The 55,359-nt window shown below is 62.7% G+C and carries 56 protein-coding genes, 1 tRNA gene and 3 pseudogenes (1 of these 60 only partly in view); 32 read left to right on the top strand and 28 right to left on the bottom strand.

Annotated features, from left to right (window positions below; genetic code table 11):
- The 3 genes from NDN16_RS17415 to NDN16_RS17405 form a co-directional block, all read right to left on the bottom strand.
- Positions 1-103 carry the 5' end (the start) of a maleate cis-trans isomerase family protein gene (locus tag NDN16_RS17415; protein ID WP_251114732.1) on the bottom strand. It extends 641 nt beyond the left edge of the window, so 103 of the gene's 744 nt are visible here — the first part of the coding sequence; it begins with the start codon at positions 101-103; its stop codon lies beyond the left edge, outside the window.
- A gap of 29 nt (positions 104-132) precedes the next feature.
- Positions 133-1,113, bottom strand: coding sequence for a TRAP transporter substrate-binding protein (locus tag NDN16_RS17410; protein ID WP_251114731.1), 981 nt, complete (start codon positions 1,111-1,113; stop codon positions 133-135).
- Positions 1,114-1,329: 216 nt separating this feature from the next.
- Positions 1,330-2,229: a LysR family transcriptional regulator gene (locus tag NDN16_RS17405; RefSeq protein WP_251114730.1), complete on the bottom strand. Its 900-nt coding sequence runs from the start codon at positions 2,227-2,229 to the stop codon at positions 1,330-1,332.
- Positions 2,230-2,307: 78 nt separating this feature from the next.
- On the opposite strand from NDN16_RS17405, the gene NDN16_RS17400 reads away from it, so the two are divergent.
- The 10 genes from NDN16_RS17400 to NDN16_RS17355 all read left to right on the top strand — a co-directional run bounded on the left by NDN16_RS17400 (position 2,308) and on the right by NDN16_RS17355 (position 12,930).
- Positions 2,308-3,582, top strand: a complete 1,275-nt coding sequence (locus NDN16_RS17400; RefSeq protein WP_251114729.1) for an alpha-hydroxy acid oxidase — start codon at positions 2,308-2,310, stop codon at positions 3,580-3,582.
- A gap of 140 nt (positions 3,583-3,722) precedes the next feature.
- Positions 3,723-5,018, top strand: a complete 1,296-nt coding sequence (locus tag NDN16_RS17395) for an ABC transporter substrate-binding protein (RefSeq protein ID WP_251114728.1) — start codon at positions 3,723-3,725, stop codon at positions 5,016-5,018.
- Between the two features lie 78 nt (positions 5,019-5,096).
- On the top strand, positions 5,097-6,002 hold the full coding sequence (locus NDN16_RS17390) for a branched-chain amino acid ABC transporter permease (RefSeq protein WP_251114727.1): 906 nt from the start codon (positions 5,097-5,099) through the stop codon (positions 6,000-6,002).
- The gene (locus NDN16_RS17385; RefSeq protein WP_251114726.1) at positions 6,002-6,991 is read left to right on the top strand and encodes a branched-chain amino acid ABC transporter permease; all 990 of its coding nucleotides are present in this window, start codon (positions 6,002-6,004) and stop codon (positions 6,989-6,991) included. The genes NDN16_RS17390 and NDN16_RS17385 overlap by 1 nt, the downstream gene beginning before the upstream one ends.
- Complete coding sequence (locus NDN16_RS17380) at positions 6,988-7,731, top strand: ABC transporter ATP-binding protein (RefSeq protein WP_251114725.1); 744 nt, start codon at positions 6,988-6,990, stop codon at positions 7,729-7,731. The genes NDN16_RS17385 and NDN16_RS17380 overlap by 4 nt, the downstream gene beginning before the upstream one ends.
- A 5-nt stretch (positions 7,732-7,736) precedes the next feature.
- Positions 7,737-8,417 (top strand): ABC transporter ATP-binding protein, encoded by a 681-nt coding sequence (locus NDN16_RS17375; RefSeq protein WP_251114724.1) that lies wholly within the window; start codon positions 7,737-7,739, stop codon positions 8,415-8,417.
- 36 nt (positions 8,418-8,453) lie between these two features.
- On the top strand, positions 8,454-9,227 hold the full coding sequence (locus NDN16_RS17370) for a glucose 1-dehydrogenase (RefSeq protein ID WP_251114723.1): 774 nt from the start codon (positions 8,454-8,456) through the stop codon (positions 9,225-9,227).
- Between the two features lie 13 nt (positions 9,228-9,240).
- Positions 9,241-10,371 carry a zinc-dependent alcohol dehydrogenase family protein gene (locus tag NDN16_RS17365; protein ID WP_251114722.1) on the top strand — a complete coding sequence of 377 codons (1,131 nt, stop codon included), beginning with the start codon at positions 9,241-9,243 and terminating at the stop codon, positions 10,369-10,371.
- Between the two features lie 41 nt (positions 10,372-10,412).
- Positions 10,413-11,411, top strand: coding sequence for an MBL fold metallo-hydrolase (locus NDN16_RS17360; protein ID WP_251114721.1), 999 nt, complete (start codon positions 10,413-10,415; stop codon positions 11,409-11,411).
- Positions 11,412-11,460: 49 nt separating this feature from the next.
- Entirely contained in the window at positions 11,461-12,930 is a 1,470-nt protein-coding gene (locus NDN16_RS17355) for an aldehyde dehydrogenase family protein (RefSeq protein WP_251114720.1), read from the top strand.
- A 164-nt stretch (positions 12,931-13,094) separates the two neighbouring features.
- Here NDN16_RS17355 and NDN16_RS17350 read toward each other — a convergent pair whose 3' ends face one another.
- From NDN16_RS17350 to NDN16_RS17315, 8 genes are all read right to left on the bottom strand, one after another.
- A complete protein-coding gene (locus tag NDN16_RS17350; protein WP_251114719.1) occupies positions 13,095-13,304 on the bottom strand; it encodes a cold-shock protein in 210 nt (69 codons plus the stop codon).
- Positions 13,305-13,597: 293 nt separating this feature from the next.
- Positions 13,598-15,028 carry an MFS transporter gene (locus tag NDN16_RS17345; RefSeq protein ID WP_251114718.1) on the bottom strand — a complete coding sequence of 477 codons (1,431 nt, stop codon included), beginning with the start codon at positions 15,026-15,028 and terminating at the stop codon, positions 13,598-13,600.
- 3 nt (positions 15,029-15,031) lie between these two features.
- Positions 15,032-16,069, bottom strand: coding sequence for an aliphatic sulfonate ABC transporter substrate-binding protein (locus NDN16_RS17340; protein ID WP_251114717.1), 1,038 nt, complete (start codon positions 16,067-16,069; stop codon positions 15,032-15,034).
- Between the two features lie 38 nt (positions 16,070-16,107).
- Positions 16,108-16,965 carry an ABC transporter permease gene (locus tag NDN16_RS17335; RefSeq protein ID WP_251114716.1) on the bottom strand — a complete coding sequence of 286 codons (858 nt, stop codon included), beginning with the start codon at positions 16,963-16,965 and terminating at the stop codon, positions 16,108-16,110.
- 10 nt (positions 16,966-16,975) lie between these two features.
- The gene (locus tag NDN16_RS17330) at positions 16,976-17,812 is read right to left on the bottom strand and encodes an ABC transporter ATP-binding protein (RefSeq protein WP_251114715.1); all 837 of its coding nucleotides are present in this window, start codon (positions 17,810-17,812) and stop codon (positions 16,976-16,978) included.
- A gap of 19 nt (positions 17,813-17,831) precedes the next feature.
- Positions 17,832-18,161, bottom strand: coding sequence for a 4Fe-4S dicluster domain-containing protein (locus NDN16_RS17325; RefSeq protein WP_251114714.1), 330 nt, complete (start codon positions 18,159-18,161; stop codon positions 17,832-17,834).
- Complete coding sequence (locus NDN16_RS17320) at positions 18,158-19,792, bottom strand: FAD-dependent oxidoreductase (RefSeq protein WP_251114713.1); 1,635 nt, start codon at positions 19,790-19,792, stop codon at positions 18,158-18,160. The genes NDN16_RS17325 and NDN16_RS17320 overlap by 4 nt, the downstream gene beginning before the upstream one ends.
- A gap of 44 nt (positions 19,793-19,836) precedes the next feature.
- Positions 19,837-20,424 (bottom strand): thioredoxin family protein, encoded by a 588-nt coding sequence (locus tag NDN16_RS17315; protein ID WP_251114712.1) that lies wholly within the window; start codon positions 20,422-20,424, stop codon positions 19,837-19,839.
- 12 nt (positions 20,425-20,436) lie between these two features.
- Here NDN16_RS17315 and NDN16_RS17310 point away from each other — a divergent pair, with 12 nt between their 5' ends.
- Positions 20,437-20,679: a hypothetical protein gene (locus NDN16_RS17310; protein WP_251114711.1), complete on the top strand. Its 243-nt coding sequence runs from the start codon at positions 20,437-20,439 to the stop codon at positions 20,677-20,679.
- Positions 20,680-20,741: 62 nt separating this feature from the next.
- Positions 20,742-21,209 (top strand): GreA/GreB family elongation factor, encoded by a 468-nt coding sequence (locus tag NDN16_RS17305; RefSeq protein ID WP_251114710.1) that lies wholly within the window; start codon positions 20,742-20,744, stop codon positions 21,207-21,209.
- Between the two features lie 158 nt (positions 21,210-21,367).
- On the opposite strand, the gene NDN16_RS17300 is transcribed toward NDN16_RS17305, so the two are convergent.
- Positions 21,368-22,297 carry a DMT family transporter gene (locus tag NDN16_RS17300; protein WP_251114709.1) on the bottom strand — a complete coding sequence of 310 codons (930 nt, stop codon included), beginning with the start codon at positions 22,295-22,297 and terminating at the stop codon, positions 21,368-21,370.
- An 85-nt stretch (positions 22,298-22,382) separates the two neighbouring features.
- Between NDN16_RS17300 and NDN16_RS17295 the strand changes: the two genes are divergently transcribed.
- Positions 22,383-23,264, top strand: coding sequence for a LysR substrate-binding domain-containing protein (locus tag NDN16_RS17295; RefSeq protein WP_251114708.1), 882 nt, complete (start codon positions 22,383-22,385; stop codon positions 23,262-23,264).
- Here NDN16_RS17295 and NDN16_RS21140 read toward each other — a convergent pair.
- Positions 23,164-23,439, bottom strand: a pseudogene (locus tag NDN16_RS21140) (DUF6538 domain-containing protein); the annotation flags it as partial. The gene NDN16_RS17295 and the pseudogene NDN16_RS21140 sit on opposite strands and share 101 nt — an antisense overlap.
- A 58-nt stretch (positions 23,440-23,497) precedes the next feature.
- Positions 23,498-23,626 (bottom strand): annotated as a pseudogene (locus NDN16_RS21135) (DUF6538 domain-containing protein); the annotation flags it as partial.
- A gap of 717 nt (positions 23,627-24,343) precedes the next feature.
- Here NDN16_RS21135 and NDN16_RS17290 point away from each other — a divergent pair.
- The 5 genes from NDN16_RS17290 to NDN16_RS17270 all read left to right on the top strand — a co-directional run bounded on the left by NDN16_RS17290 (position 24,344) and on the right by NDN16_RS17270 (position 30,321).
- Positions 24,344-25,522, top strand: a complete 1,179-nt coding sequence (locus NDN16_RS17290; RefSeq protein WP_251114707.1) for a DUF262 domain-containing protein — start codon at positions 24,344-24,346, stop codon at positions 25,520-25,522.
- The gene (locus NDN16_RS17285) at positions 25,519-26,673 is read left to right on the top strand and encodes a DUF3696 domain-containing protein (protein ID WP_251114706.1); all 1,155 of its coding nucleotides are present in this window, start codon (positions 25,519-25,521) and stop codon (positions 26,671-26,673) included. Before NDN16_RS17290 ends, NDN16_RS17285 begins: the two co-directional genes overlap by 4 nt.
- On the top strand, positions 26,670-27,668 hold the full coding sequence (locus NDN16_RS17280) for a hypothetical protein (protein WP_251114705.1): 999 nt from the start codon (positions 26,670-26,672) through the stop codon (positions 27,666-27,668). The genes NDN16_RS17285 and NDN16_RS17280 overlap by 4 nt, the downstream gene beginning before the upstream one ends.
- A gap of 340 nt (positions 27,669-28,008) precedes the next feature.
- Positions 28,009-28,551 carry a recombinase family protein gene (locus NDN16_RS17275; RefSeq protein WP_251114704.1) on the top strand — a complete coding sequence of 181 codons (543 nt, stop codon included), beginning with the start codon at positions 28,009-28,011 and terminating at the stop codon, positions 28,549-28,551.
- Positions 28,552-28,632: 81 nt separating this feature from the next.
- Positions 28,633-30,321, top strand: a complete 1,689-nt coding sequence (locus NDN16_RS17270; protein ID WP_251114703.1) for a hypothetical protein — start codon at positions 28,633-28,635, stop codon at positions 30,319-30,321.
- Positions 30,322-30,795: 474 nt separating this feature from the next.
- On the opposite strand, the gene NDN16_RS17265 is transcribed toward NDN16_RS17270, so the two are convergent.
- The 3 genes from NDN16_RS17265 to NDN16_RS17255 all read right to left on the bottom strand — a co-directional run bounded on the left by NDN16_RS17265 (position 30,796) and on the right by NDN16_RS17255 (position 32,940).
- Positions 30,796-31,221 carry a superinfection immunity protein gene (locus NDN16_RS17265; RefSeq protein ID WP_251114702.1) on the bottom strand — a complete coding sequence of 142 codons (426 nt, stop codon included), beginning with the start codon at positions 31,219-31,221 and terminating at the stop codon, positions 30,796-30,798.
- A 3-nt stretch (positions 31,222-31,224) separates the two neighbouring features.
- Positions 31,225-31,773: a DUF805 domain-containing protein gene (locus NDN16_RS17260; RefSeq protein WP_353050229.1), complete on the bottom strand. Its 549-nt coding sequence runs from the start codon at positions 31,771-31,773 to the stop codon at positions 31,225-31,227.
- Positions 31,774-31,860: 87 nt separating this feature from the next.
- Complete coding sequence (locus NDN16_RS17255) at positions 31,861-32,940, bottom strand: hypothetical protein (RefSeq protein ID WP_251114700.1); 1,080 nt, start codon at positions 32,938-32,940, stop codon at positions 31,861-31,863.
- A gap of 120 nt (positions 32,941-33,060) precedes the next feature.
- On the opposite strand from NDN16_RS17255, the gene NDN16_RS17250 reads away from it, so the two are divergent.
- Entirely contained in the window at positions 33,061-33,333 is a 273-nt protein-coding gene (locus tag NDN16_RS17250; RefSeq protein WP_251114699.1) for a helix-turn-helix domain-containing protein, read from the top strand.
- Positions 33,334-33,370: 37 nt separating this feature from the next.
- On the opposite strand, the gene NDN16_RS17245 is transcribed toward NDN16_RS17250, so the two are convergent.
- The 3 genes from NDN16_RS17245 to NDN16_RS17235 form a co-directional block, all read right to left on the bottom strand.
- Entirely contained in the window at positions 33,371-33,772 is a 402-nt protein-coding gene (locus tag NDN16_RS17245) for a DUF3768 domain-containing protein (protein ID WP_251114698.1), read from the bottom strand.
- On the bottom strand, positions 33,769-36,009 hold the full coding sequence (locus NDN16_RS17240) for a DUF6538 domain-containing protein (RefSeq protein ID WP_353050228.1): 2,241 nt from the start codon (positions 36,007-36,009) through the stop codon (positions 33,769-33,771). The genes NDN16_RS17245 and NDN16_RS17240 overlap by 4 nt, the downstream gene beginning before the upstream one ends.
- Positions 36,010-36,106: 97 nt before the next feature.
- Positions 36,107-36,191, bottom strand: a tRNA-Leu gene (locus NDN16_RS17235).
- 198 nt (positions 36,192-36,389) lie between these two features.
- On the opposite strand from NDN16_RS17235, the gene NDN16_RS17230 reads away from it, so the two are divergent.
- Positions 36,390-37,397, top strand: a complete 1,008-nt coding sequence (locus tag NDN16_RS17230) for a complex I NDUFA9 subunit family protein (protein ID WP_251114696.1) — start codon at positions 36,390-36,392, stop codon at positions 37,395-37,397.
- A gap of 45 nt (positions 37,398-37,442) precedes the next feature.
- Here the strand turns inward: NDN16_RS17230 and NDN16_RS17225 are convergent, their stop codons facing one another.
- Positions 37,443-38,249 carry an undecaprenyl-diphosphate phosphatase gene (locus NDN16_RS17225; RefSeq protein ID WP_251114695.1) on the bottom strand — a complete coding sequence of 269 codons (807 nt, stop codon included), beginning with the start codon at positions 38,247-38,249 and terminating at the stop codon, positions 37,443-37,445.
- Between the two features lie 182 nt (positions 38,250-38,431).
- On the opposite strand from NDN16_RS17225, the gene NDN16_RS17220 reads away from it, so the two are divergent.
- From NDN16_RS17220 to NDN16_RS17200, 5 genes are all read left to right on the top strand, one after another.
- Complete coding sequence (locus NDN16_RS17220) at positions 38,432-39,124, top strand: glutathione S-transferase family protein (RefSeq protein WP_251114694.1); 693 nt, start codon at positions 38,432-38,434, stop codon at positions 39,122-39,124.
- Between the two features lie 28 nt (positions 39,125-39,152).
- Positions 39,153-40,322: a tRNA epoxyqueuosine(34) reductase QueG gene (gene queG, locus NDN16_RS17215; RefSeq protein ID WP_251114693.1), complete on the top strand. Its 1,170-nt coding sequence runs from the start codon at positions 39,153-39,155 to the stop codon at positions 40,320-40,322.
- On the top strand, positions 40,297-40,677 hold the full coding sequence (locus tag NDN16_RS17210; protein WP_251114692.1) for a hypothetical protein: 381 nt from the start codon (positions 40,297-40,299) through the stop codon (positions 40,675-40,677). Before queG ends, NDN16_RS17210 begins: the two co-directional genes overlap by 26 nt.
- A gap of 23 nt (positions 40,678-40,700) precedes the next feature.
- Positions 40,701-41,600, top strand: coding sequence for an SDR family oxidoreductase (locus NDN16_RS17205; RefSeq protein ID WP_435301121.1), 900 nt, complete (start codon positions 40,701-40,703; stop codon positions 41,598-41,600).
- Between the two features lie 202 nt (positions 41,601-41,802).
- Positions 41,803-42,141, top strand: a complete 339-nt coding sequence (locus NDN16_RS17200; RefSeq protein WP_251114784.1) for a septal ring lytic transglycosylase RlpA family protein — start codon at positions 41,803-41,805, stop codon at positions 42,139-42,141.
- A 126-nt stretch (positions 42,142-42,267) separates the two neighbouring features.
- On the opposite strand, the gene NDN16_RS17195 is transcribed toward NDN16_RS17200, so the two are convergent.
- Positions 42,268-43,068: a response regulator transcription factor gene (locus NDN16_RS17195; RefSeq protein ID WP_251114690.1), complete on the bottom strand. Its 801-nt coding sequence runs from the start codon at positions 43,066-43,068 to the stop codon at positions 42,268-42,270.
- A gap of 539 nt (positions 43,069-43,607) precedes the next feature.
- Positions 43,608-44,180 (bottom strand): DNA-3-methyladenine glycosylase, encoded by a 573-nt coding sequence (locus NDN16_RS17190; protein WP_251114689.1) that lies wholly within the window; start codon positions 44,178-44,180, stop codon positions 43,608-43,610.
- 65 nt (positions 44,181-44,245) lie between these two features.
- On the opposite strand from NDN16_RS17190, the gene aroQ reads away from it, so the two are divergent.
- Complete coding sequence (gene aroQ / locus NDN16_RS17185; protein WP_251114688.1) at positions 44,246-44,689, top strand: type II 3-dehydroquinate dehydratase; 444 nt, start codon at positions 44,246-44,248, stop codon at positions 44,687-44,689.
- On the opposite strand, the gene NDN16_RS17180 is transcribed toward aroQ, so the two are convergent.
- A complete protein-coding gene (locus tag NDN16_RS17180) occupies positions 44,672-45,544 on the bottom strand; it encodes an alpha/beta hydrolase (RefSeq protein WP_251114687.1) in 873 nt (290 codons plus the stop codon). The genes aroQ and NDN16_RS17180 overlap by 18 nt on opposite strands.
- Positions 45,545-45,664: 120 nt before the next feature.
- On the opposite strand from NDN16_RS17180, the gene NDN16_RS17175 reads away from it, so the two are divergent.
- From NDN16_RS17175 to NDN16_RS17150, 6 genes are all read left to right on the top strand, one after another.
- A complete protein-coding gene (locus NDN16_RS17175; protein WP_251114686.1) occupies positions 45,665-46,483 on the top strand; it encodes a universal stress protein in 819 nt (272 codons plus the stop codon).
- 97 nt (positions 46,484-46,580) lie between these two features.
- Positions 46,581-48,176 (top strand): ABC transporter substrate-binding protein, encoded by a 1,596-nt coding sequence (locus tag NDN16_RS17170; protein WP_251114685.1) that lies wholly within the window; start codon positions 46,581-46,583, stop codon positions 48,174-48,176.
- Positions 48,177-48,323: 147 nt separating this feature from the next.
- A complete protein-coding gene (locus NDN16_RS17165) occupies positions 48,324-49,331 on the top strand; it encodes an ABC transporter permease subunit (protein WP_251114684.1) in 1,008 nt (335 codons plus the stop codon).
- A gap of 13 nt (positions 49,332-49,344) precedes the next feature.
- Positions 49,345-50,286 carry an ABC transporter permease subunit gene (locus NDN16_RS17160; RefSeq protein ID WP_251114683.1) on the top strand — a complete coding sequence of 314 codons (942 nt, stop codon included), beginning with the start codon at positions 49,345-49,347 and terminating at the stop codon, positions 50,284-50,286.
- A gap of 3 nt (positions 50,287-50,289) precedes the next feature.
- Complete coding sequence (locus NDN16_RS17155) at positions 50,290-51,129, top strand: ABC transporter ATP-binding protein (protein WP_251114682.1); 840 nt, start codon at positions 50,290-50,292, stop codon at positions 51,127-51,129.
- Positions 51,126-51,956, top strand: a complete 831-nt coding sequence (locus NDN16_RS17150; RefSeq protein WP_251114681.1) for an ABC transporter ATP-binding protein — start codon at positions 51,126-51,128, stop codon at positions 51,954-51,956. The genes NDN16_RS17155 and NDN16_RS17150 overlap by 4 nt, the downstream gene beginning before the upstream one ends.
- Positions 51,957-51,990: 34 nt before the next feature.
- Here NDN16_RS17150 and NDN16_RS17145 read toward each other — a convergent pair whose 3' ends face one another.
- The 4 genes and pseudogenes from NDN16_RS17145 to NDN16_RS17130 all read right to left on the bottom strand — a co-directional run.
- Positions 51,991-53,409: an FAD-binding oxidoreductase gene (locus NDN16_RS17145; protein WP_251114680.1), complete on the bottom strand. Its 1,419-nt coding sequence runs from the start codon at positions 53,407-53,409 to the stop codon at positions 51,991-51,993.
- A 21-nt stretch (positions 53,410-53,430) separates the two neighbouring features.
- The gene (locus tag NDN16_RS17140) at positions 53,431-54,420 is read right to left on the bottom strand and encodes a Bug family tripartite tricarboxylate transporter substrate binding protein (RefSeq protein ID WP_251114679.1); all 990 of its coding nucleotides are present in this window, start codon (positions 54,418-54,420) and stop codon (positions 53,431-53,433) included.
- Positions 54,421-54,564: 144 nt separating this feature from the next.
- Positions 54,565-55,260 (bottom strand): alpha/beta fold hydrolase, encoded by a 696-nt coding sequence (locus NDN16_RS17135; protein WP_251114678.1) that lies wholly within the window; start codon positions 55,258-55,260, stop codon positions 54,565-54,567.
- Positions 55,257-55,359 (bottom strand): annotated as a pseudogene (locus NDN16_RS17130) (electron transfer flavoprotein subunit alpha/FixB family protein); the annotation flags it as partial. The pseudogene NDN16_RS17130 and the gene NDN16_RS17135, both read right to left, overlap by 4 nt.

Genomic DNA, 55,359 nt, shown 5'->3' with positions numbered 1-55,359 from the left:
AAACGCCGGGAGCGGACATGGCCGACATTTCTTCCTCCATCACCACGGAGGACGCGATGTAGATGAGGCCGATGCGCGCGAGGGTGCCGGAGCCATCCGGCATGAAGCGAGGGTATCTCGTTGCGACGGTGCTCACGGAAGCATGCCTTTCACGCTGTCCATGAACTCCGGCGAGACGATCTCGGCGATCTTTTCCCGGACCGGCTCGGCCGCCGCCTGGAACGCCGCGATGTCCGGCTCGGTCACGGTGACGCCGGCTTCCCGGAATTCTCCGACCAGCTTGGCGTCGCTTTCGTCGGACAGTGTCCTCGTGGCCTCGACGCCGGCTTCCGCCGCAGCCTTGACCTGCGCTTTCAATTCGTCGCTCAACGCGTCGTAGGCCGTGCCGTTCATGACCAGCGTGATCGGAGTGTAGATGTGGTTGGTCAGCGAGATGTAGGGCTGGGCCTCGTGCAGCGAGAATTCCTTGATGACGGACAGCGGGTTCTCCTGCCCGTCGATCACGCCCTGGCGCAGGCCCATATAGACTTCCCCCAGCGGCAGGTTGGTCGGGACCGCGCCCAATGTCTGGAACGCCATCATGCGCGTCGGGCTGCTGGGCGTGCGCAGCTTGAGGCCGGACAGGTCCGCCGGAGTCTTGACCTCGCGCTTCGAGTTGCTGATGACGCGAACACCGAGCTCGCCGAAAGCCAGAACCTCAAGGTTCGCCTTTTCGCGCAGCGATGCGGCCATGACGTCGCCGAATTCGCCGTCCAGCGCCTTCCTGGCGTCTTCCTTGCTGGCGAACAGGAACGGCGTATCGAAGATCGAGAAGTGGGTGTCCAGCGATGCGACGCCGTCCGACCCCATCGGAATCACCTCGACGGCGCCGGCGCGGATCAACTCGGCCAGCGCGGTTTCGTCGCCCAACGATCCGCCGTCGTTGAAGGTGAATGCGACGGAATCCCCGGCGCTCTCGCTCAACGCTTCGCGGAAGGTGGACAACATCACATGGGTCGGGTCTCCGCTCGTCGTTTCGACGGCAAGGCGCATCTGGGTTTGCGCCGACGCGGCGGAGCTCATCATGAGCCCGGCAGCGCAGGACGCGAGTATCGTCGCGATCAGTGTTTTCATGTCGATCCCCTGGAAGTTTCCACATAAGGATCGATCGCCCTGCCTTCGCTCTGCAACGCCAAAGCGGTTCAATAATTCAGCAGTCGGCGACTAAAGTGCGTCCATAATTTAAGCAGAAAACCAAAATCGATGCGTTAAAACCTTTGCCTATGCTGCGTATAAGAGGACGCTATCAAGATAGACGCTGGTTCAAACTAAGCTATGGAAAGGTGTATCCTAACCAGAGATGCCATGATTGGCGAATTCGGCGCGCAGATGGGCGGCGAACGCCTCTACGGCGGGGCGCATGGCCGATCCGGAAAGGTGAAGAAGCATGATCCGCACGGGGGGCAGGTCGCCCAGCAGCGGAATCGTCGTGATCGGGCTGCCGTCGTAGGCGATGGGCACGGCAGGCAGGACATTGCCGAGGGAGAAGCCGAGGCCGTTGCCGACGAGGCCGCGGACGAACTCGGGAGAGCGGCTGCGGAAGGCGACGTTGGGCTCGACCCCGCAGGCTGCGAAAAGGCCCGCGAAGTAATCGCGCGAGTGCGGAAGATCGAGCAGGATGAAGGGATCTTCGGCGAGATCGGCCAGCCAGACCGCCTTCTGCCCGGCAAGCGGATGGTCGGGCGACAGCAGCGCGTGGGGCGGCAATGCCGCAAGTTGGTGGGCGTGAAGCTCCGGCGGCAACGCATAGTCGTAACCCAGGGCGATCTCCATACCGCCATCCTGAAGGGCGGAGAGTATTTCGTGGTGATCGCCTTCGATCAGGCTGATGTCGATCTTGGGGAAGGCGCGCGCAAAGCCGTCGATGATGCGCGGCATGTAGCGCATGGCCAGCGTTGGAAAGCTGCCGACCACGATCTGGCCGCTCAGCGGATCGCCCAGGGAACGCGCGGTTTTCGAGAAGGCTGCCGCATGGGCCAGAAGCGGCCTGGCTTCGTCCACCAGCCTGCGGCCCGGCACCGAGAGGGTCATCCCCCGGGCATGGTGGCGTACGAATATCTGGACGCCGAGATCACGTTCCGCCTGGGCCAGCGCCGACGAAACGGAAGGCTGGGAAACCTGCAACCGGCGCGCCGCCTCGGTGACGCTGCCGCAATCCGCGGTCTCCACGATGTAGCGAAGCGTTTTCAATGAGAGCTGCAGGTCCATAGCCGAACTCTGGAAGTTGGCGGGATTCGGCGCAAGAGCGCCTAAAGGAGAGAACCGGGTATGTCTGAGGCCATCTGCGTCGAGCGCCGCTTCGCCGTTCGAAGGAAATTCCGAATTTCCCTTCCGTCTACCGGCGGGCAGGGTCCGGGTCTGCCGACCGTTTCCCTGCCAGTCCGGACCATCGCAGTGACCCTCAGGATGACCGACCGTCGCAAGACGATCCTGCCCATCTCGTCTGACGACATGCGCAAGCATGCCCGCTCGCGCATCCCGCGATTCGCGTTCGACTACGTAGACGGCGCGGCCGGCGACGAGCGCGCGGCGCGGCGCAGCCGCGAAGCGTTCGACCGGACGTGCCTGAAGCCGCGCATCCTCGTCAACTCGGAAAGCCTGGCCGATCTGTCATGCAGGTTTCTGGGCCGGGAGTGGTCGGTGCCGTTCGGCATCGCGCCGCTCGGGTTGCCTGGATTGGCATGGCCCGGCGCCGATCTTGCATTCGCCAGGGCGGCGGAAGCCTTCGGTGCGCCTTATGTCTGCCCGACGCCAGCGACGCAGACGCTGGAAGCGCTGCGCGCGGCGGCGCCCACGCGCTCGATGTTCCAGCTCTATGTCGGGGCGTCCGCCGACATCACGGAAGACCTGATCGCGCGAGTGGAGGCGGCCGGATTCGATACGCTGGTGGTCACGGCCGATGTGCCTCGCCCGGGCAAGCGCCTGCGCGACCTGCGCAACGGTTTCGGCCTGCCGCTCCGGCTGAGCGCCGGCACGCTGCTCGACCTTGCGCTTCATCCCGTATGGGCCATTGCCACCTTGCGCCATGGCGCGCCGCGCCTTGCCAATCTGGCGCCCTATGCAAGGCCCGGCGCGGGCGCGCGCACTCTGGCGCAGGTGATGGCGGCGCAAAGCTCGGGCCGCCTCGATTGGAACGTCTTTGCGCAAATCCGCCGCCGTTGGAAAGGAGCGCTCGTTCTGAAGGGTGTCCTAGACGCCGAGGATGCGGCCATGGCCGCGGCTGCCGGCGCCGACGCGATCCAGGTCTCCAGCCACGGCGGTCGGCAACTCGATGGAGCGCCGGCGCCGCTGGACATGTTGCCGGCGGTCCGCGCGGCGGTGCCGCAGGGGTTTCCGGTCGCCCTCGATGGGGGCGTCCGCTCCGGAGAGGACATCCTCAAGGCTCTGGAGGCAGGGGCGGACTTCGTCTTCGTGGGGCGGCCGTTTCTGTATGCCGTCGCCGCCTTCGGCCCGGAAGGTCCACGGGCTCTTTTCGATGTCCTGGCGAACGAACTCGAGGCGGCCATGGCGATGACGGGCCGAAGGGGCCTGGTGCGGACCTGACCGCGCCTCGCGCGCCGACAACTCGGCTCGATCCATATTGATGAAGTATGGCCCTTATAATTTATCGGTATTTTCCCTGGTCCGCTTGTCACCCGTAATCTTTTCAGAACCGCCAACGCAGCGGCTCTTGGGAGGGAAACATGAAAATGACGAGTGGGCTCGGCGCCCTCGCGCTGGCGCTTGTGGCGACCACGTCGCTTGCGCAGGAAAAACCGGAAGCTCTGCGGATCGGCATCACGACCTACAATTCGGGGCCCGCATCTGTTTTCGGCGTGCCCGCGCGCCGCGCCGCCGAACTTCTTGCCAACCAGATCAACGAGCGCGGTGGCATACAGGGTGTTCCCGTGTCGCTGACTTTCATCGACGAGGGTGCCGGCGTCGAAACGTTGACAACCGAATATCGCCGCCTCGTGGACGGCGACCTCGTCGACGTCATGTTCGCCTCGATCTCGTCCGGCGTCTGCAACAACGTCGCCCCGCTGGCCGAAGACCTCGAGATCCTCAACTTCATGTGGGATTGCGGAACGCAACGCATCTTCGAGGAAGATGAGTACGACTGGGTCTATCGCACACAGGCAAACGCCACACCCGAGGTGCTCGCGCCGTTCCTCTACCTTCTCGAAAAGAACCCGGATTTCAAGACGATCGCCGTCGTCAACCAGGATTATGCCTGGGGCCGCGATAGCTGGCATATCTTCTCGACGGCTCTCAAGACGCTCCGCCCGGATGTCGAGGTGGTGGCCGAGTTGTTTCCGGCCTTCGGCGCCCCAGACTATTCTGCCGAAGTCTCGCGCCTTCAGGCACTTTCGCCCGATGTCATCCTGTCGACGTCCTGGGGAGGCGACCTCGACACCTTCGTACGGCAGGCCAATCAGCGCGGGCTCTTCGCCAACTCCCAGTTTGTGCTGCCGCTCGCAGAATCCTCGCTGGAGCGGCTCGGCGCCGATCTTCCGGAGGGCGTCATCGTTGGCGCGCGCGGCGACCATTATTTCCTGCATCCGGAGCGTAAGGACGACGAGGATTTCCGCGCCTTCGTGGATAGCTTCCGTGAGGCGACCAATACCTGGCCTATCTACTCCGTCTTCCACATGGCGCAGGCTTTCGCGGCGCTGGAGGCGGTCTACGACAACGCGGCGGAAGCCAATGGCGGCGCATGGCCCGACCGGGAACAGGTCCGCGAGGCGATGGACGGGTTGGAATTCCAAGGCTTCGGCCGGCCGCTGACGATCCGCGAGGACAATCAGGGCGTCGAGGCGCAACTTGTGGGCGTAACCCGCTCCGTCGCCGACTATCCGTTCAAGATCATCGACGACATGGCGATCTACGACGCGACGCCGCTGATGGCGCCCGTCGGCGAAGAGTCCATCGATTGGATCGAAGGCCTCGGCCCCGACTTCCTGAACATCAAGGGCGACCGCTTCCAGCACGGCGGCTGACCGAGCCGATCCCCGCAGCCGGACAGGCCACCGGTTTCGTCCGGTGGCCCCCCTCCAGATATACAAGGGCCGCGAGCCATGTCGTTGAACTTAGCATTGATCGCAATGCTGGACGGCCTGTCCTATGCATCGCTGATCTTCCTCGTCGCTGTCGGCTTGACGCTCATCTTCGGCGTGCTCGGCGTGCTGAATGTCGCTCATGGCAGTCTCTACGCGCTTGGAGCCTATACCGCGGCGACGTTCGGCGGGCATCTCGTTGCCGATGGCTGGAACCCGTGGCTCACCTATCCGGCCCTGCTTGCTGCCGCGCTCGTCGTCGGCCTCGTGGTCGGAGGCGCCATCGAAACGCTCCTGCTGCGGCGCATATACGACAAGGACCCGGTCCTTCAGCTTCTCGTCACCTTTGCCGTCTTCATGATCCTGGAAAACCTCCAGCGTATGATCTGGGGCGTCCAGCCCTACTACATGGCCTCGCCGCTGCAATTGCTGGGCAATGTCAGCGTCTTCGGCATCAATTACACCGCCTACCAGACCATCCTGCTGCCTTCCCTCGCCATTTTGACGCTGATCGGGCTTCGGCTCTTCCTGCGTCATACCAATGCCGGAGCGCAGATCGTCGCGGTGACCGAGGATCGCGAGGCCGCAACAGCCATCGGCATCGATGCGACGCGGGTCTACTTCCTCACCTTCGTCGTCGGGGCGATTCTTGCCGCCCTCGGCGGTGCGCTCGCTACCCCCACCACCTCGGTCGTGCCGGGCATGGGCGCCAACATGATCGTCCTCTCCTTCGCCGTGGCGGCCAGCGCCGGCCTCGGACAGATCGAGGGTGCCGCGTTATCCGCCCTCATCATCGGCATGGCGCGCTCCTTCGCGGTTTATCTGGCGCCCGAATTCGAGGTGCTGATGCCCTACCTGATCATGGTCGTGATCCTTTTGTTCCGCCCCTTCGGCCTGTTCGGCACGGTCCAGGCAAGGAAGATCTGATGCGTAGAATCTCCCTTCTCCTTGTCATCCTCCTGTTGCTGGCGCTGCCGTTTGCCGCCGGCTCTATGGTCACGTTGACGACGGTTGTCCTGGCCAAGGCGCTTGCCGTCCTCGGCGTGTTCCTGTTGCTGCAGGCCGGCCAGGTTTCGTTTGGGCACGGCATGTTCTTCGCGGTGGGCGCCTACTCGGCCGCCTATATCGGAAGCGCATGGCGCGACGCCGATCTCCTTGTGCTCGCGCTCGCGGCTATCGGTCTTTCCGGGCTTGGTGGCCTTCTCGTCGGCCTCTTCGTGGCTCGCTACCGCTATATCTTCTTCGGCATGCTCAATCTGGCCTTCTCGATGGTCCTGTTCGCGGTGCTGGAGAAATTCTTCCACCTGACTGGCGGCACGGACGGAATGCGCATCCGGCGGCCAACGCTTCTCGGCTTCGAGTTCGGGCGCGATTCGTTCGACCTCGTCCTGTATTACTTCGTGCTGGTGGTCTCGCTCGGGTGCGCGGTGCTCGTCTGGCAATACCTGCGTTCGCCGATCGGGCAGGCGCTGAAGGCCGTCAAGACAAACGAAACGCGCCTCGAATATATCGGACTCTCCGCCCGCAACACGATCCTTGCCGCCTACGTCTTCTCGGCCGTCCTCTGCGGGCTCGGCGGCCTGTGCCTCGGCATCGTTCAGGGTCTCGCGACACCCGATTACACCTTCTGGACCCGCTCTTCGGAATTCGTGTTCATTGCGGTTCTCGGGGGGGTAGGCCATGTGGTCGGGGCCTTTGCCGGCTCTTTCGTCTACGAGGCTGTCCGCTTCTATGCCGCCGCCTTCCTGGAGGACAGCTGGCAGCTGATCCTCGGCATCGTTCTCATCGCCGTCATCCTGGGTGCACCGGGCGGCATCATCGATCTGCCGCGTCGCCTCGGCTTGAACCGTGCGTCGAAAGGGCAGCCCGAGGCGGTGAAGGTGCCGGCCGCGCAAGGCGAAGGTGCAGGACGATGAGCGCTCCCCTGCTTCAGGCCCGTGGACTGGAAATCCGCTTTGGCGGCGTCATCGCCGCCAACGGCATCGACCTCGACGTGAATGAGGGGGAAAACCTTGCCATCATCGGTCCCAATGGTGCAGGCAAGACGACCTTCCTCAACATGTGCACCGGTTATCTCAAGCCGCAGGCGGGGTCCGTCCGGTTCGAAGGTGCCGAGATACTGGGCCAGCCGCCACGCCGCATCACGCGGCTCGGCATCGCACGCGCATTTCAGATACCGCAGCTCTTCGTCGAACATACGGTTCTGGAAAACATGCTTCTGGCGGCTGCCGTGCGCGAAAGGGCCTGGAATCCCTTCCGATCGCTGAGCGCATTGCCGCAGCGGCAGGAAATGCTTGGGCTTCTGGACCTCGTCGGTTGCGCCGGCATTGCGGATCGCCGCGCCTCGGATCTGCCCGAGGGACAACGCAAGCTGGTTGATATCGCGCTGGCGCTGGCGCTCAAGCCGCGCCTGCTCCTGATGGACGAGCCGACCTCGGGCGTTGCCTCCGCCGACAAGTTCCAGGTGATGGAAATCCTGGTCGCGGCCCTGAGGGCGGCGAAAGTGTCCTCCGTCTTCGTGGAGCACGATATGGAAATGGTGACGCGATACGCCAGTCGCGTCGCAGTATGGAGCGAGGGCAAAATCCAGATGTCCGGCGATCCCAAGACCGTCTTGAACGATCCGGACGTCATCCGAACGGTGATCGGAGTATGAGCGCCATGCTGACCTTCGAACGTGTCGACGCATCCATCCAGCGCATTCCCATCCTGCGCGGGATCGCCTTCACGGTGGAGGAAACCGAAACCGTTGCTCTCGTCGGCCGAAACGGCGCCGGCAAGACGACGACATTGCGCTCTATCATGGGCTTTACCGACATCATGAGCGGGTGCATCCGGTTCAGGGGTTCCGACCTTGCATCGGTTGCGCCGCATCGCAGGCCCGCCCTCGGCATCGGATATGCGCCGGAAGACCGACGCCTGTTTTCCCGCTTTACGGTAGAGGAGAACATCCTCCTGCCGGCACGGGTTGCCGGTCTCGATGCCATCGAGACGGAGGCGCGCCTCCAGCGGGTCTATGAAGTGCTTCCCGAATTGCGCACGCTTGGCGAAAGGCCGGCAGGCTCGGTGTCGGGCGGCCAGGGCAAGATGGTCGCACTGGGCCGTGCTCTGATGATCTCCACGCAGTTGCTATTGTTGGACGAGCCTTTCCAGGGCCTCGCGCCGGTGCTGGCGCAGCGCTATGCGGAGGCGCTCGGGCGCCTGCGTGACGTTGCGCCCGAGATTGCCGTCATCATCACCGAGTCCAACCCTGCTCTGCTCGAACGCTTCGCGGACCGTATCATCACCATCGAGCGCGGTGCGATCGCCTCGGATGAACAGGCGCGCGTGTCTGCCGCTTGAGGCTTGGCGGCGACATCAATGGAGGAAACGAAAAGAATGTCGAACCAGATCAACGACGCCGGGCGCGAGCGCCTGTCAGACAAGGTCGCCATCGTCACCGGCGCGGGAAGTGGTTTCGGCGAAGCCATCGCCCATCTGTTCGCGGATGAAGGAGCCAAGGTTGCGCTTGTCGACATCAATGCCGAGAATGCCCGCCGTGTCGCATCCGCCATCGGCGAGGGGGCGAAAGCTTTCGTGGCCGATGTCGGCGTGCGGGACGATGTCGATCGCGCGATCTCCGAGGTGGTCGAGACGTTCGGCGCACCCGATATCGTCATCAACAATGCCGGCTGGACGCACCGCAACCAACCGCTCCTGGATATCGACGAGGAGACTTTCGACAAGGTCTTCCGCATCAACGTCAAGTCCATCTACCTGATGACCATGGCGACCGTGCCGGTGATGACCAGAGGCGGCTCAATCGTCAATGTCGGCTCGACGGCGGGCATCCGGCCGCGCCCAGGCCTGTCTTGGTACAACGGCACGAAGGGTGCGGTGAACATCCTGTCAAAATCTCTTGCCGTCGAGCTTGCGCCCAGGAACATCCGCGTCAACGCGCTGTGCCCCGTGATGGGCGAGACTGCCCTTCTGGAATCCTTCATGGGTGTCGAAGACACGCCGGAAAATCGCGAGCGCTTCGTGTCGACCATTCCGCTGGGCCGGCTGTCGCGCCCGCAGGACATCGCCAAGGCTGCGCTCTACCTCGCCAGCGACGAGTCAGACTTCATCACCGGCGTTCTTCTGCCGGTCGATGGCGGTCGAACGGTTTGAGGTAGGCACCGCCATGACGACCAGCACACGCGCCGCCATCTTGACCGCGTCTCCGATCCAAAGGCCATATGCACAAACAAGGCCGTTGGCCATAGAAACGGTCGAACTGGCGGAGCCGGGCTACGGCGAGGTTTTGGTGCGCGTTCGCGCCGCCGGCCTGTGCCACTCCGACCTTTCGGTCATCGACGGGGTGCGCCCGCGCCCGACGCCGATGGTCCTGGGTCACGAAGCCGCCGGGATCGTGGAGACGGTGGGCGAAGGCGTCGACGACCTTACCCCCGGCGACCATGTCGTCATGGTGTTCGTGCCGTCCTGCGGCCATTGCAGCCCCTGCGCTGAAGGTCGTCCGGCCCTGTGCGAGCCCGGCAACGCCAGCAATGGGCAAGGTACCTTGCTTTCCGGCGCACGCCGGCTGAGATGGCACGGCGCCCCGGTGCATCACCATGTCGGCGTTTCGGCATTCGCCGAGCACGCGGTCTTATCCCGCCGCTCGCTGGTGAAGGTCGACGCGGATATCCCGCTCGACATCGCCGCGCTATTTGGTTGCGCGGTTTTGACAGGCGTCGGCGCGGTCATCAACACCGCCGGCGTGAAGGCTGGCGAAACTGTTGCGATCATCGGCCTCGGCGGCGTCGGGCTCGCGGCCCTGCTGGGGGCGGTTGCGGCGGGCGCCTCGCGCATCGTCGCGCTGGACCTCTCCGCGCAGAAGCTGGCCCTGGCCAAAGAACTCGGCGCAACAGACACGGTCGATGCAGGCGGAGCAGGCGCGGTGGACGAAGTCCGAACCTTGACCGGCGGCGGCGTCGACCACGCCGTCGAGCTTGCGGGCTCTGCGCGCGCGCTCGAACTGGCCTTCGCCGTCACGCGGCGGGGCGGCTCCACCGTCACCGCCGGGCTTGCTCCGCCGGCGGCGACGATGGCCCTGTCGCCGCTGCGGCTCGTGGCCGAGGAGCGGGTCTTGAAGGGCTCTTATGTCGGTAGCTGCATACCCTCTCGCGACATTCCGCGGTTCGTCGCGCTTTACCGCGCCGGGCGCTTGCCCGTCGACCGGCTGATGACGAGCACGGGAACGCTCGACGACATCAATGAAGGGTTCGATGCCCTCGCCGAAGGAAGAACAGTGCGTCACATTTTGAGATTGTAGACATCAACGCCGGAAACCGGCTTCATGGGGGAGGAACAAACATGCAGGGTATCTCCAGATTCGCCACCAGCCGCCGCAATCTGTTGCTGGGCGTCGGAGCGTTCGGCCTGGCGGCGTCGGTTCCGGGCGGTTTTACAATGCGGGGCCATGCGGCGACGGCGCAAGGCGCGGACAAGCCCGCCGCCTGGTACCGCTTTCCCATCGGTGATTTCGAGGCAACGATCGTTTCCGACGGGCGCCTGAACCTCGGCAGCGCGCTCGAGCAGTTTCCCGACGCCGACCCGGAGACGGTGCGCCGCATCCTCGATGAGGAGTTCCTGCCCGTCGAGCCGATGATGCTCGAGCAGAACGCCATGATCCTGAAGACCGGCGACAAGCTGGTTCTGTTCGATACGGGAATGGGCACGGCCAAGACGTTCGGCCCCGCATCCGGCCGATTGCTGGACAATATCCGCGCCGCCGGAATAGACCCGGCCGCCATAGACGCCGTCATCCTGACCCATGCGCATCTGGATCACTGCTGGGGCATCATGGCCGACGACGACAGCCGCAACTTCCCGAATGCGCAGATCTACATGAGCAAGGCCGACTTCGACTTCTGGACCGACGAGGGCAAGCTGTCCGCGTCCGGCTTCCTGCCCGATTTCGTGCGCGGCGCACGGCGCAACCTCATCCCGAACCAGGATCGCATGATCTTCGTGGAAAACGAGCGCGAGGTGTTGCCCGGCATCACGGCACTGTCCACCCCCGGTCACACGGTGGGGCATACCTCTTACCTGATCGATTCTGGCGGCGAGACCTATCTCTTCGTCGGCGATGTCGTGCACCATTACGCCCTTCTGTTCCGGCAGCCCGAATGGGAATTCTCCTTCGACACCGATCCGTCACAGGCAGCGGCGACGCGAAAGGCGCTGTTCGACCGCGCGTCGAGCGACCGGCTGACGATGATCGGCTATCATTTTCCGTTCCCCGGCATCGGCAATATTCGCCCGAGCGGCGGCGCCTTCACCTATGTGCCGAAGGCGATGGACCTGACCTGACCCGCCGGTACGGCAAATCCCATTCTCCAACATCGACGAGGCCAGCGCCATGAACGCTCCACAAACCGCCCCGCAGACTGAGCGCCATGGCGTCTTCATCGGCAACCGCATGGAGGATCCGGCATCCGGCGCCTACCTCCCCGTCGTGGCTCCGGCCGAGGGTGTCGCCTTCGCCGAGGTCGCGGCGGGCAATGCCGACGATGTCGACCGCGCGGTCAAGGCCGGACGACATGCGCTGGAAGCGGGCGCGTGGGGCCGCATGGCGGCATTCGAGCGCGGCCGCCTGTTGACGCGGCTCGGCATCGCCATAGCCGACCATGCGGAGGAGCTGGCGCTGATCGAGGCGCGCGACACCGGCAAGCCGATGAAACAGGCGCGGGCCGACATGGTGGCCACGGCCCGCTACTTTGAGTTCTACGGGGGCGCGGCCGATAAGGTTCATGGCGAAACGATCCCCTTCCTGCCGGGACATTTCGTGTCGACAGAGCGCGTGCCGCACGGCGTGACGGGCCATGTCATACCGTGGAACTACCCAGCGCAGATGTTCGGCCGCACGGTGGCGCCAGCGTTGGCGATGGGTAATGCCTGCATCGTCAAGCCTGCCGAAGATGCCTGCCTGACGCCGCTTCGACTTGCTGAACTTGCGGCGGAAGCGGGCTTTCCCGAGGGCGCAATCGCCGTGGTGCCCGGCCTTGGCGAGCATGCCGGAAGCGCCCTTTCGAGCCATCCGGATATCGACTTCATCTCCTTTACCGGCTCGCCGGAAGTGGGAACGCTGATCCAGACTGCCGCTGCGAAGAACCATATCGGCTGCACGCTCGAACTCGGCGGCAAGTCGCCACATATCCTGTTCGCCGACGCGGATCTGGAGACGGCAGTCGGCGTAATCGCTTCGACCATGGTGCAGAATGCCGGGCAGACCTGTTCGGCCGGGTCGCGCGTCCTGGTCGAGCGCGCGATCTACGACCGTGTCGTCGAGGCGCTGGCATCGCGCTTCTCAGCCCTGACTGCCGGTACTCCGGATATGGACCTCGACCTCGGCCCCGTGATCAACGCCACCCAGAAAAATCGGATCGAAGGCTTCCTGCAACGGGCGGACAGTGCCGGTGTGCCGGTTCTGGCAAGGGGGAGGATAGCGGACGGCGTTCCGGCAGAAGGCTTCTTCGTGGCCCCAGCCATATTCGGCCCGGTGCCACGCGACAGCGAGTTGGCCATGCAGGAGGTGTTCGGCCCCGTGCTTTCGGTGCTTTCATTCGATGATGAGGGCGACGCCGTGCGCCTGGCGAACGGCACGTCCTATGGATTGATGGCGGCTGTCTGGTCACTTGACGGCAACCGGGCGTTGCGCGTCGCGCGTGCCATCAAGGCGGGACAGGTGTACATCAATGCCTTCGGCGCCGGCGGCGGCATCGAACTGCCGTTTGGCGGCATGAAGAAATCGGGGCATGGGCGGGAGAAGGGATTTGCGGCCCTGCATGACATGTCCACGCTGCGGACGGTCATTCACAAGCATCTTTAGGCTGAGTGGCCTGGATCGTCCCGAAAGATGTCAGCCGTAGCGGCTTCTTCGCCTGGCAGAAGCAGGCCGATTGCGGTTGCCGAAATCATGGGATCGACTTCGCGGGGAGGGGCCTGACATCAGCCCCCTCCCATATCCAAGCCGAGCGCGCAGGGTAAGCGGCTTCAGGCGCTCTGGATATTCTCGGCGGCGCTTTTGCCGTTCCGCTGGTCCTTGACGACGTCGAAGCTGATCTTCTGACCGTCTACCAGACTGTTCATTCCGCTGCGCTCGACGGCCGAAGCGTGGACGAAGACATCGGCGCCTCCACCATCCTGCTCGATGAAGCCGAAGCCTTTTGCGGTGTTGAAGAACTTTACTGTTCCAGTTGCCATGATGAATTCCGTTCAACCGGCGTGATGTGCCAGCGCCCGGCCGGGAGCCGTCGCCATGCTGCTCGAAATTGAAGAGGAGGGTGCGAAGGCGCTGAGCGCGGAAACATCGTTCGCAACAAGATCGATGAGGTGTGCATACGCTATGTTCGGCCACTTGGCAAACGCATGCGCTTACGGGCTCACCGTACCCGCCCGGATTCCCTGTGCGCCCACGCGGGCGGCGAGCGCATTCCGGGATGCCGAGTCTATCTCGCAAGTCGCATATTCAATGCGTTCGGCGAACTGCATGATTGTCAGGCTCGCCAGCCGGATACCTCGTGGCCGGCATCGGCCGGCAGGCGCAGGAAGGCTAGCGAAGATGCGATGCCGATGGCTCCCATCACCATGAGGGCAAGGGCGAACGCGGCCGCTTCTGGATTTGGTCCGACAAGGTCGAACGCGTGGATCAGCCGTATGACGGCAATCGATCCTGCGATGGACAGAAGTTGGGAGATCTGCTGAGACATGGCCGATATGGTGGCCGCGTCACCCCGCTGGCGAGCCTCAATGTCGGCGAAGGCAATGGTATTCAGCGCGGTGAACTGCATCGACCGCGTTAATCCGGCTACAAACAGAACCGTCCACAGGAGCGGATTGCCGGCGTCCGGGCCGATCAACCCAAGACAGGCCACGAGGGCCGAAGCGAGGACGCCGTTGAAGACCAGCAGCGTCCGAAAACCCAGAAGCCGAAGGAAGACGGTCGTGGCTACCTTCATCGCAAGGTTGCCGAGGAAATAGACGAGGATCAGCGAGCCGGTGGCGACCGGGTCGAGACCCAATCCGACTTGCAGTAGAAGCGGCAGCAGGAAGGGCGTCGCGTTGATCGCGCTTCGTGTCAGGATGCCGCTGGACAAGGCCGAGAGAGCGAATGTCCGGACCCGCAACACCTCAAGGTTCAGCAACGGCGCCAGACTACGGTTCATGTGGCGTATCGCCAGCATGCCGGTTGCCGTCGCGACGGCGACAAGCGACAGCGCCAGCCCGGCGCGCCCCTCATGCGAGAAGAGTTCCAGGCCGGTAACAAGAGCGGCGAGGGCCCCGGCGGACAGCACAAAGCCGGCCCAATCGAACCGACGGGCCGTGCGTGCTTCATCCGCAGGGATGAAAAGACGGATCAGTACGGCGCCAGCAACGCCGATGGGTAGGTTGATCAGAAAGTTCCACCGCCAGCCGAAATGGGTGGTGATGAACCCGCCGAGAAGTGGGCCCATGACGGGGGCGATCAGCGCCGGCCAGGTGATGATCGCGATGGTGCGGACAAGCTCGTGCTTCTGCGCGCCGCGCAGGACGAGCTGTCGCCCGACCGGTGCCATAAGGGCCGCCGCTGCGCCCTGCACAAGGCGGGCCAGCGTGAAGGAGGCGAGCGAGCCCGCCGCCGCGCAGGCCAGCGACGCGGCGGTGAAGAGGATCGTCGCCCAAAGGAAGACCCGTCGGGCGCCGAAGCGCTCCGCCAGCCATCCGGATGGCGCAATGAAGATCGCCATCGCCAGAAGATAGGCCGTGAAACCGACATTGAGCGAGATCGCGTTGGTCCGGAAATCGGTCGCCATGGCGGGCAGCGAGGTTGCGATGATCGTTCCGTCGATCATCTGCATGAAGAAGGCGATGGCGACGATGCCGGCGACGAGGCGCGGACGCCCCGCCCGCTCCCCCGGGCCGGTATCGTTGGTCGGTGCGCTCCGCAAGACTTAGTTGCCGGCAGTGCGCTCGGCCGTCGCCGCTTCGAAGAAGGATCGGTCGATCCAGCGATCGTAGTCGATCGACCCCTGCAGCAGGCCGGCCTTCGCCATGAAGGCTTCCTCGCCCTTGAGGGCTTCCACGGCCGCCGGCGTGATCTCGGGGTTCTGGTGGAAACGACCATCCGCGTATGTCGCCCTAACGGCGGCTTCGCTGTTGCCGGTCTCCTGGACGAAGATCGAGATGGCTTCTTCCGGATTGGCTTCGACCCACTCGGCCGCAGCAATGTCGACCTTGAGGATCCGCTCGACAATGTCAGGATAGCGCTGGGCGAAATCGCCGTTGACGCTGATGGCGTGCGGCACTGCCCATTCGGGCCGGCCGTCCTTGGCCGCATCGAAGACGATGCGTGCCTGACCCGCCTCCACAAGACGCTGGGCGGGACCTTGCCCCTCCACGATCGCGTCGATATCACCTCGGGCGAGGGCGGGCCCGGAGTTTTCGATGCTGATATTCAGGCTTTCGACATCGTCGATCGACAATCCTTGTGCTTCCAGCGCTTTGGCGAATGTCGAGTGGCGAACCGTCCCCGCAAGATAACCGACACGCTTGCCTTCAAGGTCGGCAAGCGTCTGGATGTCGGAGTCGGCGCGGGTGAGCACAAGGGTCTCGTTAGACGGCAGCCAGCTTGAAAGCCCGACAAGCTTGACGTCGGCGCCGCTCGCCGCCAACCGCAGCGAAGGGTTGTTGCCGATATAAGTGACGTCGATGGCGCCGGACCCTAGTGCCACAGACGCCGCGGAGCCGCCGTCGAACGTCGTCAGTTCGATCGGAATTCCATCCGCCTCGAATTCCTTCTCGAGAAGCTTCTGGTGGCGGAACAGGATGAACTTGAAATGCCCCGGCGCCGTGGAGCCGATGCGTATGGCATCCGGCTTGTCATCGGCCGCGGACGCTGCCCCGGCCAGGGGAAGGGCGCCGACGGCGACTGCGGCGGCAAGAGTGGCGGAGAACAGGCGCCGCGTGAGAAGAGGTTTGGTCGTGCGCATGGGTAACGGCCTTCCGTTTGGATTGAATTGAGAGCGAGTCAGTCGGTTTCGTCACCGTGCGGCTGCCAGCGCGTGGCGCGACGCTCGAAGGCGACGAGAGCATAATTGAGCAGAAGCCCGGCGATCGTCAGCGTCAGAATGCCGGCATACATGCGGTCTGTCTGGAGCATCAGAGACGAGTTCTGGATGAGAAAGCCGATGCCCGATTGCGCTGCCAGCATCTCAGCCGCGATCACCGAGAAAAGCGAGGATTTTACGCCCAGTCGCGCGCCGGCCACGATCGACGGGATCGCCGACGGCAGGATCACCTTGCGGAACAGGTCCCAGTCCGACGTGCCCATCGAGCGTGCGGCCTTCAGGAGCAGCGGGTCGGTCGACTTGACGCCGACGATGGTATTGACCAGCAGGAAGAACACGGCGGCATAGAAGGTGATGGCGATCTTGGACGCCTCGCCGATGCCCAGCACCAGGATGAAGACGGGAAGCAGGGCGAACTGCGACGTGTTGCGCAATGTCTGCACCAGAAAGTCGCTCATGCGCTCGAATAGCGTGTAACGGCCCATCAGGAGCCCAAGCGGGATGGCCACCGCGACGGCGAGCAGGAAGCCGATGGCAGCACGTTGCAGGCTGATTCCCAGATGCCGCACGATGAGGCCACTGGCGATCATGTCGCCGAGGCTGGCCAGGACCCGGCTGAGCGGCGGGAAGAACAACGCGTTGATCCAACCCAGCCGGGGCGCCATCTCCCAGAGGAGGGCGAATGCGAGCATCGCTGGGAGCCCGTAGCCGATCGTGCTTGCGGTAGCCCGCAAGGCCGAGTTGGCCACGCTGAACCGAAGTCGCCTATTCGTCGGAAATGGCGTTTCGCCGCCCTTGGCGGATGATGCATAGGTCATGACCGGGTCCTCAATGTTCGAAGCCGGAGGCGAGGGACCAGTCGGCCTGGGCCTTGCGGACTTCATCCCGAAGGGCATTCCAGACATGGCCGCGATAGTCGTTGAAAGCCGCGCCGTTTCGACATTCGATGTCGCGCGGGCGCGGCAGGTCTATCTTGACGATCTCCTTCACCCGGGCCGGACGTGCCGTCATGACCACGACGCGATCGGCAAGGAAGATGGCCTCGTCGATCGAGTGAGTGACGAAGACGACGGTCGTACGGATCGTCTCCCATATGCGCAAAAGCTCCATCTGCAGGATATCGCGCGTCTGTGCGTCCAGCGCGGCGAAGGGTTCGTCCATCAGCAGGACTTGAGGATCGCTGGACAACGAGCGCGCGATGGCCACGCGCTGCTGCATGCCACCCGACAGCTGCGAGGGATAGCGATCCTCGAAGCCTCGCAGACCGAAGAGGTTGAGGAAGTGGAGAGCCCGCTCCCTCCGTTCCGCCTTTCCAACGCCCCGAACCTCGAGCTGGTACTCGACGTTCTCGATGGCCGTCCGCCAAGGAAACAGGGCATATTGTTGGAAGACGTAGGCCGTATCGGCGTGAGGTCGCGTCACAGAGCGCCCGTCGATCTGCGCGCTGCCGGACGTCGCATCCGTCAATCCGGCGATGACGTCGAGCAGGACCGACTTGCCGCTGCCCGAAGGGCCGACGAGGGTAATGAACTCCCCTTGGCGGATTGAAAGATCGACACCAGCCAGAACCTCGACCCGATCGCTCCTACGGCCATCCAGTGTCACGCTCTGGCCCGGCCTGAGGCGAAACGTCTTGCAGACGTCGCTCACGGTTATTCGGTCCATGGGCTTCTCCTCTCGAACTTCATGACTGCGCCATCCGGAGGCGATGTGTAGGATCGTCCGCGATGCCGCCGGAGCGGCCACGCCGCCATCCGAGAGCGCGGGCATAACTGCCGAAGAGATCGGCCGCCTCGGCTTCCGCCTCGCTGATGCCGGTCGGCCCGTGGGCCAGCTCGGCCACGTAGAGCGCGTCGGTGGGACAATAGATTTCGCAGAGGAAACAGGTCTGGCAGTCATCCTGCCTTGCGATGAAGGGAAGTCCGGATTCATCCCGTTCGAAGACGAAGGCAGGGCAGACCCGTTCGCAGATATCGCAGCGGATGCAGCGTGCCTCGGAGACGATCTCGATCATGATGCGAGCCCGCTACCGATCGCCTCGGGCGCCGCTTCCAGCTCCACCGAGACGGATTGCACGCCGGATACGATGATGCGGCGCGCCATGCCGGGCATTTCGCCGGGGAAGTCCGCGCGGCGATGAACGCCCCGGCTTTCCGTGCGCGAAGCGGCGGCTGCCAGCGTGGCGCGGCCTGCAGCTGTCACCGCTACCAGTTCCCGGGCACGCAGCCGCTCGCGACCGGTCGCCTCCAGGTGGTCATGGAGGTCCTGCCAGACCGCGTCTACGGTATTCCGGCTTTCCCGCAAGGTCGCGGCATCGCGAATGTAGCTTTTGCCAAGCGGCGCAATCTCGGCATGTACCAGCGACGCGGCCGCCGCGATATCGACGGGACGGGCGCTGCTTGCGCCGCGGAGCCCCGTCCGCCCGAGGGGTGTCAGCCGCCCGGAGTCGATGCCCGGCCGCCGGGCCGCGAAGCAGGCCGCGCCGTGGCCCGCCCACCAGCCGCTCGCCATTGCCCAGGAGGCGTTGATGGCACCGCCGCCGGAGATCGCACCGGTCACGTTTTCGCGGCTTGCAGCATCGCCGGCGACGAACAGGCCGGCGACGCCGGCAGCGCACTCGGCGGAGGCGATCCGGATTCCGCCCGTACCGCGGATGGTCCCTTCGTATTTCAACTCAATACGGAAGCGATCCTCGAACGGGTCCAGCCGCATCCGGTCATAGGGGACAAAGCAATTGGGTTGCCCCCGGCGGAGTGCATCGCGCAGGGGAGCGTTTGCCAGATCGAGCCGGGCGAAAACCGGTCCTTCCATCAGGGCCGCGGCTATGGCCTGTTCGGCTCCGCCTATTCCATTCGTCAAATGTGCGCCGTCCGGGCCGACAAGAGGGGTGCCGCCTTCTCGGTAGAAGCTCGCCCAACGGAAGGGCAACCCCTTGTTGACGGAGGATCCGTAGGGGGCGAGCGTGTACTTCCCGCTGAATTCCATTCCGGACAAGGCGCCCCCTGCCTCGAGCGCAAAAAGATGCCCGTCGCCGGTCAGGCCCGTTCCGCCAAGGATGCGCTCGAAGAAGGCGCATCCGCCGGTGGCGAGCACCACGGCCCTGGCCTCGATCCGGAAATCGTGCCCATTGGCGCGCGCCATGCCGGCGGCACCCGATATGGATGCGCCGTCGCCGATAAGTTCAAGGATCGGGTGATGGTCGAGGATACGCACGGCCGCCTTCGACACGCGCTCGCGCATGAAGCGCATGTAATCGGGACCGCGCAGGTTGGCGACGTACAGGTTTCCACCATCGTCGCTGGGGAACGGGTATCCCCATTCGACCAACCGGGACAGGTTCTCGTAGCAGGTATCGACGCAGCGCATCATCCAGCGGCGATCGGCAAGCCCGGCCGTCTTCTTCCAGCGGGCATCCACCGCTGTTGCGCGGGCTTCGCCCGGGGGCACGCACCAGGTGCCGGTATTGGACGGGGCCGTCGCGCCGCTCGTGCCAAAATAGCCCTTGTCGGCAAGCACGACACGGGCACCCGCCTCGACTGCGGACAAAGCCGCCCAGGCCGCTGCCGGCCCTCCGCCGACAACCAGGACGTCACAGCCGAGCACGGTGCCATTGGGTAGCGATCTGTCCTTACGGGCCGTTGCCATCGGCGTTCCTGACTGAAGATGTGTTGCAAAGGTTGGCGCCGCGATCAGGAGGCCTTGCGCTGGTCCGGCAGGATCTCGGCAGGAAGCCACTTGATATTGCACCCGATGGACGGAAGCTGCGCCGCAACGGGCGAGCGACCCGCCAGGATGGCGTCGCTTGCCCTCCTCAGATCCGCTCCCGTCACCGGCTTGCCGTTGCCTGGACGCGCGTCGTCGAACTGGCCGTGGTAGGCGAGGCGGCGCGCGCCATCATAAAGGAAGAGGTCTGGCGTGCAGGCTGCCAGGAATGCCCGCGCGACGTCCTGCGTCGCGTCCTTCACATAGGGGAAGGCATAGCCTTGTTCGCTCGCCTCGCGTGCCAGCGCCGCCGACGCTTCTTCCGGGTAAAGGGTCGCATCGTTGGAATTGATCGCCAGAACCGCGACACCCTTCTCCGCGTAATCGCGGGCATAGGCCGCGAGCTCTTCGCGGATCAGTACGACGAAGGGGCACCGATTGGAAATGAAGGCCACCAGAAGCGCCGAGGCCCCGGCAAAGTCGGCCGGGGTTATGCGTCCGCCATCGTGCGTCGGCAGGACGAAGTCCGGAAGGCTGGATCCCAGTTGGATCGGATTGGAAGGTGTCTGCGGCATCGAAATGACCTCATGTTCGTCACCGCATTAAAGTCTATAAAATTAATAGATTTTGGAGGTAGTTTATTTTCTTGTTGTGGACGTCGAGAGTTTTTCGTTCCGCGAGGTGTTCCCGCCGACCTTGAGCGGGATTGGCGGTTTCAGGCGGCGGACGCCCTGTCGCTCTCGTTGCAGGCTCGAACCGTCGCCGCCGACCTGCGCAGCGAAATCGTCGATGATAGAGAAGCTGGCCTTTTCCACTTCCGGGTCACGTGAACTCAACCTATATGGAGATTACGGAGGCGTACCAAAACCGGCGGGACGGAGAGGAGCAGGCGATGAGCGTTGCGTTCGTCAAAGAGCCCAACGAAGATCAGGTCGAAGGCCTGCCGGAACGTGACCTCGGCACTGACCCGAACTTCGTGACAGTACGTGGCCTTGCGTTGCTGGACGAAGCGATCGAAGTAGGTCAGACCCGATTGGAAGAGGCTCAGTTCGCAGGCAACAAGATCGCCGTCGCCATGATCCGGCGGGACCTGCGCTACTGGCGCGCTCGTCGCTCGACGGCCGAAGTGGTGATACCGCGAGAAGACAGCCATTTCGTTCAGTTCGGCCACGCCGTTACGATTCGGCGCCCCAACGGACAAATTGCCGTCTTTCGGGTCGTCGGAATTGACGAAGCCGATCCCGGCGAGGGACGAATCTCCTACCTGTCTCCAATGGCGCGTCAACTCGTCGGAAGGGAAGAGGGGGAAACAATTCGCGCCGGTGCGGGTTACGCAGAGATAATTTCAATCCTCTGCTGAAGTTGCTCCGTATGCCTTCTTATGCGGTTCGTGTGAGACCACTGTAGTGACGGCGAGAGCTTTTTTGGCGGGGAGCTTGAGCAACCGACCCCAAATGGGACGTTTGGGCGTCGCGTGGCGAATGTTCGCTTCGGGTCTCTGGCTCCATCGAAGATATCTTACTCCTTCGTCGTATTGCGACGGCTCATCAGCAAAGCACCGGCTGCGATTAAGACGATGCCGGCAGCCTCTCCCGGATTGAGTGTGTCCGCGAGGAGAAGTGCGGACCAAAGAGCTGCGAAGCCGAGATAGGAATTATCGAAGATCCCGACGAGCGGCGTGGGCGCCAAGCGATAGGCGAGCGCGACTGTCGTTGTAATGAAGGCGAGGAGAACCCCGAGGATCACAGCGAGGCTGAAATCCGGTGCTGACAGTTCAGGCCAGAGTGCAAGGACGAACCCTTCGCCGTCCCCCGGGCGGAAGAGCGACAAGGCGAGGATGCCAAGTCCGGCGACCGCCACGAGACAGAGGTTCAGATTGAACGCCATTGCTCCTGCCGTCTCGTTCCGGCACCACCTCCAGGTGATCGTACCCGCAAGTGCGTAAAACATCGCGGCGGCGAGCGGAAGGAGCACAGCGAAGGTCGACTGTTCTACGGCCGGGTTCACCGCGAGGAGAACGCCAAGGCTCGACAACCCGATAGCGGCCCATCCATTCGTGCCGATCGCGACTCCGAGCCAGAAGCGCGCCATCAGAGCCATCCAGATCGGAGCGGTGTAGTAACAGGCGGCGGCAAGCGCGAAAGACATGGATGGAAGAGCGGCATAGTAGGTTGCCCACATGGCCGTCAGGCAGAGACTTCGCGCTGACACCCATCCCAAGCGTTTCGCGCGAAGGGCGCGCAGCCCGGAGACGATCCAGAATCCGGCGCCAATGAGTCCTCCGGCGACGAGCGAACGCAGAAGGATGAGCTGTGCTAGTCCGAACCGATCGCCCGCGAGCTTCACCAATGCGTCCGAAAGCGAGAGGAGGAACACCGCGAGAACGATCGCGGCTATTCCTCTTAATCGCGGGGATACCGAATAGACGATTGTCGTGACCCATGCCATGGACACATGGAAAGCTCGTCTGCGGACATATATAAAATGAAAAATGGCCCCCAATGCATGAGGTCGTGGAATGGATGTTCGATCTATGCCGCCACTTTCGCGCCTGCGCCCGTTTGAAGCGGCTATACGGCACGAAAGCTTCACTGCGGCGGCTCGCGAACTGGGTCTCACGCAAACGGCCGTGACGAAGCAGATTGCGGCGCTGGAAGCCGATCTGGGGATGACGCTCTTTGAGCGACGCAACCGCACCGTCTTCCCGACTGAGCAGGGGCAAGCCCTCGGCCGCGTCGTCGGTCACGCACTGGGCCAAATAGCGGACGAAGTCGCCCGCCTCCGCGGGGCGTCTCATTCCGGTGGCGTGGTCCTCCGCTGTCAGCTTTGCGAGGCGTTCTACTGGCTGATGCCGCGCCTTTCACTCTTCCATGAGAGACATCCGGATATCGAGCTACGTATTTCGAGCTCGCTTCGGCCGATCACGGAAGCTTCGGAGCCGTTCGATATCGCCCTCCAGACCACCGGACGCCCATCGGGGTCGGCCCGGCTGGCCTTCACCGCCAGCGATGCGATCTTTCCTGTTGCCTCGCCAGAACTTGTGTCAAGAGCGTCTCTTCCGATCGAGCGCTGCGACCTCGCGAACTATCCGCTCCTGTCCTATCGTGTCGTTCCGCAGGACTGGTTGGATTGGCCGGACTGGTTCGCCGCTTTCAACGAGGCCTTGCCTGCGAACTCAAGCATCGTAAGGTTCGACAGCTTTCCCCTCGTCTTGCAGGCGGCCATCTCTGGCATAGGGATCGCACTTGGCTGGGAGCGAACGGTCGAAAGCCTGATGCGGGAGGGTAAATTGGTCCGTCTAGGTGCAGAAGTCCTTATGCGTCCGACTGAGATTTCGATCTTTCACGGAATGCGGGGTGGAAAGCGCAACGAGACGCGAGCGGTTCTGGATTGGCTCCGCGACGAGCTCGGATGAGCGAGCTCCTCTGGAGGCGGCTTCTCCGCCGAAAGCTGCCGTTCAGCCAAATGCCAGGAGCCGGGCCGTACTTTACGCGCGCGAGCTTGGCGTCCTTGGTGCCGAGCGACACGAGTTCCTCTCGCTTGCCAACGGCGTTGCGAAGGCTCGCCGGGACAGCCCGTCGGAACCAGAAAACATCGGTCTTGGCNGTTCAGCCAAATGCCAGGAGCCGGGCCGTACTTTACGCGCGCGAGCTTGGCGTCCTTGGTGCCGAGCGACACGAGTTCCTCTCGCTTGCCAACGGCGTTGCGAAGGCTCGCCGGGACAGCCCGTCGGAACCAGAAAACATCGGTCTTGGCATGCGGCCATGGTTGAGCCATACGCAGGACCATTTGTATCACCCGTTTGTATCACTCGGGCTAATCGCAAGTCCGTGATGTGGCTGAACTCTTGGCTTCCCTGAACAATTAGGGGAATTGGTGCCCAGGAAAGGATCGGGCCCGGACGCGCTTATGCCAATTTGAAACAATGACTTATCAGATGCCAACCTATGGGCTTTGTATCACCGTGCTGTAGCAAACGGCAAGTAGACCAATGATCGTATTGACAGCAACTTGGTGCAGGAGAACGACTGCATAGGCTGCCTAGCGCATTTCGTTAGCGACGGCTTCCACTGAAACTAGCGGACCGGCAACTGCGGCGTGTTTTGCAGACGGTCAGCTTCAGGACGATAGAGCTGGTAAGGTGGCCATTCGTGGCATCCCCGTCGCGCCCCGGACGGGATCACCAGCATTGATTCGCACTATCCAGTAGTTGCCGCTCCAGGCCACTGATCATTCGATTCTGAGTAACAATGTCATTGGTAAAGGCGGACCTCACAAATGCGAACCCGGCAGAGATACGCAATGAATGATATTTTCCACTTGATTTGTCGGTGCTCTTCTTGAAGTGGCACGGCCAAGCGGACGTTGAACGGCGAGGGTGTCAGGATTTGGTGGCCGCAGCGGCTAAGGGCATTGTGATGTGCACGAATAGCGGCTTAGGGTAAGCGGGCGACAGAAGCGCAAGTGTTATCGTATTGAGATGGGATAGGATGAATGGGCGAGGAAATAGTTCGGAGCACGGTTCCGGACGAGGACGTTGATGGCTTTGACAATGCGGAGGACGTCGGCGGCCACGCGGAAACACTCAAGCCATGGGATCCAGGCAAGATCCGCATCACCACGAAATCGTTCACGCTCCGCGAGGTTATGGGGCAGATCGAAGACGACGACATCGACCTTTCCCCCGATTTCCAGCGTGAATACGTCTGGAAAGATCGGCAGCGGACGCGATTAATCGAGTCCATTCTGCTGGGAATTCCTTTGCCTGCATTCTATTTCAACCAGTCAGAATCTGGCAGGTATCAAGTAGTCGACGGAGTTCAGCGTCTATCGACAATAGCGCTCTTCATGCGGAATGGGCACAGGCTGTCCGCATCGGATCTTGAGTATCTGTACGATTTAGACGGCATGCTCTACGAGCAACTCGATACAGCAGCCATTCGTCGGTTCAGAAGCACACAGATTGTGGTGCATATTATTGAACCCCAAACTCCCGATGAAGTAAAGTACGACATTTTCAATCGCGTGAATACGCTCGGAAGTCCGCTTTCAGCGCAGGAAATTAGACACGCGATGAGCGCAATTCGCTCTCGGGAGTTTATTCGGCGCCTCGCTGAAAGCGATGCTTTCGATGCAGCTACCGAACATCATTATTGGAAGAAGTCCCCAGGAGGAGCGGTTGTTCGCGACAGCGGCCGAATGGCAAATCGCGAGCTCGTCTTGCGCTTCTGTGCATTTCGGGCCAGCTCTATCGAGGAGTATCGACAGTTCGCAAGCCTTGACGCCTTCTTAATGAATTTCACGAAGCGGATCGACGGGGCGGTTGAGACGGCTATTTCAGATCAAGCTCTTGAACACCTTGAGGATGCATTTCTGCGCGCGATGGTTGCCGCAAAACAGGTCCTCGGAATTGCTGCGTTCCGGCGCTGGCCATTGGGAGCTGACCGTCGCGGTCCTATCAATCGTGCGGTGTTTGAGGCACAGGCCAACGCGCTTGCCGATCATCCGCTTGACGCAATGCTTCAGCGTCGCGAGGAGATCATTGCTGCGTTCAGGTCCGCATTTGTCGAGCAAGAGTATCTACGAGCGGTGACTGTGAGTACAGGCGATCCAAATCGCGTTTCCTACCGCCTGCAACAAACCCGCAACATCCTCGCGGACGCGTTGAGATGATTATTAAGACAGAGATACGCGGCTTCAAACGCTTCGCACACGAACAGTTTGTGATGGCACCTCTGACAGTGTTGGCTGGATTGAACGGCTCTGGCAAAACCTCCTTATTGCAGTCAGTGTTGGTGGCAGCCGAAGCGTCCAGAACGAAATCTGCCGCTATAAGTCTCAACGGTCCGTTTGGCCTCGAACTTGGCACGGCCGAGGAGGTGCTCAATTGGCAGTCAAAGAGTCCGATCGAAATCGCGTTTAGGGGGACGACGACTGAGATTGCTACCTGGCGGTTCAGCGTTCCATCTGAGGAAGCTCTTTACCTCGATATCGCGGAACGGCCAGTAGAACTGCTGAAAGCCTTTTCCGGAACGCCCCGCGCGTTTACTTTTATCAGCGCTGAACGGCTGGGGCCACGAGGGTTCTCCGCTGCTTCTTCTCTACCAGAAGCCGAGCTTGAGGTCGGCGTCCAGGGCGAGTTCTGCGCACATGTTCTCAGTGTTCTAGGCGACCGCCTAATAGAGGCGGTCGACCGCAGTCATCCGCTATATAGCTCATCATCTCCGCGGCTACTGAAATATGAAGTCGAGCAGTGGTTAAGCGAGATCGCCCGCCCAATTGAGGTCACCGGTGAGCGCGCGCCGGGCGGCACAGTGGCCGAGCTTCGTTTCAGGACGCCGGGATCTGCTTGGGTGCGTTCTACGAATATGGGCTTCGGTATTACTTATGCTCTCCCAATAATATTGGCTGGACTGATCGCCGAGAAAGGCGGACTTCTCGTCGTCGAAAACCCTGAGGCACACCTACATCCGGCGGGCCAGTCTCGCATGGGCGTTTTCTTGGCGTGGCTAGCAGGCCATGGCGTGCAGGTCCTTATCGAGACACATTCTGATCATGTCATTAACGGTATCCGTCGAGCCGTCGCCGAGCACAGCTATCTCGACGCCGCTTCGGCGATACTCCATTGGTTCGGCGACGATGGCGATGTACAAGAAGGCCCGGTTTTCTCGACTCTGGCCATCGGCGACACCGGCAACCTTTCCGATTGGCCCAAGGGATTTTTCGATCAGTACCAGATCGACGTGGCAGCACTTGGGCGGATCAGGCGGTCAGACCGGAAGATGCAGATTCGTGAGCACGGGCCGGGAATGCAACAGTCATGAGCTTCGTCGTCAACGGAGCAGATTGGGACTTTCATGGATTGAGCCCCGCCGAGGTCGAGGAACTCATTGACCATGCGTTAGCGTTCGTCGAAACATCGCGTGAACGAGGAGAGGCAGTCTCTATTGGCGATGACTTCCAAACTCGTCGCATGCATGGCGAAGCAACGCTGTGGGACCTTTTCTCCGTGGATTCTCCCCTCCCGCTTCCCCGCGAGCTTTCTCAAGAATTGACTGCGTGGTTGATGCGGGCACCTCGTTATGCCGACTCCGAACTCTGGCCAGCAGGCTTCGAAGATGCGATGATCTCGATCGGAGGCGCGCCTTCGGTCATCAACGAAGACATCGCTTGGGTCCATTACTCGCTCCGCTCTGGAGTGCCGTCCGCGTCGCTGACTCTACGCGCCTCGGATGTGGTTGTTACGAGTACCGCCTCTGGCAATGTCGAGACACACTTCGTATCAAATGAACCGGGTCGTGCGCGTTTCTGGCGGGACATGATCGTACGCGACGGCGACTCGCTTGAAAGCCTTGCGCAGTTCTCATCACGCGCTTATCCAGACCTGCACTTTGTAGACGGGGTTCTCACTAGCGCCGATCATCACCTCGCCGGGGGCTATCTGGCATCGCGACAGCGCGTTCAGCGGGCTTTGGAAATTCTGAACGATTGGGGCTTCTGGGTTTTCATGTCACCACCACCAGCTCTAGCTCCTGGCGAAGCGCGGCCGCTCGATCCTGACGCAAGACCTAGTAATCATATCATTGAACTTCGCTTTGCGGGGTTAGGTATCACGGCTGCGCCCGAGAACCCGGACGTTCGAGGGCACAGGGAGAGTCGGCAGGCGCGCGAGACACTTTTATTGGGGCGGACACTCTACTGCGAATGGCACGTCAAGTTGCAGCCGCATCAGAACCGAATTCACTTTCACAAGCCAGTTGCGGAAAGTTGCAACAAAGTCGTAATAGGTATGATCCACGAGCATCTCCCTCTGCCTTGATACGAAACAGGCGCCTGTTGGGGGACGCCGAAGGGAAGCAAAGAAGCGTCGCAGAATCCATTCGGGAATTGTTGGCCCGTAATCTCCAAAGCCATTTCTCGAATTGCCTTGGGCGTTACCGCAAAGCGTCTGGCTCGTTGGCGGGGAACCGAACTAACAGCAAGTCTCGGGCGGCGAGGGAAGCCGTCCGCAGGGCAAAAATGGGTCGCAAGCTGCCATCGCGAAACTTCACTGTATACCCGGATGTGACCCGCACGGTGTGATGTCGCAATCGTAACGTCCGAGTTGACGGCGACTATTTGTGACTTGGTAGCCTCAGGCGTAAAGCTTGAGGTGACACATGGCACGCATAGGGTATGCACGCGTTAGCACGCTCGATCAGGATCTCGAACTTCAGGTGACGAAGCTCACCGCCGAGGGATGCTCGATCATCCGCTCTGAAAAGGCATCTGGCGCAAAGCGTGAAGGGCGCGCTGAGCTCGCGACGATCATCGACTTCCTACGGCCAGATGATGAACTGGTAGTGACCCGCCTTGATCGGCTTGGTCGCGACACGCGCGATGTGCTGAACGTCATCCACGAGTGCGAACAGCGAGGCGCGTTCGTCACCGTGCTTGACCCGCACGTTTCGACCCGAGGCGAGATGGGGCACTTGGTTTTGACCGTGTTGGGTATGGTCGCCCAGATGGAACGCCGTTTTATCAAGGAGCGGCAACGAGAAGGCATTGCGCGTGGTAAGTTAAAGGGTATCTATAAAGGTGGAAAGCGGCGGGTAAACCGAGCGAGGGTAATCGAACTTACGGCAAAAGCAGTACCGGTAACTCAGATCGCCAACGAGATGTCCTGCTCGCGAATGCAGATATATAGGATACTCTCTGAGTGAGTAGTTGATCGTACCGTTTGAATAATTGCAGTTGAAGCTACTGGAATTCATTTTGGTCGTTCAACATGGTCGACGTGGTGAGTGGATTTGATGCGAGCAGTATCAAGACTGATAAATATAACAAGGCTTACATTAAACGACATATTTAAAAATCTATACTTAAAAGTTATCGAATTACAAAAATCATCTCAGCTACTGGAGCTGATGCGGCGTTGGATATTGCAACCGATTTTTGAGTATTTATACACTCTAAGAAAACTATTTTCCCCTTCATTTCGGAATGATTTTCTGCGCGATCGCAACGGGCGTGGCCTTCCTGCGTGGGTGTTCTTCGCGACGACAACGTCCGTAGCCGTGCTATTGGGAAATTATATATCAGCCGTTGAATTAATCGAAATATATGTACCGCAGAGTTATCTCGAGCACGTCTTTAATTCAAGCATATTTGGTGTAGAACTAAAATTTGCTGGTGTGAGTTTAATGAACGCAATCGGCACATCTGTAACCGTTTGGATTGTGACGATCCTCTTCGGTTTAAAGATTAAATTCATCTATTGCGTTAGAGCTTTTCTATACTCATTCTCAATAGTTTATTTGATATCAGCATTTTCGATGTCGATCATGTCCCAAATTAGGCTGAGCGATACGTTTCAGGTGGAAAATTTTGTGATTGGCAGCGCGGGCGGACATGGGGTCAGTCTGACATCCAACTCGTGGGAGGCATTCGATGGAGAGCGACAGTATCTACCGACCCCGCCCCATCTCACCCACATACTGGCAAACTACGGGGGGTACTTCATACCTAATTCGTTCTCGCGGTTTGATATTTTTAATTTGATATTTTCGTTTAGTGATAACTCAAGGCAATCCATGTATGTGCTGCAGGTTTTGGATGCCCGGGTATTGCTTGGGGTTTACTTTTTAGGATTGCCCGTATTGGCAACCATTATGTCAGTGTTTATTGCCTCTGTATTGGGATTTTACACCGATGCGCTGATTTCTAGGTATGCGACGAACCATCTGAGCATTTCGTATTACTCATATCGTATGGAACCAAACGTGCGTTTTGGTCAAACCTACAGATATAACACGTCGTACTTTGATTATGTACCAATAAAGAGCGGTGACTTGGCGCTCGTCGATTTTGCGAATTGTAAAAACAACATTTTGCGGACATCCGAGAGGCCTATGCATTATGAGGACAGCAAGGTCAAAGTCTCCTTTGATCCGGTTTTTATAAAGTGCAACCTATTATCTAGGTCATTTTTTTCCTACCTGACGCCAGAATATGAAATTGTTCGTGTAGTGGCGGTTGGCGGCGACAACATGCGCGTAACAGAAACTGGGGAAATATGGCGCAATGGAAGGATGATTGCAGAACCCATTGGATATGAGCGTAAGATTTTTGGCCGCACTATTTATAATGCGGAGAGTTCATTTAAAGAGACGTTTCATGCGTTGATGGCGACAAAAAATGTAACTGAAGAGGATATAGTAAATTTGTTCGAGAATGAATACAGTTTGCTTATCGACGGTATCAGAATAGAATATAGAATTGAGGTCAATGAGGCAACGATCTATACGCCGGGGAATAAGACCTACGTATGGGATTGTTTTAATTGCAACCCGAGTACCATTTTATATAATGCAAGTGTTCCGCAGGGATATGTCATGGCCATGTTCGATAGCCTTGCGGCACCTCGAATTATGCTGATACGAGATGAAGATATAATCGGATTTCCGTTTGTCTTGGCACGGAAGAAGTCGTAGCCTATTAGGCGCGTTTTCGTCATACATGATGCATGAAATATTTATCTAATTGCGGATGAATTATAAAGCCTCTTTCATTGAGCCGAGTAGTGAGATAATCTTTGTGCCGCAAGAGACATAAGCTGGAGCGATCAATATTAGCGAACAAGCGAGTGGCCGTAGCGCATATAGTCGATTCCGAAGGTCGGTTGTAGTTGCCGCAGTGTAGCTCTCAAATACAGGCGGCGGACGAAGGGCGTTTCAATCATTCGGGCTCGATATCGGCGGCGCCGTCAGCGGCATGCAAGCGCACAGGACTGAGCGGGGTGGGGATTCTCGCGCTCCGCAATACACTCCGGGCCGCTGTGCCCGATTGCAAAACGTAAGGCTGGATCGCGATCGCGACCGAGGATCTAGGCAAGCGTAAGAAGGTCGGGCTCCAGCGAAACGCTGCATGGGAATTCGATGGCAGGCTGAAGATGCGTCGGCGACGCGTTAGAGCCGGGCTAGCAGCGCGGACTTCGCAGAGGCGAACTCCGTGTCGGTCAACCATCCGGTTTGATGAAGTTGCGCGAGCCGCTCCAGTTGACCGGCAATGGCTTCGACCGGCGCACCTTTCCTGTTCGGCGGTGCGGGGTGTGGCACTTTGGGTTCTGTCGCGCGGGCTGGGACATCGTTCGCGAAAAGGTTCAGGCCGGACTCCCCGCCGTTGGCGATTGGGCCTTGGCTCCGGTATATCGCATTAATCGACCAGATCAGGGCGATCAGCCATCCGACCAAGGTCGCCCCGGCGACGACGGTCAGAATGAGAATAAGCCATCGGTTCGGATGGCCGCGCACGAAGGCGATGAACACCGGCAGGAACCCGATGAAGATCACCAGCCCGATGATCATGAGAATGCCGAGTTCCTCGTCGGTCATGGCCTAGCTCTCGGTCAGCCGCGACAGGGCACGCGCCTTCAGCACTTCAAACTCGGCATCGGTGAGGCCGCCAGCGGCCCGTAGGTGGGCAAGGCGCTCGATTTCGGCAATCGGGTCGCCTTGGGCGGCTGGCGCGCGCTGGTGAGGCTGCTCGGGGGCGTGGGCGTGGGCATGCGGGTCGATGCGGTGATCGTGCGGGTCGATGCGCTGCCCGGTCGGCTCGGCAAAGGCTTCGGGCGCGGCCCCGTACCGGTTCGGGCCGGGTACGCCCGGCGTCAGCATGAACACCAGGAGCACGATGATGCCTATGCCGGTGAACAGGAGCAGGAACCATGCCCCGTTGCGGTCGATGTCATGCAGGCGTCGAACCGTAACGGCGATCCCGGGCAGGACGTGCACCAGCATGTAGATCGCGTAGAACACGGTGATGCTGTCCTCTGGTACACCGAGCACGAAGGTCTCGATGCAGATGATGATCAGGGCGCCCAGCATGTAGATGCCGGTGAACTTCCAGAACTCGGCCGCGACGCCCGGCCGGAGAAGGTGGTGTATTGGCTCATGGCCGAAAGGTATGCACTCATACTGGTCGGCCTTCCTTCAGGCCGCGATCGCGGGGGCGTCGGAATGAGGGAAGGGGGCCTACTGCGTGCGAATGCAGAAGGGGCTTTGCTGATTGGTCGGGCGATCATCGGCCTCGATGTCGAAGAAGGTGATGGCGTCCTGGGCGAGGTTGACGAGCATGAAGCGGGCGCGATTGCCCATGACCATGCCGGTCATCTGTCGGCCGATGCCTTGGAATGCCTGATAGGCTTCCAGCTGCTGCGGGCTGAGGCCAAGGACCGGGGGTGCCGAGCCGACCGAACCTTGCAGGGCCGAGATAACCGCTTTTGCCTCATAGGCGACAAGCGACAGGCTTCCGTCCGGCGAATTGCGTCGGCTGGCGGCCGGCACTGATGTGCCGTTTATCGTCGCGCTCCCGTCCTTGGTCACCGACACCGTCAGCTCGTTCATCTGATCCCTGCCGGATATGTCGGGAATGCCCATCATCGCCGAACTGCCGACCTCGCAAACGAACTGCGCGGCAATTGGAACGGTCGCAGACATCCTATCAATGGCAGCGTCGAGGCCGCTCGTGATCGATGTAGATGGTGCGATGCCACGTTGTGCGCGTATCTCTGCCTCCAGTGCATCGACGTCGCCATGAGGCTCGCCCTGCGTGCCGAAGCACTGCCAAAGCTCCGTCAGAGCCGCCAAGGTCCGGTTGAGTTCGAACCGAGCGACGAAGTCGCGGCCAAGAACCTCGACACGGTCCGTCAACACCATCAGGTCGTCCAAAGGCTCGGCATCGGCCGCTTGCCGAAACAGAACGACCGACTCGTCGAACGAGCGAATGCCGGAGATCGGTGCAGCCTTACCGTCCAGACGAAGGTCCATGGCAGCACGGTTCGCGCCCGATAGGTCCTTCGACAAGGTCAGCAAGCCGAACTGCAGCTTCTCTTCGTCATTCACGAAGGCGATGAGCGAGTCCTTGTCTGGCGAGTTTGTCATCAAGAGGCACGACCCCGGTCCAAGTCCCTCGTAGGGGATCAGCCGCCAACTGCCGATGCGCATCTCGTCGCTGATCTGCGCCCGCGCGCCGAACGGTATCAGCAGTGCCAAGGCAAGACCTGTGGCGATTGTCGCTTGCCAAGGCCGGGAACACCGTAGGGCGGCGTGCATGCGTGAAAGCAATCTCATGATGGATGACTGAGGTCCGGGCTGTGAGCGACGTGGTTTGTCGCAATAGGGGATTGTCAGTCTGTCAATTTTCAAGCCCGCAATGTCGTCTCTCTCGGTGTCATGAGCACCCGAGATTCGATCAGCTACAACATTCGCGTCCTGCGCGTCGCCAAAGGGATGTCGCAGGAACGCCTCGCCTTGGCGGCCGACATCGATCGCTCCTACATCGGCCGTATCGAACGGGCGAAGGAGAACCTGACCATCGCCGCGCTCGAGGCCATCGCCAAGGCGCTTGAGGTTTCCGTTGCCGATCTCGTCAAGCAACCGCTGGAGGGGGCACCGCCGCCGCCGTCCTTGCGCGCTGGCCGCAAGCCCAAAACCGAAAGTCGCTGACGCAGCCCGACTTCGTACATGTTGGGAAAGGCCCATCTCAGTACTCCTCCGGCCGCATGATGGTCATGACGCGCAGGGTGAGGGCGGGGTCGGCAGGGTCTTCCGAGCCGAGCTGCATGGATGGGTTGAAGTAGTCTATCTTCCAGAAGAACCGCTCGCCCTCGTCCTTTATGGAACCGAGGTCATGCTCGCCAAAGGGGTCTTGCTCTTCGCAGAAGCCATCAAAGGCGCAAATGGCCTCCATCATGCGGCGCAGGCGAACGCTGGAGATCTTGGCGACACTGGCCGTCATGAACACCGCCCCGCCTTGCAGGGTCTGGCGGAACTGATCGTTCAGCGCGGCGATGACTTCATGGCGCTGGGCGGTGGGCAGGCCCGCATCGCTGCGGGCCTCCTCGCTTAAAGATGCTTGAGGTTTGGTCATGGCAGGGGTCCTCATGTGGCCACCGGGGGAAGCAGGGCAATCTGGTGGCGGCGGCGCACCTGCGTCGGCTCTTCCGGCCAGTCCCGCCACTTCAGCGTGTAGGCACCGTCGCCCTTGTCCTGAACGATGACCGCTTCGAACCAGCCCTCCTGATCACCCTCGGTGATGAGGACCACACTGCCGGCCTTCAGCTTCTGCCAGTCGGCCGGACGATCATCGCTGCCGCTGGACGCACCGGCATCACCGGTCGCGCCACCACGGCCCCCTGATCCAGCACCGACCGCCGACGCCTTGGCTGCACCTCTGGCCACTCCCTTGGCTTGATCGGCCGCCTTGCCCTTCGATCCGGGAACCAGCCGCAGCGGTCCGGCCTCTCCCTTCGGCAGCATGCCGGCCAGCTGCTCGTAGACGGCTGCCTTGACGAAGGGCACGAAGGCTTTGCCGCTTGGGAAGATTCGTCCATGCGGCAAGCGGGCAGCGATGGTCTGCAGGGCCTCGGTATCGGCGGTCAGGGATCGCATGCCCATCAGGCTGGCGGCCGACCGAGCGGTGTCCGCCTCGTCATCGTCGAACCATGAGGCATGCGCCTTGCCGCTATCGTCCAATCCAAGAACGATCAAAGCGGGCAGGGTGTCTCCTGCCCCGTTGGCTACTGTCTTACGGACTGCTGCTGTTTCAGCTGGCATTGTGCTCTTGCTCCAGAAACGAAGAAGGGGCCCGAAGGCCCCGATGAGATGCGATTGCGGAAGGATGTGCCGGCGCCGCGCCAGCACCCAAGGCTGGCGGTCGGTGTCGGTTGATGTCGGGCCGTTTCGGCATGACGGTGTCCTTTCGCGATCGCGTTTGCGCAGGCCCAGCCGGTGGCTGCGATCAATTGGCATGGCTGGTCGCACGGCAATCGTACAGACGCCATCAGGTGTCGGCACCAGAAACAGCGGCCCGTCCTTGCTGGACTTTACAAATTCTGGGAAACCCGACTGCGCTAACTGATGGTGCAGTACAATCTCCCTCGCATGATTTGTCTTAACCGTCCCGGCCTCTGGGGTAATTATGATCACCCAGCGATCCATTTCGAAGCGCACGTCTTCTCGACGTAACTGGCCTATCTCACCAACGCGCGCCCCACTGCAGGCGCACAGCCACGGGATCCAACGCTTTGCGGCGGCAGTTTTTGGGTGTTCGCGGGGCCCTGCGCTGTAAGCAGTTGCCGCTGACAGGATTGCCCTTGCCTCCGAGTCCACAAAACCCTTTGGACGCACCTGAGCCCGGCGACCTACCTTGATCGTCAAGCCGGCAGCAGGGTTTGCGGGCAATTTCCGATTCATCACTGCCCACCCAAAGAGCGTCTTTAAGGCGGAAAGGTCGCTATCTTTGACCGTTTTCGGACTGGGAGGCTTGCCTGTGCGTGGTGATGGCGTTGTTAGGCGGTAGTCCTTGAAAGCCACGATATCCTCGGCCGTGATCCGCTGAGCATCGTCATGCTTAAGGAAGGCCGCTAAGCTTTTCACGGTGTTCTGATAGCTTTCGTGCGTGCTGGGCTTTCGACCCGCTGCCTGCGCTTCCCGCCACCATTCACCGAATAGCCCGGTCAATGTCACGGGAGGCGACTTGCCCGCGGCAGTTCGGGATTTCGCGGCCGCCGTTTCCGAATGTCCACCAAGTTCGCCATTCGCCGAACCTGCCGCCATAAAGATATCGCCCGAAGCGTGCCGTCCCTCAGCCAATTCGCTGATCGTCAAACTTGCACGTTGAAACGCAGCGCCCATCGCTTTTGCGAGCTTTAGACGGCTGAAGTCGTCAACGGTGATGCCATGGTGTGCAAGTCCATTGTCAGCTTGCGCGAAGCAAAACTCGCGCATGGCGCGGACGAGGTGGTTATCGACCGACAACGTTCCGTCAGGCTGCCCGCGGTTTGGTAGTGATTGACGCCACAGATAGCGATACAGTCGGGGTGTCCATGCGAACTGCTCACTGGGCTCGTCCAGATGCCACTCGATCCATGTGTCGTGCGCGGTGCGCGCTATAGCGTGCGCTTCACGCTCCGTGAGAGATCGTTGACCATCTTGTAGGTTCGCCCATCGCGCTTCGACCTCGGCCGACACTTGAGCGTACTTCACGCGCGCTAGCTTGGCGTCCTTCGTGCCGAGCGACACGAGTTCCTCTCGCTTGCCAACGGCATCGCGAAGGCTCGCCGGGACAGCCCGCCGAAACCAGAAAACGCCAGTTCTAGGATGCGGCCATGGTTGAGCCATACGCAGGACCATTTGTATCACCCGTTTGTATCACTCGGGCAACTGTAAATCCATGTTTTGGCTTAACTCTTTGGCTTCCCTGAACAATCAGGGGAATTGGTGCCCAGGAAAGGACTCGAACCTTCACGCCTCGCGGCACACGGACCTGAACCGTGCGCGTCTACCAATTCCGCCACCTGGGCACTGGCGGTGTCATTAGAGAGCGGCCGGGCGGCTGTCAACGCCCCGTGAACGCTTCCGATCGAAAAACAATACGGCAATCGGGAAACGCCGCAGCCAAGCCCTTTGCGCGTCGGGGAAATCCCGCTAAATGACCCCAAGGGCCGATGCCGCGCCGCGGCGCGCACGGCCGGCGCCATCGATATCGGAAGGGCTCGCGCATGCGAATCGACAACAACAAGCTCGTCACCGTCTTCGGCGGATCAGGCTTCCTGGGTCGCTATGTCGTGCATGCCCTCGCTTCGCGCGGGCACCGCATCCGCGTAGCCACCCGCCGGCCCGACCTTGCCTACCATCTGCAGACGGCCGGCCGCCTCGGCCAGATCCAGCCCATCCAGGCCAATCTGCGCTATGCATGGTCGGTGCAGCGCGCCGTCGAGGATGCCGACCATGTCGTCAACCTCGTCGGGATTCTCACCGAGGCCGGACGCCAGCGCTACACCGCCATCCAGGCCGAGGGCGCGCGCACGGTGGCCGAGGCCGCTGCGGCGCGCGGTATCGGCATGACGCAGATGTCGGCCATCGGCGCCGACGAGAATTCCGAAAGCCGCTACGCCCGAACCAAGGCGGTGGGCGAGCGCCATGTCTTCGAGGCCGTCCCGAACGCTACCGTTCTGCGCCCGTCCATCGTCTTCGGTGCGGAAGACCAGTTCTTCAACCGCTTCGCGGACATGGCGAGGTTCTCGCCCTTCCTCCCGCTGATCGGCGGCGGCAAGACCATGTTCCAGCCGGTCTACGTCAACGATGTCGCGGAGGCGGTGGCGAAGACGGTCGATGGCGCCGTGCCGGGCGGTCGCATCTACGAGTTGGGCGGGCCCGAAGCCCTGAGCTTCCGCGCGCTGATGGAAGAAATGCTTCTGGTGATCGATCGCAAGCGCCGCTTCCTCGACATTCCGTTCGGCGCGGCCGAGCGGCTGGCCGGCCTGATGAAGTATCTGCCGGGCGCGCCGCTGACCCACGATCAGGTACAGCAGTTGCGACAGGACAATGTCGTGTCCGAGGCGGCGAAGGCGGAGGGACGCACCTTCGAAGCCTTCGGCATCCAGCCGCGGACGCTGGAAGCCGTCCTGCCGACCTATCTTGTGCGTTTCCGCCCGCAGGGCCAGTTCACCAAGGGCAGCCCCACATCGGACCAGACCATCGATCCGGAGATCGCGCCCCGGCCCTGACGGTCCGGGCCGCGCCGGGAGGGCCTTCGGGCGCCTCGCGCGCCCTCAGGCGAAGGCGTAGAGGGCGACCAGCCCGGCGGTTCCGAAGATGATGCGCCACCAGGCGAACGGTGCGAAGCCGTGCCGCGATACGAAGTCCAGCAGGAACTTCACCACGAAGAGCGCCGACAGGAAGGCCGCCACGAAGCCGATGACGATCAGCGTCAGGTCGTCGGTCGACAGGATGTCGCGGTTCTTGATGAGATCGTAGGTGAAGGCGCCGGCCATGGTGGGCATGGCGAGAAAGAACGAGAATTCGGCGGCCGAACGCTTGTCGGTTCCCATCAGCAGGGCGCCGGCGATCGTGGCCCCCGAGCGGGACGTTCCGGGAATCATCGCGAGGCACTGGAAGAAGCCGATGGCCAGGCAGACGGATGGAGGGAACTCCATCGCATCCTTGTAGCGGATCCTGCGCGGCATTCTGTCGATGTAGAGAAGGATGATGCCGCCGACGATCAGCGCGATGCAGATGATGGCGGGAGAATCGAACAGGACGCCCTTGATGAAGCCATGCGCCATGGCGCCTATGATGGCGGCCGGCAGGAAGGCGATGAGGATGCCCAGCACGAAGCGGCGGCTGCGCGCTTCGGTCGGCAGCGTCACGGCGAGATGCCAGAGCTTGCCGAAATAGACCGAGAGGACGGCCAGCACCGCGCCGAGCTGGATCAGCACCTCGAAGCTGTGCCCCGTCGAGCGCCATCCGATGGCCTGCCCGATCAGCAAGAGGTGTGCCGTCGACGAAACAGGTATGAATTCCGTCAGACCCTCGATCAGGCCAAGCAGCGTGGCGTCGAAAATATCGTTGAACTGCAACCGCCGGTCCCCTCTTGTCTATCCAGCCCTGTCATTGCGCACCGCACCAAGCGGATCAAGCCGCCCGTATTGTGACACCAGTTTCAAGCAAGGCGCCCGCGCCTGCACCCTTGCGGACAAATCCTTGATTCGGCTATCTCCGCACATCGCCCGAATGGCTGAAGGTTAAGACAAGACGACTCATGCTCAGGCTCCATCATCACCCCATGTCCGCTGCGTGCAGGTTCCTGCGTCTGGTGATGACGGAATACGGTGAGCGCTTCGAGCTCGTCGACGAACGCCCATGGGAGCGCCGCAAGGAGCTGCTGGCCCTGAACCTCGCCGGCACGGTGCCGGTGCTGGTGGAAGACAACGGGCCGCCCATCGTCGGCGGCATGGTGGCGGCCGAATATCTGGACGAGACGCGCGGCGTTTTCCAGCGTGACAGGCGGCTTCTGGCCGAGAAGCCGTTCGAACGCGCGGAAATCCGGCGTCTGACGGAATGGTTTCTCGGCAAGATGGAAGCCGAAGTGACGCGCTATCTGGTCCGCGAGCGGGTCTTCAAGCGCGAGATGACGGCGGCGGAGGGCGGCGGCGCCCCTGATTCGTCGGCCATGCGCGCGGCCCGCGCCAATCTGAAGAACCACGTCCGATACATCGGATGGCTTTCGGAAAGCCGCAACTGGCTGGCCGGATCTCATTTGTCCTATGCCGACCTGTCGGCCGCCGCCGCCATATCGGTTCTGGATTATCTCGGCGAAGTACGCTGGGAGGACGATCCCGTGGCCAAGGACTGGTACATGCGTATCAAGTCGCGCCCGTCCTTCCGCCCCTTCCTGCAGGAGCGGGTTCGCGGAATTCCCCCGGCGGCCCATTACGGCGAACTCGATTTCTGAACGCAGCGCCAGCCTGTATAAGGCCCGCATGGATGCGCTTTCGCCCCCCGCGGAAGACCGGTTCCGGTCGTTTCTGGAAACAGAGGCCCGCCGCCTCGGCTTCGACGCCGTGGGCGTCGCCTCCGCGCGCACCGATGAAGCCGTCGCGGACCGCTTCGACAATTTCGTGAAGGAGGGGCGATACGGCACGATGGGCTGGATCGCAGAGACGGCGGAGCGCCGCCGCGGCGTGACGTCCATGTGGGCCGAGGCCCGCAGCGTCATCGTGCTCGGCATGAACTACGGCCCGGGCTTCGACCCGCTGGAAGCGCTCCAGAACAAGGGGCAGGGCGTCGTTTCCGTCTATGCGCGCAACCGCGATTATCACGACGTCATCAAGGGCAAGCTGAAGGAGCTGGCCGGCCGCCTGATGGGGCGCATCCGGCAGATGCGGCCCGACGAGGAACATTCGGTCAAGGTCTTCGTCGACACCGCGCCCCTGCTCGAAAAGCCGTTGGGACAGGCGGCGGGGCTCGGATGGCAGGGAAAGCATACCAACCTCGTCAGCCGGGAGCATGGCTCGTGGCTCTTTCTCGGGTCCATCGTCACCACGCTGCCGCTGACGCCGGACAAGGCCGGGTCGGATGCCTGCGGGTCGTGCCGGGCCTGCCAGGATATATGCCCCACGAACGCGTTTCCCGCACCCTACCAACTGGATGCGCGCCGCTGCATCTCCTACCTGACGATCGAGACGAAGGCGCTCGTTCCGCGCGCGCTCCGGCCGGCCATGGGCAACCGCATCTATGGCTGCGACGACTGCCTGGCCGTCTGCCCGTGGAACAAGTTTGCCAGCACCGCGCGCGAGGCGCGGCTGAAGGCGCGCGACGATCTCAATGCGCCGTCGCTGGAAAGCCTGATGCGTCTGGACGAGGCGGGCTTCAGAATTTTTTTCAGTGGATCGCCGGTCAAGCGTATCGGCCGCGACAAGTTCGTGTCCAATTGCCTGATCGCGGCCGGCAATTCCGGGCTCGACGCACTTCTGCCGGAGGTAACGCGCCTTCTTCGCGATGATGCGGCGCTGGTCCGGGCGATGGCGGTATGGGCGTTCGGCCGGCTTTCTCCGGCCGGGGCCTTGGCGGCGCGGGATGCCGCCCTTGTTAAAGAGGATGACGATCTGGTCAGGGGAGAGTGGAATGCGCTGGTCGAAACGAGCCGATGAGTTGAAGGAAGCCGTGGAGGAAAAGGGCGCCGCCGTCGCGCAAGCGGCGCGCAACGCGGCCCATGGCGATTTCGAGCGCGCGCGCGCTGCCCTTCACGATGGCGGCATCGGCCTGCCGGACAGCTTTCGCGAAACACGGCATCTGGGGGCCGGCAGCGTCGGCGCGCTGGCCATCGGCGCCTTTGCCGTCGGCGCGTTTGCCGTCGGGGCCTTCGCGATCGGTCGGCTGTCCGTGGGCAAGGCAAAAATCGGCAAGGCCGAGATCGACCATCTGACGATCGGCACGCTGGAGGTCGAGCATATCGTCCCGCCTCCCTTGTCCAACCTCACGCCCGGCTGGCTGCGCCGTCGATGACGGGTGGTCCGGGCGCGGCGGAAATGGCCGCCAACGATGATTCGCCTTCGCCGCCGCATCGTTTGTTCGTCTTCGGCCACGGCTATTCGGCCGGACGTTTTACGGCGCGGTTGCCGGCAGGCGGCATCGAGGGCGTTACCACACGGACGCCCGGCAAGGCGGCCGGCCTTGCCGCGCATGGGTTGAAGCCGTTCATCTTCGATGGCACGGCGCCGGGGCCCGGTATCGACGCCGCGCTTTTCCGGACCACGCATCTGCTGATGTCCATCGCACCGGATGGCGAGGCGGCGGGCGATGCCGTGCTGCACTGGTATCGCGACGAAATCGCCCATGGAGCGCCGGACCTTTGCTGGATCGCCTATCTGTCGACCGTCGGCGTCTATGGAGACCATGCGGGCGACTGGGTAGACGAGACAACCGCGCCGGCCCCGGTTTCGCTGCGCTCCCGCCAGCGGCTCGCGGCGGAAGAAGGGTGGCGGCGCCTGGCCGACGATATGGGCGTGCCGCTTGCCATCCTGCGGCTGTCGGGTATCTACGGCCCCGGCCGCAATGCCTTCGTCAACCTGAAGGCGGGCAAGGCGCGCCGCCTCGTCAAGCCGGGGCAGGTCTTCAACCGCATCCATGTGGACGACATCGCATCGGCGCTTGGCTTTCTGATGGCCCGTCGCGCGGACGGGATATTCAACGTGACCGACGATGAGCCCGCGCCACCGCAGGATGTCGTCACCCATGCCGCCGAACTGGCGGGCGTGCAAGCTCCGCCGGAACAGGATTTCGAAACCGCCGAGCTCGGCCCCATGGCGCGCAGCTTCTACGGCGAGAACAAGCGCGTCTCCAACAGGAGGCTCCGCGACATGGGTTTTGTCTTCGAATTCCCGACCTATCGCGAGGGGCTGTCGAGCCTGCGCGGCGAGGCGCCCTGACACTTTTAGACCCTTCGTCGAATTTTCGCCTTATCCGTCATGGCTTTAGGGGCCATTGAACGGCGGGGGCCACGAGGGGACGCTCATCATTGCGCGATGATGGTCGATTCTCGGCGCTTGTCCGTATGAAACAGGACAGGACACGAGGATATTGAAGAAGCTGCACCTGGCGGCCATCATTCTGGCTGGAGCGACGTTCGGCATGCCCACAACCGGGGCCTATGCCGCAAACGGAAAGACAACCTGCGGGAGCGCATCCTGGTACGCGCTGAAGTCCCGTACGGCATCGGGCGAGATGATGAACCCCGCCGCCATGACGGCGGCACACAAGACCTTGCCGATCGGCACGAAGGTCAAGGTGACGAACCTCAACAATTCCAGATCCGTGGTCGTGCGGATCAACGATCGGGGCCCCTTCGTACGGGGCCGGTTGATCGACCTTTCAAAAGGCGCGGCACAGAAGCTGGGGTTCATCGGTGCGGGCCATGCGCGTGTGCAGATCGAGCCCGCCGACGGCTCCGGCACACGGGATTGCGCCTGAAGACGATGGGCGGGCGTGTGTCCGCTGGACACATCGCCCGCCAATGGGAAAAGACTTTAACTTATGCTTTTACTGAAATGATGCTTGCGGGCAGGGCGCCGTTGCGGGCGCCACGATCCACGATCCTCAGATGGAGGGACCGGCCGTTTCCGGCAGCAGATCGCGGATCTTGAACGCGACTTCCGTCCGGTTGGTGGCCTTCAGCTTCTTCATGATGTTGCGGACATGGACCTTTACGGTGCTTTCGCGCAGGTTCAGCTCGTAGGCGATGATCTTGTTGGCCTTGCCGCGGCGCAGCGCATCCACCACCGCCATCTGGCGGGCTGTGAACATGCCGTTCAGCGGGCGCTCGGGAGCATGCCCGGATTCCAGCATGGACTGCATGGCGAGGATGCTGGACGCGGGCACGAAGGCGCCGCCGGCCAACGTCAGTTCGATGGCCTCGACCGCGACGCCGATGGTGACGGTGGTGGGGATGAAGCCCTTGGCGCCGCATTCCAGCGCCTTGACGATCTGCGGCATCTCTTCCGTATCGGCGATCACGATGACGGGCACCGGCGCGGCCTCGGCGACGACCCGGCTGACATCGGCGGCGATGCCGAAATCGGTGATCTTGCGGTTGCCGAGATGCAGCAGGATGACCGCCGTCTCCGGATGACGGGCGCGGGCCTGGCGCCAGCCGTCGACATTGGAGAATGTCGCGATCTGCAGGTCGCCGCTCTGGGCGCTGAGGCTGCTGGCGAGGCATTCGCGCTCGAGCTGGCGGCTGTCGATGATGACGACATGCGTGCGCTCGGAGTCATGGTCCGCGTCGTCGTTGCGCGCATTCGCGGCAACGGCGTTCTGGACGGAACGATAATTGTGCTGGTTGGCGAGGATGCCGGCCTGCGGCATGATCCGGCCCGTGCTGTGCACCTTGTCGAGCATGTGAAACCTCCATCAAAAACGGTCGGCCCTTCTACAAAAGGAGACGGTCGGGCCCGGTGATCTTCAATCAGTTGTACGGCGTCTCCAAAACTCGGTCGGACGCCAATGTCTCTGGGAACTAAAAAACAAAAGCTTTGGTAATCTTCCTGAGCAGGCTCATCATCTTCCGACGAAGCGCCCCCTCCGATGTGTGTATGGCTATCGCCTACCAGCGGTTGCGTAATTAACAAATGTTAAATGCACTGCGGAAAACGCGACCGTGCGTTGCGATAAAGACTCACACAGGTGCGGCGTCACCGGTTGCTTAACCAACCGTTTCTTGCAAAACAGCCGTGAAATATACCCCTTAGGTTGAATGACCATTCAGTCGTCCGGCCGCTTTCAACAACTCGGGGTCACCGCTTTCGAAGGCATGGTGCTTCCTTCAGGTGGTCGGGTTACCTCGATATCGGCCAGGCGGGACGAAATCGGCGGAGTCCGCGTCGTTTTGCACGGTCCGTCCGCCGGAAGGGGTGTATCGGCCTACGCCCGCGCCGATGTCATCGCCCCGCGGGACGGCTGAGAAAGGGAGATCCCCGGACGGCGAAGCGCCAGGGTATGTCGACCGCCTTGCTGATGCCGATTCGCGGGCCGCACCAGACGGTGGAAGGCCCGGCCGGCGGCTGCAACTCGAACGGTGGATCGCACAGGTCGCGCCCGTCATGGCCGGCTTCTATCCCCAGGGCCTGCGCAAGTCGGCCGGGGCCGGAGCACAGCAGCGCGGGCGCCGCGGTTCCCCGCCGCTGCGCCATCAACTCCAGTCCCGATAGCGGTTCCAGCGCCCGGATCAGGACCGCGCTTCCCGGACGATGCGCATCGCAGACGAAGTTCAGGCACCAGTGGATGCCGTAGGATCGGTAGACATAGGCATGGGCCGTCTGCCCGAACATCGCGCCGTTGCGACGCGTCCGGCCCCGATGACTGTGCGATGCCGGGTCGTCGCTGTCATAGGCCTCCGTCTCCACGATCCGGCCGCCCACTCCGTCGACGAACAGGCTCCATCCGATCAGCCGCTCCGCGACGCTGGCGGCATCGGCGGCGAAGAAGGCACGAAGGCCGGCCCTGTCGGACATGTTGCGTTTGCTCCGGATGGTCTATGTGCTTGGCCATCATGTGAAGACTTTGGGGGAAGCCATCAATGCCGTTTGCCAGGATCGTCGTCGTCAATGGGCCGAACCTGAACCTGCTCGGGCTCCGCGAGCCCGGCATATATGGTGCGAAGACGCTGGCCGACATCGAGGCCGACCTGCGCGCCCGCGCTGGCGGGCGGGTCGAGCTGCAGTTCCGCCAGTCCAACAGCGAGGGCGAACTGGTGGGCTTCGTGCAGGAAGCCGGCCTCGATGGCGCTGGAATCATCCTGAACGCAGGTGCCTACACGCATACGTCGGTGGCGCTTGCGGATGCCGTCAAGGCCTCGCGGGCGAGGATGGTGGAGGTGCACTTGTCGAATGTCCACGCGCGGGAAAGCTTCCGCCACCATTCCTACCTGTCGCCCGTCGCCATCGGCGTGATCGCCGGATTTGGAGACCGCTCCTATCATCTGGCGCTGGAGGCGCTTCTGTCGCTACCGGACGAGGGTTGATTCGACGGCAAGGCGCACCGCGACCGGCTTGAGGCTTCCATGGGTCTCTTCGGGAAAATCCTCGTAGGACACCGCAAGACGCGGCAGCGTCGACAGATGCTCGGCGACCGCCCGTCCGCCCGGCCCCGCGCGCAACTCTGCCGTCCGACGCGCATCGACGGCGGATTGGCCGGGCCTTTGCCCGCGCCGCCCCGACGTCGTGATCGAAACCATCGTCGGACCCTGCCGGGCCGGGCCCTTCCATGCCAGCGTCCGCTGCCATAGCTCGCCGCCATTCCACCAGATCGACGGATCGGCTGCGGCGAAAGCCGTGAACGGGCCCGCGCCGTCATAAAGCTGATGCAGGCAGAAGGCGCCCCCGAGCGAATGGCCGAACAGCGTCATGCGTGTCGGGTCGATGGGGTAGAGCCGCGCAAGGCGAGGCACGACCGTCTCCCGCAACAACGTCGCATAAGCCTCGCGCCCGCCGGTGCGCGGGACGGGCGATCCGGCGGCCCGCGGGATCGCATCGTCGGGCGCCGCGCTGGTCAGGTCGTAGTAGCGACGCGCGACGATGACGTCCCTGTCGTCCTCCCCATAGCCGAGCCCCGCCACGACGATCGGTCGTTTCAGCTTCTCCGCATGCGCGATTGCCGGTTCGAACGTCGTGTCGCCGTCGAGCAGCAGCAGCAACGGATAGAGGCCGGGCGGGCGCTGCCCCACCGACGCATGGGTGAGGCGGTGAAACGCGCCGTCGACGGGCGAGGTGAAATCCTCGGCTTCAGGGATCATGGAGGACGCCCCATAGGCTGTTCGCCTGCAGGCGAGGCCGGCGGCCGCAGCGATCATGGTCGACAGGACGTCACGTCTGAGCATTCCAGGGCCCCACGTCATGCATGCGATAAACAAGATGAACGCACTCATATTTATATGTGGTGATTTCGCAACCGTAATGTGGCTTCATCGGTAGCCGGAACGGCAGGCGAGGGCGCGCGGATGATCAGGGACATCGTTGTCCACCTGGACGGCACGGACAAGGACGAGCGGCGGCTCCAGCATGCCGAGGCGCTCGGCGCGAGCTTCGACGCGCGGGTCACGGTGCTGTTCACCAACCTGATCGAGATCGGCTACATCGCAGCCGACCCCGTGGGCGCGTCGGTCGAGATCGTCGCCGATGCGATCGAGGAGGCCCGCTCGGCCGGAGACGCGACGGAAGCGCGTCTGCGCAAGCGGTTGGAATCCATGTCCCGCCGGGCCGAGTTCCAGCGTTTCGACGGGACGGACGGCGAACTGCGCGAACATGCGGCCCGCCTTGCACGCATGAGCGATCTTTTCGTGGCGGGACGGCCGCTCGGCGTGGAGGACACGGGATGGCCCAGCCTGTTCCAGTCGGCCCTCTTCTCGGGTGGGCGGGCCGTCTACATGGTCCCGCCCGAGGCGCCGGCGCGACCGGCCAGAACCATCGTCATCGGATGGCGCGACAGCCGCGAAACCACGCGCGCTCTGGCCGAGGCGATGCCTTTCCTTCGCGCCGCCGACAGGGTCGTTCTGGCAGCGGTGGGCCAGAGGGGCGGCGAAGGGGGCGCCGACGAGATCGCCGGCCACCTTGCCCGGCACGGCGTCGACTGCGTCTTCAAGTCGCTGCCCCCCGGCGACAAGGTTTCGGAAACGCTCCTGGCCGAATGCGCCGCCGAGGGGGCGGACCTTCTGGTTATCGGCGCCTACGGCCATTCGCGCTTCTGGGAATGGGTGCTCGGCGGCACCACGCGCAACATCCTCACCGTGTCCGCCGTGCCGGTGCTGCTGGCGCACTGAACGATCGTTCGCAAGGCTCTTGCACAACTATTCAACTTCAGGTGGAATAGCCGTTCGACGGCGCTGATGCGCTGCAACGAATGGAGAGACTCCCTACATGACACGGATGAAGACGCTTCTCGCCGCGACGGCAATGGCGCTCGCTCTGGGTTCCGCCGCGCAGGCCAAGACCCTCGTCTACTGCTCCGAAGGGTCGCCGGAAGGCTTCGATCCCGCGCTTTACACCTCCGGTACGACCTTCGACGCTTCCGGCCATCCGATCTACAACCGCCTGGCCGAGTTCAAGAAGGGCACCACCGAGACCGAGCCGGGCCTGGCGGAAAGCTGGGATGTCTCGGAAGACGGGCTCGAATACACGTTCAAGCTGCGCCCGGGCGTCAAGTTCCACTCCAACGCCAACTTCACGCCGACGCGCGATTTCAACGCCGACGACGTGATCTTCTCGTTCGATCGGCAGGGCAACACCGAAAACCCCTACCACCAGTATGTGGGCGGCGCTTCGTGGGAGTATTACAACTCCATGTCGATGCCCGAATTCGTCAAGTCGATCGAGAAGGTCGACGACATGACGGTCAAGTTCACGCTGACGCAGCCCTACGCCCCCTTCATCGCCAACGTGGCGATGCCCTTCGCCTCGATCATGTCGAAGGAATATGCCGACCAGCTCGCCGAGGCGGGCAACGAGGCGCAGCTCAACCAGGCGCCCATCGGCACCGGACCTTTCCAGTTCGTCGCCTATCAGCCCGACGCGGTCATCCGCTACCAGGCTTTCGCCGATTACTGGAACGGCAAGCAGCCGATCGACGATCTGGTCTTCGCCATCACCACGGACGCCTCGGTGCGCCAGCAGCGCCTGCTGGCCGGCGAATGCCACGTCATGGCCTTCCCCAACCCTTCCGATATCGAAAGCCTGAAGGGCAATGCCGACCTGAACGTGCTCGAGCAGGAGGGGCTGAACGTCGGCTACTTCGCCTACAACACCCAGCAGGCGCCGTTCGACAAGCCGGAAGTGCGCCGCGCGCTGAACAAGGCGATCAACAAGCAGGCGATCATCGACGCCGTCTACCAGGGCGCCGGCGAGGTGGCCAAGAACCCGATTCCGCCCACGATGTGGTCCTACGACGAAGCGACCGTGGACGATCCGTACGATCCGGAAGCGGCCAAGGCCGAGCTGGAAGCGGCGGGCGTTTCCAACCTGTCGATGAAGATCTGGGCCATGCCCGTGTCCCGCCCCTATAACCCGAATGCGCGCCGCATGGCCGAGCTGATCCAGTCCGACCTGTCGGCCGTCGGCGTCAATTCGGAGATCGTCTCCTACGAGTGGGGCGAGTATCTGCAGCGCACCGCCGAGGTAGACCGCGACGGCGCCATCCTGATGGGCTGGACCGGCGACAACGGCGATCCGGACAACTTCCTGGCCGTGCTTCTGGGTTGCGATGCCGTGGGCGGCGCCAACCGCGCTCAATGGTGCAATGAAGAGTTCAATGCCATCGTGCAGGAAGCAAAGACGAAGTCCTCGCAGGAAGAGCGCGCAGCGCTGTACGTCAAGGCGCAGGAAATCTTCAAGCGCGAAGCTCCCTGGGCAACCATCGCTCATTCGGTCGTCTACGTACCGACACGCAGCAATGTGACGAACTTCATCCAGAGCCCGCTGGGCGACATGACCTTTGACGGGGTCGACATTACGGAGTAAAGGGCCGCCACGAACGGTCTTGAAGGGGGGCGATGGCGTATCGCCCCCCTTTGCCATTCCAGGTTATTGTCCATGATGTCGCCCGTGTGGCGCCATGGCGCCGTCCGGACATCTCCACGAAGAGCAACCTTCGCAAGATAGAGCGACATGTTTCGATTTTTTCTTTCGCGCATCGGCGTGCTGATCCCGACTTTCGTCGGCGTCGCCATTGTCGCCTTCTCCTTCATCCGGCTGCTGCCGGGTGATCCGGTCCTGCTGATGGCGGGCGAAAGGGGCATGTCTCCGGAGCGCCACGCACAGCTTTCGGCGCAACTGGGCTTCGACCAGCCGCTGCCGATCCAATTCTGGCATTATCTCGTCGGGCTGTTCCAGGGCGATTTCGGCCAGTCCATCGTCACGCGCCGCCCGGTGCTGGACGAGTTCCTGAGCCTTTTTCCCGCAACGATCGAGCTCGCCACGGTGGCGATCCTCCTGGCGGTGCTGATCGGCGTACCGGCGGGCGTGCTGGCCGCGATCAAGCGCGGTTCCTGGTTCGACCAGACCATCATGGGAACGGCGCTCGTCGGCTATTCCATGCCGATCTTCTGGTGGGGCCTGCTGCTGATCATCCTGTTTTCGGGCACGCTGGGCTGGACGCCGGTCTCGGGCCGAATCTCGCTGCTCTACTTCTTTCCGCCGGTTACCGGCTTCATGCTGATCGACAGCCTGATCTCCGGCCAGGCCGGGGCCTTCAAGTCGGCCGTCAGCCATCTGATCCTGCCGGGGATCGTGCTCGCCACCATTCCGCTGGCCGTCATCGCCCGTCAGACGCGCTCGGCCATGCTGGAGGTGCTGAGCGAGGATTACGTCCGCACGGCGCGCGCCAAGGGGCTGTCTTCGTTCCGCGTCGTCGGCGTGCACGCGCTGCGCAACGCGCTGATCCCCGTTGTCACAACGATCGGCCTGCAGGTGGGTGTCCTGCTTGCCGGCGCCATCTTGACGGAAACGATCTTCTCCTGGCCGGGCATCGGCAAATGGATGGTCGATTCCGTCTTCCGCCGCGATTATCCGGTGGTCCAGGGCGGACTGCTGCTGATCGCCATCGTCATCATGGTCGTGAACCTCGTCGTCGATCTGACCTACGGTCTGATCAACCCGCGGGTTCGGGCGCGCTGAGGAGGATGGAACGATGAGCCATATCCAGGCACAGGAATCCGCCTCGGAAGTCGGCAGCATGGTCCCGACGCCGGCCCCCGAGGGCAGCGTACGCGGGCAGATGCTGCGCGAATTCTGGTACTACTTCTCCGAGAACAAGGGCGCGGTCGTCGGCCTCGTCGTCTTTTCCATCGTGGTGGTCGTGGCGCTGTTCGCGCCCCTCCTGGCCCCGCACAACCCGGCCGCGCAGAACCGCGACGCCCTGCTGCTGCCGCCCGTCTTCATGGAAGGGGGCCGCTGGGCCTACGCGCTGGGGACCGATGCCGTCGGCCGCGACATCCTGTCGCGCCTGATCTACGGCGCGCGCTACTCGCTGTTCATCGGCGTCTTCGTGGTGACGATCTCGGTATCCACCGGCATCGTGATCGGCATGATCGCGGGCTATATGCGCGGCTTCGTCGATACCGTCATCATGCGGTTGATGGACATCATCCTGGCCTTCCCGTCGCTGCTGCTGGCTCTGGTGCTGGTCGCGGTCCTGGGGCCCGGCCTCACCAATGCGATGATTGCCATCGCGCTCGTGCTGCAACCGCATTTCGTGCGGCTCACGCGCGCTTCGGTGATGGCCGAGAAGGAGCGGGAATATGTGACTGCGGCGCGTGTCGCCGGCGCCGGCCCGCTGCGCCTCATGTTCCGCACCATCCTGCCCAACTGCCTCGGTCCGCTGATCGTGCAGGCGACGCTGTCCTTCTCCAATGCCATCCTGGACGCGGCGGCGCTGGGCTTCCTCGGCATGGGTGCGCAACCGCCGACGCCCGAATGGGGCACCATGCTGGCCGAAGCGCAGGAATTCGTGCTGCGTGCGTGGTGGGTGGTCACCTTCCCCGGCCTCGCCATCCTCGTCACCGTCCTTGCCATCAACCTGATCGGCGACGGCCTGCGCGACGCCATCGACCCGAAGATGCGGAAGGGCTGAACCATGAGCCTGCTTGAAGTTCGCAACCTGACCGTCGAGTTCGAGACGGTGCACGGCCCCTTCCGCGCCGTGGACGGGGTGGACCTTTCCGTGGATCGGGGCGAGGTGCTGGCCATCGTCGGCGAATCCGGTTCCGGCAAGTCGGTCGGCATGCTGGCCGTGATGGGCATCCTGCCCAAGACGGCGAAGGTGACCGCCGACGTCATGGCCTTCGACGGGCAGGACTTGCGCAGGCTCGGCGGCGCGCAGCGACGGCAGATCGTGGGGCGCGACATCGCCATGATCTTCCAGGAGCCGGGCGCCAGCCTGAACCCCTGCTTTACCGTGGGAACGCAGATCACCGAGGTGCTGCGCGTCCACATGAAGATGGGCCGCTCGGAGCGTCGCCGGCGTGCGATCGAGCTCATGGAGTCGGTGGGCATCCGCGACGCGGAAGAGCGCCTCGGCAGCTATCCGCACCAGATGTCCGGCGGGCAGGCGCAACGCGTCATGATCGCCATGGCCATCGCCTGCAACCCCAAGCTGCTGATCGCGGACGAGCCGACCACGGCGCTGGACGTGACCATTCAAAAGCAGATCCTGGACCTGTTGATGAACCTCCAGGCCGAGCACGGCATGGGGCTGATCATGATCACGCACGACATGGGCGTCGTGGCCGAAACGGCCGACCGCGTGATCGTGCAGTACAAGGGCCGCAAGATGGAAGAGGCCGACGTGCTGACGCTCTTCGAATCCCCCTCCAACGCCTATACGCGGGCGCTGTTGTCGGCCCTGCCGGAGAATGCGACGGGCGACCGCCTGCCCACCGTGTCCGACTTCATGGCGGCGGAGGCGAGCCGATGAGCGACATCGTCCTCGAAGCGCGCGACATCGTCCGCGATTATCACGTTTCGCGCGGCCTGTTCGGCCGCACGCGCACGGTGCATGCGGTGCGCGGCATCAGCCTTAGCCTGGCCAAGGGCAAGACGCTGGCCGTGGTGGGCGAATCCGGCTCCGGCAAGTCGACGCTGGCACGTATCCTGACCCTGATCGACGCGCCGACCAGCGGAGAGCTGCTCATCGGCGGACAGAAGATGGACATCGCGCGCAGCGGCGTCACGCGTGAGATGCGGCGCCAGGTCCAGATGATCTTCCAGAACCCGTACGGCTCGCTCAACCCGCGCCAGAAGGTCGGAGACGTCCTGTGCGAGCCGCTGCTGCTGAACACGGACACGCCGGCGGCGGAGCGCCGCGACCTGGCGCGGCAGATGCTGGTGAAGGTCGGCCTCCAGCCCGAGCATTACAACCGCTATCCGCACATGTTCTCGGGCGGACAGCGCCAGCGCATCGCCATTGCCCGGGCGCTGATGCTGTCGCCGAAGATCCTGGTGCTGGACGAGCCGGTCTCCGCGCTCGACCTGTCGGTGCAGGCGCAGATCCTGAACCTTCTGTCGGACCTGCAGGACGAGTTCGACCTCACCTACGTCTTCGTCAGCCATGACCTGTCGGTGGTGCGCTACATCGCCGACGAGGTCATGGTGATGTATCTGGGCGAGGTGGTGGAGCACGGCACGCGCGACGCGGTCTTCGCCGCGCCTCAGCACGACTACACGCAGAAGCTCTTTGCCGCGACGCCCCGCGCCGACGTGGAGAGCATCCGCAAGCGCCTCGCCGCCCGCCGCGCGGCATGAGCCGATAGCGGCTGCGGCGTCGCGGCCGATATCGTCAGAAGATCTTGCCGGGGTTCATGCGGCCTTCGGGGTCGAGGCTGTCCTTGATCCGCCGCATGAGGTCCAGTTCCAGCGGGTCCTTGAAGCGCTTGAGGCGATCGACATGCATCAGGCCGATGCCGTGCTCGGCGCTGATGCTGCCGTCCAGCGCCACGCTTTCCTCGTGTACGATGGCGTTGACCCGCCCGGCCTCCGCCTCGAGCGCCGCAGGCCCGTCATAGGCATCGCGCGGCAGCAGCGCGATCACATGGACGTTGCCGTCGCCGATATGGCCGCAATAGCAGACCTCCGCCAACGACACCTCAGTCGCCAGCCGCGCGCCGACACGCTCGATGAAATCGGGAACGCGCGATACCGGCACCGACGTATCGTTGGAGATGGTGAAGCCCTGGAGCTTGTTGGCTTCCGAGATGGAATGGCGGATGCGCCAGATGCGCTCGGCCTTGTCACCATCCGTCGCCAACGCGCCATCGGCCACGATGCCGCGTTCGAAACCCTCCGAGAACAAGGTCTCCAGCGCGGCTCCCGGGTCCCAGTCGGGCGCGCAGTCGGACAGCTCGACCAGCGCGTAGCACGGATGGTCCAGCGCCACCGGGCTTTCGCTCGCCAGCCCGTGCCGCAGCACGATCTCGATCTGGTTTCGGGACAGGATTTCGAAGGCTTCGATCCGCTCTCCGCACCGCTCCTGTGCAAGGCCGAGCGTTTGCAGCGCGTCGTCGTAGCCAGCAAATGAAAGCATCGCCGTCGCCGAGCGCAGCGGAGCGGGATAAAGCTTCAGCGTGGCAGCGGTGACGATGCCGAGCGTGCCTTCCGCCCCGATGAAAAGCTGCTTCAGATCGTAGCCCGCATTGTCCTTGCGCAGGGCGCGCAGGCCGTTCCAGATGCGCCCGTCGGGCAGCACCACCTCCAGCCCCATGACGAGCTGGCGCATGTTGCCGTAGCGCAGGGCCGCCGTACCGCCGGCATTGGTGGAGACGAGGCCGCCGACCTCGCAGCTTCCGGAACTGCCGAGATCCATCGGGAAGTGCCGTCCGGCTTCGGCCAGCCGCTCGCGGAGGTTCTGCAGGATCATGCCCGCCTCCACCGTCACCGAATTGTTGGCGATGTCGAGGCTGCGCAGCCGGTCCATGCGCGACAGGTTGAGGACCACGCAACCCTTTTCGGCAATCGGCACCGCGCCGCCCGTCAGCCCGGTATTGCCGCCTTGCGGCACGATGCCGATGCCATGGCGCGCGGCAAGCGAGACGATGTCCGCAACCTCTTGCGTGCCGGCGGGGCGGATGACGGCGCGCGCGACACCCTTGTAGCGCCCCCGCCAGTCCCGCTCGAAGGGTTCGCGGTCGTCCGCCTCGGTCAGGATGTGGCGGCCGCCGACGATGGCGGCGGCCTCTGCTTCGAAGCCATTGTCGTGCATGCGGCGATGCCCCTTGCTCGGTCAGTTCTGGAGATGCGCCTGTTCGACGACCGGGCCCCATTTGGCCAGCTCCGTATCGACGAGATCGGCCAGCTCTCCGGCCGTGGAGCCGACGGGGATGGCGCTCAGCTCTTCCAGCCGGCGCTGGATCTCGGGGTCTTTCATCACTTCCACCAGAGCCGTGTTCAACTGGTCGACCAGGGGCTGCGGCAATCCGGCGGGCCCGAAAATGGCATTCCACGTATAGGTTTCGTACCCTGGCAGCCCGCTTTCGGCGACGGTGGGAATGTCGGGGAAGGCGGCCGAGCGCTCGGCCGTCGTGACCGCCAGCGGCTTCACGGCATCGCCCTGGATGAAGCTCGCGGCGCCCGTCAGCACGTCGAACAGGACCGGGATCTGGCCGCCGATCAGGTCTGTCATGGCCGGGCCGCCGCCGGCATAGGGCACGTGCACCATCTCGGTCCCGGCCATCTGGTTGAAGAGCTCTCCCGACAGATGCGGCGGCGTGCCGATGCCGGAGCTGCCGTACAGGTAGGCGTCGGGATCGGCCTTGGCGAATTCGATGAGTTCGGCGACGGAGTCGATCTCGGAGTCCTTGGCGACGAGGAGCACGTTGGGAACACGCGCAAGCAGCGAGATCGGGGTGAAGTCCGCCTTGGGATCGTACTGGGCCGGCTTCGTGATCAACGGCGAGATCGCATGGGTGGCGACGGTGCCCATCAGAAGGCGGGTGCCGTCCGGCGCGGCATTGGCAATCTGCGCCGCGCCGAGCGAGCCGCCGGCTCCGCCGACATTTTCGACAAGGACGGTGTGGCCGAGCACGGTCGACAGCTTGCCGGCGACGAGACGGCCGACCACGTCGGTTGCGCCGCCGGCGGCAAAGGGAACGACGATGGTGATCGGCCCGCTCGGCAGCGCATCCTGCGCGAAGGTGGGGGCGCCGAGGGCCGGGACAAGGCAAAGGGCGGCGCACATGCGCAGCAGTCCGCGCCTGTTCAGCAAAGCGTGCATTGATATTCCTCCCATGGCGTGGCTGGCTTTTGCAGTCCTCGATGCCACCTCATCAGCCTGCATCCCGGCAAGGGTGCACGTCCAATAACGGATTTACATAAAAGCTATGGCGACGGGGAATAGCGCCGTGGAGCAGGAGACGCTTTAAGCCCGAAGCCATTCGCGCAGGAGCGTCGTCGTCCGGCCGGGATGCTCCATTGCCGGCAGATGGCCGCAATCCGGGATCGTTACCATCCGGGAGCCGGAAATCTTCGCGTGGATCAATTGCGATTCCGCCGGCGGGGTCATCGCATCCTCAGCGCCGACCGCGATAAGCGTCGGCACGGCGATCGTGGCCAGAACCGGCCGGAAGTCGCGCCGGCCGAGGATGGCCGTCTGCTGGCGCAGGAACGCCTCCTGCCCGACGCGCTCGGCCATCGCCCTGACCGCATCGCCCACCGGCCCGCCGACGAAGGACGGGTGGATGAGCCGGGGCAGCATACGGCTGGTCACTCCGGCAAAACGCCCGACCTTCAGGGAATCGATGCCGGACAGCCGACGCCTGCGCTCCTCCTCCGTGTCGGGCGTTGCGCTGGTATCGAACAGAGCCAGCCGGCTGACGCGCTCCGGCGCCTGGGCCATGATCTCCAGCGCCACGTAACCGCCCATGGACAGCCCGGCCAGTGCGAAGCGCGGTGGCGCCGCGTCCAGCACCCGCCGCGCCATCGCCTCGATGCTGTCGTCCAGCGTCAGATCCGCGATGCGGCACGCGATGTCCGGCGCAAGGGCATCGGCCTGCGCGCGCCACAACTCCGCGTCGCAAAGGAGACCGGGCAGGAGGATGAGCGGTTCGGGCGTCACGCGCCGATCTTCGATTGAAGCTCCGGGACGATCTGGAAGAGGTCGCCGACGAGACCGTAGTCGGCGACCTGGAAGATGGGAGCATCCTCGTCCTTGTTG

Source organism: Aureimonas altamirensis (assembly GCF_023702225.1).
Lineage (GTDB): Bacteria > Pseudomonadota > Alphaproteobacteria > Rhizobiales > Rhizobiaceae > Aureimonas > Aureimonas altamirensis_B.
The sequence above is the reverse complement of the archived record's forward strand: the minus strand, read 5'-3'. Positions and strand labels throughout refer to the sequence as shown.

Excerpts from the sequence above, each read along its gene's own strand:
- NDN16_RS17300 (WP_251114709.1), bottom strand. The coding sequence starts at position 22,297 with ATGGCATGGGTCACGACAATCGTCTATTCGGTATCCCCGCGATTAAGA.
- NDN16_RS17180 (WP_251114687.1), bottom strand. The coding sequence starts at position 45,544 with ATGCTCAGACGTGACGTCCTGTCGACCATGATCGCTGCGGCCGCCGGC.
- NDN16_RS17365 (WP_251114722.1), top strand. The coding sequence starts at position 9,241 with ATGACGACCAGCACACGCGCCGCCATCTTGACCGCGTCTCCGATCCAA.
- NDN16_RS17265 (WP_251114702.1), bottom strand. The coding sequence starts at position 31,221 with ATGACCGACGAGGAACTCGGCATTCTCATGATCATCGGGCTGGTGATC.
- NDN16_RS17275 (WP_251114704.1), top strand. The coding sequence starts at position 28,009 with ATGGCACGCATAGGGTATGCACGCGTTAGCACGCTCGATCAGGATCTC.
- NDN16_RS17155 (WP_251114682.1), top strand. The coding sequence starts at position 50,290 with ATGAGCCTGCTTGAAGTTCGCAACCTGACCGTCGAGTTCGAGACGGTG.
- NDN16_RS17360 (WP_251114721.1), top strand. The coding sequence starts at position 10,413 with ATGCAGGGTATCTCCAGATTCGCCACCAGCCGCCGCAATCTGTTGCTG.
- NDN16_RS17160 (WP_251114683.1), top strand. The coding sequence starts at position 49,345 with ATGAGCCATATCCAGGCACAGGAATCCGCCTCGGAAGTCGGCAGCATG.
- NDN16_RS17140 (WP_251114679.1), bottom strand. The coding sequence starts at position 54,420 with ATGCACGCTTTGCTGAACAGGCGCGGACTGCTGCGCATGTGCGCCGCC.
- NDN16_RS17340 (WP_251114717.1), bottom strand. The coding sequence starts at position 16,069 with ATGCGCACGACCAAACCTCTTCTCACGCGGCGCCTGTTCTCCGCCACT.
- aroQ (WP_251114688.1), top strand. The coding sequence starts at position 44,246 with ATGCCGTTTGCCAGGATCGTCGTCGTCAATGGGCCGAACCTGAACCTG.
- NDN16_RS17375 (WP_251114724.1), top strand. The coding sequence starts at position 7,737 with ATGCTGACCTTCGAACGTGTCGACGCATCCATCCAGCGCATTCCCATC.
- NDN16_RS17325 (WP_251114714.1), bottom strand. The coding sequence starts at position 18,161 with ATGATCGAGATCGTCTCCGAGGCACGCTGCATCCGCTGCGATATCTGC.
- NDN16_RS17305 (WP_251114710.1), top strand. The coding sequence starts at position 20,742 with ATGAGCGTTGCGTTCGTCAAAGAGCCCAACGAAGATCAGGTCGAAGGC.
- NDN16_RS17400 (WP_251114729.1), top strand. The coding sequence starts at position 2,308 with ATGTCTGAGGCCATCTGCGTCGAGCGCCGCTTCGCCGTTCGAAGGAAA.
- NDN16_RS17250 (WP_251114699.1), top strand. The coding sequence starts at position 33,061 with ATGAGCACCCGAGATTCGATCAGCTACAACATTCGCGTCCTGCGCGTC.
- NDN16_RS17410 (WP_251114731.1), bottom strand. The coding sequence starts at position 1,113 with ATGAAAACACTGATCGCGACGATACTCGCGTCCTGCGCTGCCGGGCTC.
- NDN16_RS17230 (WP_251114696.1), top strand. The coding sequence starts at position 36,390 with ATGCGAATCGACAACAACAAGCTCGTCACCGTCTTCGGCGGATCAGGC.
- NDN16_RS17385 (WP_251114726.1), top strand. The coding sequence starts at position 6,002 with ATGCGTAGAATCTCCCTTCTCCTTGTCATCCTCCTGTTGCTGGCGCTG.
- NDN16_RS17165 (WP_251114684.1), top strand. The coding sequence starts at position 48,324 with ATGTTTCGATTTTTTCTTTCGCGCATCGGCGTGCTGATCCCGACTTTC.
- NDN16_RS17195 (WP_251114690.1), bottom strand. The coding sequence starts at position 43,068 with ATGCTCGACAAGGTGCACAGCACGGGCCGGATCATGCCGCAGGCCGGC.
- NDN16_RS17395 (WP_251114728.1), top strand. The coding sequence starts at position 3,723 with ATGAAAATGACGAGTGGGCTCGGCGCCCTCGCGCTGGCGCTTGTGGCG.
- NDN16_RS17390 (WP_251114727.1), top strand. The coding sequence starts at position 5,097 with ATGTCGTTGAACTTAGCATTGATCGCAATGCTGGACGGCCTGTCCTAT.
- NDN16_RS17150 (WP_251114681.1), top strand. The coding sequence starts at position 51,126 with ATGAGCGACATCGTCCTCGAAGCGCGCGACATCGTCCGCGATTATCAC.
- NDN16_RS17245 (WP_251114698.1), bottom strand. The coding sequence starts at position 33,772 with ATGAGGACCCCTGCCATGACCAAACCTCAAGCATCTTTAAGCGAGGAG.
- NDN16_RS17210 (WP_251114692.1), top strand. The coding sequence starts at position 40,297 with ATGCGCTGGTCGAAACGAGCCGATGAGTTGAAGGAAGCCGTGGAGGAA.
- NDN16_RS17355 (WP_251114720.1), top strand. The coding sequence starts at position 11,461 with ATGAACGCTCCACAAACCGCCCCGCAGACTGAGCGCCATGGCGTCTTC.
- NDN16_RS17255 (WP_251114700.1), bottom strand. The coding sequence starts at position 32,940 with ATGCACGCCGCCCTACGGTGTTCCCGGCCTTGGCAAGCGACAATCGCC.
- NDN16_RS17220 (WP_251114694.1), top strand. The coding sequence starts at position 38,432 with ATGCTCAGGCTCCATCATCACCCCATGTCCGCTGCGTGCAGGTTCCTG.
- NDN16_RS17370 (WP_251114723.1), top strand. The coding sequence starts at position 8,454 with ATGTCGAACCAGATCAACGACGCCGGGCGCGAGCGCCTGTCAGACAAG.
- NDN16_RS17295 (WP_251114708.1), top strand. The coding sequence starts at position 22,383 with ATGCCGCCACTTTCGCGCCTGCGCCCGTTTGAAGCGGCTATACGGCAC.
- NDN16_RS17320 (WP_251114713.1), bottom strand. The coding sequence starts at position 19,792 with ATGGCAACGGCCCGTAAGGACAGATCGCTACCCAATGGCACCGTGCTC.
- NDN16_RS17380 (WP_251114725.1), top strand. The coding sequence starts at position 6,988 with ATGAGCGCTCCCCTGCTTCAGGCCCGTGGACTGGAAATCCGCTTTGGC.
- NDN16_RS17285 (WP_251114706.1), top strand. The coding sequence starts at position 25,519 with ATGATTATTAAGACAGAGATACGCGGCTTCAAACGCTTCGCACACGAA.
- queG (WP_251114693.1), top strand. The coding sequence starts at position 39,153 with ATGGATGCGCTTTCGCCCCCCGCGGAAGACCGGTTCCGGTCGTTTCTG.
- NDN16_RS17200 (WP_251114784.1), top strand. The coding sequence starts at position 41,803 with ATGCCCACAACCGGGGCCTATGCCGCAAACGGAAAGACAACCTGCGGG.
- NDN16_RS17145 (WP_251114680.1), bottom strand. The coding sequence starts at position 53,409 with ATGCACGACAATGGCTTCGAAGCAGAGGCCGCCGCCATCGTCGGCGGC.
- NDN16_RS17175 (WP_251114686.1), top strand. The coding sequence starts at position 45,665 with ATGATCAGGGACATCGTTGTCCACCTGGACGGCACGGACAAGGACGAG.
- NDN16_RS17335 (WP_251114716.1), bottom strand. The coding sequence starts at position 16,965 with ATGACCTATGCATCATCCGCCAAGGGCGGCGAAACGCCATTTCCGACG.
- NDN16_RS17330 (WP_251114715.1), bottom strand. The coding sequence starts at position 17,812 with ATGGACCGAATAACCGTGAGCGACGTCTGCAAGACGTTTCGCCTCAGG.
- NDN16_RS17240 (WP_353050228.1), bottom strand. The coding sequence starts at position 36,009 with ATGGCTCAACCATGGCCGCATCCTAGAACTGGCGTTTTCTGGTTTCGG.
- NDN16_RS17290 (WP_251114707.1), top strand. The coding sequence starts at position 24,344 with ATGGGCGAGGAAATAGTTCGGAGCACGGTTCCGGACGAGGACGTTGAT.
- NDN16_RS17315 (WP_251114712.1), bottom strand. The coding sequence starts at position 20,424 with ATGCCGCAGACACCTTCCAATCCGATCCAACTGGGATCCAGCCTTCCG.
- NDN16_RS17280 (WP_251114705.1), top strand. The coding sequence starts at position 26,670 with ATGAGCTTCGTCGTCAACGGAGCAGATTGGGACTTTCATGGATTGAGC.
- NDN16_RS17205 (WP_435301121.1), top strand. The coding sequence starts at position 40,701 with ATGGCCGCCAACGATGATTCGCCTTCGCCGCCGCATCGTTTGTTCGTC.
- NDN16_RS17350 (WP_251114719.1), bottom strand. The coding sequence starts at position 13,304 with ATGGCAACTGGAACAGTAAAGTTCTTCAACACCGCAAAAGGCTTCGGC.
- NDN16_RS17190 (WP_251114689.1), bottom strand. The coding sequence starts at position 44,180 with ATGTCCGACAGGGCCGGCCTTCGTGCCTTCTTCGCCGCCGATGCCGCC.
- NDN16_RS17310 (WP_251114711.1), top strand. The coding sequence starts at position 20,437 with ATGTTCGTCACCGCATTAAAGTCTATAAAATTAATAGATTTTGGAGGT.
- NDN16_RS17170 (WP_251114685.1), top strand. The coding sequence starts at position 46,581 with ATGACACGGATGAAGACGCTTCTCGCCGCGACGGCAATGGCGCTCGCT.